This window comes from Paraburkholderia sp. Clong3, from assembly GCF_050436485.1.
In the GTDB taxonomy this organism is placed as follows: domain Bacteria; phylum Pseudomonadota; class Gammaproteobacteria; order Burkholderiales; family Burkholderiaceae; genus Paraburkholderia; species Paraburkholderia tuberum.
This window is the reverse complement of the sequence record NZ_JBNDMH010000003.1, coordinates 3,095,650-3,149,082: the sequence shown is the minus strand read 5'-3', so window position 1 is coordinate 3,149,082 and position 53,433 is coordinate 3,095,650. Positions and strand designations below refer to the sequence as shown.

Annotated in this window: 53 protein-coding genes and 5 pseudogenes (1 of these 58 only partly in view); 23 read left to right on the top strand and 35 right to left on the bottom strand. The window is 63.7% G+C overall.

What is annotated here, in order from left to right:
• Both OKW30_RS37955 and parA read right to left on the bottom strand, forming a co-directional pair.
• A pseudogene (locus OKW30_RS37955) lies at positions 1–263 on the bottom strand (ParB/RepB/Spo0J family partition protein); the annotation flags it as partial.
• Positions 264–287: 24 nt separating this feature from the next.
• Positions 288–950: a ParA family partition ATPase gene (gene parA / locus OKW30_RS37950; protein ID WP_013092840.1), complete on the bottom strand. Its 663-nt coding sequence runs from the start codon at positions 948–950 to the stop codon at positions 288–290.
• A gap of 723 nt (positions 951–1,673) precedes the next feature.
• Here parA and arsC point away from each other — a divergent pair.
• Positions 1,674–2,033: an arsenate reductase (glutaredoxin) gene (gene arsC, locus OKW30_RS37945; RefSeq protein WP_429349160.1), complete on the top strand. Its 360-nt coding sequence runs from the start codon at positions 1,674–1,676 to the stop codon at positions 2,031–2,033.
• A 54-nt stretch (positions 2,034–2,087) separates the two neighbouring features.
• Here arsC and OKW30_RS37940 read toward each other — a convergent pair whose 3' ends face one another.
• Positions 2,088–3,071, bottom strand: coding sequence for a sulfonate ABC transporter substrate-binding protein (locus OKW30_RS37940; protein ID WP_429349159.1), 984 nt, complete (start codon positions 3,069–3,071; stop codon positions 2,088–2,090).
• Between the two features lie 247 nt (positions 3,072–3,318).
• Here OKW30_RS37940 and OKW30_RS37935 point away from each other — a divergent pair.
• Positions 3,319–4,321, top strand: a pseudogene (locus tag OKW30_RS37935) (GntP family permease).
• A 133-nt stretch (positions 4,322–4,454) separates the two neighbouring features.
• Positions 4,455–4,745, top strand: a complete 291-nt coding sequence (locus OKW30_RS37930) for a DUF1272 domain-containing protein (protein WP_184031051.1) — start codon at positions 4,455–4,457, stop codon at positions 4,743–4,745.
• Positions 4,746–4,769: 24 nt separating this feature from the next.
• On the opposite strand, the gene OKW30_RS37925 is transcribed toward OKW30_RS37930, so the two are convergent.
• Both OKW30_RS37925 and OKW30_RS37920 read right to left on the bottom strand, forming a co-directional pair.
• On the bottom strand, positions 4,770–4,982 hold the full coding sequence (locus OKW30_RS37925) for a zf-HC2 domain-containing protein (protein WP_187617628.1): 213 nt from the start codon (positions 4,980–4,982) through the stop codon (positions 4,770–4,772).
• Complete coding sequence (locus OKW30_RS37920; protein ID WP_184073430.1) at positions 4,963–5,571, bottom strand: RNA polymerase factor sigma-70; 609 nt, start codon at positions 5,569–5,571, stop codon at positions 4,963–4,965. The genes OKW30_RS37925 and OKW30_RS37920 overlap by 20 nt, the downstream gene beginning before the upstream one ends.
• A 465-nt stretch (positions 5,572–6,036) precedes the next feature.
• On the opposite strand from OKW30_RS37920, the gene OKW30_RS37915 reads away from it, so the two are divergent.
• The gene (locus OKW30_RS37915) at positions 6,037–6,171 is read left to right on the top strand and encodes a hypothetical protein (protein ID WP_018424013.1); all 135 of its coding nucleotides are present in this window, start codon (positions 6,037–6,039) and stop codon (positions 6,169–6,171) included.
• 156 nt (positions 6,172–6,327) lie between these two features.
• Here OKW30_RS37915 and OKW30_RS37910 read toward each other — a convergent pair whose 3' ends face one another.
• Positions 6,328–6,543, bottom strand: a complete 216-nt coding sequence (locus tag OKW30_RS37910; RefSeq protein ID WP_026226445.1) for a hypothetical protein — start codon at positions 6,541–6,543, stop codon at positions 6,328–6,330.
• A gap of 290 nt (positions 6,544–6,833) precedes the next feature.
• Between OKW30_RS37910 and OKW30_RS37905 the strand changes: the two genes are divergently transcribed.
• Positions 6,834–7,388, top strand: a complete 555-nt coding sequence (locus OKW30_RS37905) for an NADPH-dependent FMN reductase (protein ID WP_184031046.1) — start codon at positions 6,834–6,836, stop codon at positions 7,386–7,388.
• Positions 7,389–7,492: 104 nt separating this feature from the next.
• Here OKW30_RS37905 and OKW30_RS37900 read toward each other — a convergent pair whose 3' ends face one another.
• Positions 7,493–8,662, bottom strand: a complete 1,170-nt coding sequence (locus OKW30_RS37900) for a hypothetical protein (protein ID WP_429349158.1) — start codon at positions 8,660–8,662, stop codon at positions 7,493–7,495.
• A 206-nt stretch (positions 8,663–8,868) separates the two neighbouring features.
• The gene (locus tag OKW30_RS37895) at positions 8,869–11,163 is read right to left on the bottom strand and encodes a response regulator (RefSeq protein WP_429349157.1); all 2,295 of its coding nucleotides are present in this window, start codon (positions 11,161–11,163) and stop codon (positions 8,869–8,871) included.
• A gap of 605 nt (positions 11,164–11,768) precedes the next feature.
• Here OKW30_RS37895 and OKW30_RS37890 point away from each other — a divergent pair.
• The 8 genes and pseudogenes from OKW30_RS37890 to OKW30_RS37855 all read left to right on the top strand — a co-directional run bounded on the left by OKW30_RS37890 (position 11,769) and on the right by OKW30_RS37855 (position 19,899).
• The gene (locus OKW30_RS37890) at positions 11,769–12,134 is read left to right on the top strand and encodes a response regulator (protein ID WP_429349156.1); all 366 of its coding nucleotides are present in this window, start codon (positions 11,769–11,771) and stop codon (positions 12,132–12,134) included.
• Positions 12,127–12,750: a chemotaxis protein CheC gene (locus OKW30_RS37885; protein ID WP_184031036.1), complete on the top strand. Its 624-nt coding sequence runs from the start codon at positions 12,127–12,129 to the stop codon at positions 12,748–12,750. Before OKW30_RS37890 ends, OKW30_RS37885 begins: the two co-directional genes overlap by 8 nt.
• Entirely contained in the window at positions 12,747–13,697 is a 951-nt protein-coding gene (locus OKW30_RS37880) for a sensor domain-containing diguanylate cyclase (protein WP_184073436.1), read from the top strand. Before OKW30_RS37885 ends, OKW30_RS37880 begins: the two co-directional genes overlap by 4 nt.
• Positions 13,698–13,935: 238 nt before the next feature.
• Positions 13,936–14,784 carry a presqualene diphosphate synthase HpnD gene (hpnD, locus tag OKW30_RS37875; RefSeq protein ID WP_429291919.1) on the top strand — a complete coding sequence of 283 codons (849 nt, stop codon included), beginning with the start codon at positions 13,936–13,938 and terminating at the stop codon, positions 14,782–14,784.
• A gap of 4 nt (positions 14,785–14,788) precedes the next feature.
• Positions 14,789–16,057 (top strand): hydroxysqualene dehydroxylase HpnE, encoded by a 1,269-nt coding sequence (gene hpnE, locus OKW30_RS37870; protein ID WP_429349155.1) that lies wholly within the window; start codon positions 14,789–14,791, stop codon positions 16,055–16,057.
• Positions 16,054–18,133, top strand: a pseudogene (shc, locus tag OKW30_RS37865) (squalene--hopene cyclase). The gene hpnE and the pseudogene shc overlap by 4 nt, the downstream one beginning before the upstream one ends.
• 3 nt (positions 18,134–18,136) lie before the next feature.
• Positions 18,137–18,895 carry a phosphorylase gene (locus tag OKW30_RS37860; protein WP_184073445.1) on the top strand — a complete coding sequence of 253 codons (759 nt, stop codon included), beginning with the start codon at positions 18,137–18,139 and terminating at the stop codon, positions 18,893–18,895.
• Between the two features lie 518 nt (positions 18,896–19,413).
• Complete coding sequence (locus OKW30_RS37855; protein ID WP_090808106.1) at positions 19,414–19,899, top strand: acyl-CoA thioesterase; 486 nt, start codon at positions 19,414–19,416, stop codon at positions 19,897–19,899.
• A gap of 127 nt (positions 19,900–20,026) precedes the next feature.
• Here the strand turns inward: OKW30_RS37855 and OKW30_RS37850 are convergent, their stop codons facing one another.
• Complete coding sequence (locus OKW30_RS37850) at positions 20,027–21,046, bottom strand: MlaA family lipoprotein (RefSeq protein WP_429349154.1); 1,020 nt, start codon at positions 21,044–21,046, stop codon at positions 20,027–20,029.
• A gap of 2 nt (positions 21,047–21,048) precedes the next feature.
• Positions 21,049–23,664, bottom strand: a complete 2,616-nt coding sequence (locus tag OKW30_RS37845) for an MMPL family transporter (protein WP_429349153.1) — start codon at positions 23,662–23,664, stop codon at positions 21,049–21,051.
• 211 nt (positions 23,665–23,875) lie between these two features.
• Here OKW30_RS37845 and OKW30_RS37840 point away from each other — a divergent pair, with 211 nt between their 5' ends.
• Positions 23,876–24,478 (top strand): MlaC/ttg2D family ABC transporter substrate-binding protein, encoded by a 603-nt coding sequence (locus OKW30_RS37840; protein ID WP_184073454.1) that lies wholly within the window; start codon positions 23,876–23,878, stop codon positions 24,476–24,478.
• Positions 24,479–24,620: 142 nt separating this feature from the next.
• Here OKW30_RS37840 and hpnH read toward each other — a convergent pair whose 3' ends face one another.
• Positions 24,621–25,775 (bottom strand): adenosyl-hopene transferase HpnH, encoded by a 1,155-nt coding sequence (hpnH, locus tag OKW30_RS37835; protein WP_184030888.1) that lies wholly within the window; start codon positions 25,773–25,775, stop codon positions 24,621–24,623.
• Positions 25,776–25,785: 10 nt separating this feature from the next.
• Positions 25,786–26,730, bottom strand: coding sequence for a 4-hydroxy-3-methylbut-2-enyl diphosphate reductase (gene ispH, locus OKW30_RS37830; protein ID WP_090808097.1), 945 nt, complete (start codon positions 26,728–26,730; stop codon positions 25,786–25,788).
• 376 nt (positions 26,731–27,106) lie between these two features.
• Here ispH and hpnC point away from each other — a divergent pair, with 376 nt between their 5' ends.
• Both hpnC and OKW30_RS37820 read left to right on the top strand, forming a co-directional pair.
• Positions 27,107–27,973, top strand: coding sequence for a squalene synthase HpnC (hpnC, locus tag OKW30_RS37825; protein WP_184030884.1), 867 nt, complete (start codon positions 27,107–27,109; stop codon positions 27,971–27,973).
• Positions 27,973–29,145 (top strand): glycosyltransferase, encoded by a 1,173-nt coding sequence (locus tag OKW30_RS37820; protein WP_429349152.1) that lies wholly within the window; start codon positions 27,973–27,975, stop codon positions 29,143–29,145. Before hpnC ends, OKW30_RS37820 begins: the two co-directional genes overlap by 1 nt.
• Before the next feature lie 91 nt (positions 29,146–29,236).
• Here OKW30_RS37820 and OKW30_RS37815 read toward each other — a convergent pair whose 3' ends face one another.
• Both OKW30_RS37815 and hpnA read right to left on the bottom strand, forming a co-directional pair.
• Entirely contained in the window at positions 29,237–29,803 is a 567-nt protein-coding gene (locus OKW30_RS37815; RefSeq protein ID WP_184030878.1) for a hypothetical protein, read from the bottom strand.
• Between the two features lie 122 nt (positions 29,804–29,925).
• The gene (gene hpnA, locus OKW30_RS37810) at positions 29,926–30,936 is read right to left on the bottom strand and encodes a hopanoid-associated sugar epimerase (RefSeq protein WP_184073459.1); all 1,011 of its coding nucleotides are present in this window, start codon (positions 30,934–30,936) and stop codon (positions 29,926–29,928) included.
• A 138-nt stretch (positions 30,937–31,074) separates the two neighbouring features.
• Here hpnA and OKW30_RS37805 point away from each other — a divergent pair, with 138 nt between their 5' ends.
• Positions 31,075–31,368, top strand: a complete 294-nt coding sequence (locus OKW30_RS37805; RefSeq protein WP_187630214.1) for an acylphosphatase — start codon at positions 31,075–31,077, stop codon at positions 31,366–31,368.
• Between the two features lie 103 nt (positions 31,369–31,471).
• Here OKW30_RS37805 and egtD read toward each other — a convergent pair whose 3' ends face one another.
• Complete coding sequence (gene egtD, locus OKW30_RS37800) at positions 31,472–32,455, bottom strand: L-histidine N(alpha)-methyltransferase (RefSeq protein WP_184052776.1); 984 nt, start codon at positions 32,453–32,455, stop codon at positions 31,472–31,474.
• 560 nt (positions 32,456–33,015) lie between these two features.
• On the opposite strand from egtD, the gene rarD reads away from it, so the two are divergent.
• Positions 33,016–33,912 carry an EamA family transporter RarD gene (rarD, locus tag OKW30_RS37795; RefSeq protein ID WP_187630216.1) on the top strand — a complete coding sequence of 299 codons (897 nt, stop codon included), beginning with the start codon at positions 33,016–33,018 and terminating at the stop codon, positions 33,910–33,912.
• Position 33,913: 1 nt separating this feature from the next.
• Here the strand turns inward: rarD and OKW30_RS37790 are convergent, their stop codons facing one another.
• Positions 33,914–34,441 (bottom strand): DUF962 domain-containing protein, encoded by a 528-nt coding sequence (locus tag OKW30_RS37790; RefSeq protein ID WP_090808084.1) that lies wholly within the window; start codon positions 34,439–34,441, stop codon positions 33,914–33,916.
• Positions 34,442–34,541: 100 nt separating this feature from the next.
• On the opposite strand from OKW30_RS37790, the gene OKW30_RS37785 reads away from it, so the two are divergent.
• Positions 34,542–35,249 carry a Crp/Fnr family transcriptional regulator gene (locus tag OKW30_RS37785; RefSeq protein WP_429349151.1) on the top strand — a complete coding sequence of 236 codons (708 nt, stop codon included), beginning with the start codon at positions 34,542–34,544 and terminating at the stop codon, positions 35,247–35,249.
• Here the strand turns inward: OKW30_RS37785 and OKW30_RS37780 are convergent.
• From OKW30_RS37780 to OKW30_RS37725, 12 genes are all read right to left on the bottom strand, one after another.
• The gene (locus tag OKW30_RS37780) at positions 35,246–35,563 is read right to left on the bottom strand and encodes a hypothetical protein (RefSeq protein WP_184073465.1); all 318 of its coding nucleotides are present in this window, start codon (positions 35,561–35,563) and stop codon (positions 35,246–35,248) included. The two genes, OKW30_RS37785 and OKW30_RS37780, sit on opposite strands and share 4 nt — an antisense overlap.
• Before the next feature lie 241 nt (positions 35,564–35,804).
• Positions 35,805–36,167: a hypothetical protein gene (locus tag OKW30_RS37775; protein WP_429349150.1), complete on the bottom strand. Its 363-nt coding sequence runs from the start codon at positions 36,165–36,167 to the stop codon at positions 35,805–35,807.
• A 148-nt stretch (positions 36,168–36,315) separates the two neighbouring features.
• Positions 36,316–38,520, bottom strand: a complete 2,205-nt coding sequence (locus OKW30_RS37770) for a putative bifunctional diguanylate cyclase/phosphodiesterase (protein ID WP_429349149.1) — start codon at positions 38,518–38,520, stop codon at positions 36,316–36,318.
• Positions 38,447–39,172, bottom strand: coding sequence for a GGDEF domain-containing protein (locus OKW30_RS37765; protein ID WP_184073471.1), 726 nt, complete (start codon positions 39,170–39,172; stop codon positions 38,447–38,449). The genes OKW30_RS37770 and OKW30_RS37765 overlap by 74 nt, the downstream gene beginning before the upstream one ends.
• A 1-nt stretch (position 39,173) precedes the next feature.
• Entirely contained in the window at positions 39,174–39,569 is a 396-nt protein-coding gene (locus OKW30_RS37760) for a DUF1987 domain-containing protein (protein WP_090808074.1), read from the bottom strand.
• 19 nt (positions 39,570–39,588) lie between these two features.
• A complete protein-coding gene (locus tag OKW30_RS37755) occupies positions 39,589–40,152 on the bottom strand; it encodes a SiaB family protein kinase (protein WP_429349148.1) in 564 nt (187 codons plus the stop codon).
• Between the two features lie 12 nt (positions 40,153–40,164).
• A complete protein-coding gene (locus OKW30_RS37750) occupies positions 40,165–41,280 on the bottom strand; it encodes a SpoIIE family protein phosphatase (protein WP_429349147.1) in 1,116 nt (371 codons plus the stop codon).
• Between the two features lie 309 nt (positions 41,281–41,589).
• Positions 41,590–41,850 carry a hypothetical protein gene (locus OKW30_RS37745; RefSeq protein ID WP_184057752.1) on the bottom strand — a complete coding sequence of 87 codons (261 nt, stop codon included), beginning with the start codon at positions 41,848–41,850 and terminating at the stop codon, positions 41,590–41,592.
• Positions 41,843–42,592: a DNA/RNA non-specific endonuclease gene (locus OKW30_RS37740; protein ID WP_429349146.1), complete on the bottom strand. Its 750-nt coding sequence runs from the start codon at positions 42,590–42,592 to the stop codon at positions 41,843–41,845. The genes OKW30_RS37745 and OKW30_RS37740 overlap by 8 nt, the downstream gene beginning before the upstream one ends.
• Positions 42,593–42,913: 321 nt before the next feature.
• The gene (locus OKW30_RS37735) at positions 42,914–43,273 is read right to left on the bottom strand and encodes a DUF3564 domain-containing protein (protein WP_429349145.1); all 360 of its coding nucleotides are present in this window, start codon (positions 43,271–43,273) and stop codon (positions 42,914–42,916) included.
• Positions 43,274–43,490: 217 nt separating this feature from the next.
• Positions 43,491–45,203: an acid phosphatase gene (locus tag OKW30_RS37730; RefSeq protein WP_429349144.1), complete on the bottom strand. Its 1,713-nt coding sequence runs from the start codon at positions 45,201–45,203 to the stop codon at positions 43,491–43,493.
• Positions 45,204–45,304: 101 nt separating this feature from the next.
• A complete protein-coding gene (locus tag OKW30_RS37725) occupies positions 45,305–45,601 on the bottom strand; it encodes a hypothetical protein (protein ID WP_184030734.1) in 297 nt (98 codons plus the stop codon).
• Positions 45,602–45,831: 230 nt separating this feature from the next.
• Between OKW30_RS37725 and OKW30_RS37720 the strand changes: the two are divergent.
• Together OKW30_RS37720 and OKW30_RS37715 are read left to right on the top strand one after the other, a co-directional pair.
• Positions 45,832–46,113: pseudogene (locus OKW30_RS37720) on the top strand (IclR family transcriptional regulator domain-containing protein); the annotation flags it as partial.
• Between the two features lie 119 nt (positions 46,114–46,232).
• Positions 46,233–46,388, top strand: a pseudogene (locus OKW30_RS37715) (MFS transporter); the annotation flags it as partial.
• A 95-nt stretch (positions 46,389–46,483) separates the two neighbouring features.
• On the opposite strand, the gene OKW30_RS37710 reads toward OKW30_RS37715, so the two are convergent.
• From OKW30_RS37710 to OKW30_RS37680, 7 genes are all read right to left on the bottom strand, one after another.
• The gene (locus tag OKW30_RS37710) at positions 46,484–46,945 is read right to left on the bottom strand and encodes a GNAT family N-acetyltransferase (RefSeq protein WP_018423974.1); all 462 of its coding nucleotides are present in this window, start codon (positions 46,943–46,945) and stop codon (positions 46,484–46,486) included.
• 142 nt (positions 46,946–47,087) lie between these two features.
• On the bottom strand, positions 47,088–47,291 hold the full coding sequence (locus tag OKW30_RS37705) for a DUF3562 domain-containing protein (protein ID WP_187630226.1): 204 nt from the start codon (positions 47,289–47,291) through the stop codon (positions 47,088–47,090).
• A gap of 235 nt (positions 47,292–47,526) precedes the next feature.
• On the bottom strand, positions 47,527–48,825 hold the full coding sequence (locus tag OKW30_RS37700) for a TAXI family TRAP transporter solute-binding subunit (protein ID WP_429349143.1): 1,299 nt from the start codon (positions 48,823–48,825) through the stop codon (positions 47,527–47,529).
• Positions 48,826–49,004: 179 nt separating this feature from the next.
• Positions 49,005–49,475: an Hcp family type VI secretion system effector gene (locus OKW30_RS37695; RefSeq protein WP_429349142.1), complete on the bottom strand. Its 471-nt coding sequence runs from the start codon at positions 49,473–49,475 to the stop codon at positions 49,005–49,007.
• Complete coding sequence (locus tag OKW30_RS37690) at positions 49,465–49,743, bottom strand: hypothetical protein (RefSeq protein ID WP_184030723.1); 279 nt, start codon at positions 49,741–49,743, stop codon at positions 49,465–49,467. Before OKW30_RS37690 ends, OKW30_RS37695 begins: the two co-directional genes overlap by 11 nt.
• A complete protein-coding gene (locus tag OKW30_RS37685; RefSeq protein WP_184073489.1) occupies positions 49,740–50,222 on the bottom strand; it encodes a DUF2778 domain-containing protein in 483 nt (160 codons plus the stop codon). Before OKW30_RS37685 ends, OKW30_RS37690 begins: the two co-directional genes overlap by 4 nt.
• Before the next feature lie 205 nt (positions 50,223–50,427).
• A complete protein-coding gene (locus OKW30_RS37680) occupies positions 50,428–51,354 on the bottom strand; it encodes a LysR substrate-binding domain-containing protein (RefSeq protein ID WP_429349141.1) in 927 nt (308 codons plus the stop codon).
• 124 nt (positions 51,355–51,478) lie between these two features.
• Between OKW30_RS37680 and OKW30_RS37675 the strand changes: the two genes are divergently transcribed.
• Positions 51,479–52,573 carry a tartrate dehydrogenase gene (locus tag OKW30_RS37675; RefSeq protein ID WP_184073493.1) on the top strand — a complete coding sequence of 365 codons (1,095 nt, stop codon included), beginning with the start codon at positions 51,479–51,481 and terminating at the stop codon, positions 52,571–52,573.
• A gap of 177 nt (positions 52,574–52,750) precedes the next feature.
• On the top strand, positions 52,751–53,433 hold the 5' portion of the coding sequence (locus OKW30_RS37670; RefSeq protein WP_187630036.1) for an MFS transporter. It continues 643 nt past the right edge of the window; 683 of the gene's 1,326 nt are visible here — the first part of the coding sequence; its start codon is at positions 52,751–52,753; its stop codon lies beyond the right edge, outside the window.

The following is a 53,433-nucleotide window of genomic DNA, read 5'->3' as shown; positions in this document are numbered from 1 at the left end:
TCGATGATCTGGCCGGGACGATAGCCGTGTTCGAGCCTCCAGGCGCGGTAGGCCGCCGATTCGTTGTCCGGATCAGGAATCTCCGCGTCCTGCAGACGCGACGGCAAGACGGCCGGAATCGGCCGCCCGGCGATCACGGGAGTTTTCGCCTCGTTTCCGACCAGGCCGTCGATCGCATTCAGCCGGTCGAGCGCGGTGCGCTTTTCGCTGCTGGTCGTGTCGGGACGTGCTTGAAAGCCTTTGGCGAACTGGGACGGTTTCATTCAGGGTCCTTTATGCGCATAAATTCACGGGAGCAAGGCGGCGATCTCGTTGGCGCACGCCCGTACTTCGAGCGCGGCGAGCTTCGCGCCGCGGTCGTTCATCTGAAGCACCGTTTGCCCTAACGCCATTGCCTGCTTGTAGGCTTCGCGCGTGGGAATCTGGGTCTTGAGGAGAGGGAAGCCGAGTTCTTCGAGCGCGCGCTTCAGTTCGCGCGTCAGCATCCGTTTCTCTTCAGTCTTGTTGAGCAGGAACACGGCTCGAAGGTCTTCGTTCATGACCTGCGCTTGCTGGACCAGCTTGACGAGGCCGATGCTCGACCAGTAATCGGCAGGGGACGAGGAAGTTGGGATTACCGCGACGCTCGCCGCGAGCAGAACGACGCCCGAGACTTTTTCGGTGATGGAGGGCGGGCAGTCGACGACGATGATGTCGTAATCAGCCACGAACTTCTTGATCTCTCGATGGATCTGGCTGCCTGCTTCGGACAGGTTGACGACGGCGAACGGAATACCGATGTCGCCGTCGGAGGCAGCACTGGCCCAGTGAATCAGAGTGTTTTGGCCATCCGCGTCGACGACGAGAACGCGTTTGCCTTTCTCGTGAAATGCAGCGCCGAGATGCATCGCGATGGTGCTCTTCCCGACCCCGCCTTTCTGCTGTGTTACCGCGATGATTTCTGCCGCCAAATTTCACCTCCTCTTTTTAGACGCAAATGGATTTTACCTGGTTGAATTGCGATTTCAAATGATTTGCGTAAGCGCAGTTCGGAAATTGGCCATTCGGCAAAGGGTTTATGCGCATAAAGGGGCATCGGACGTGTGCCTGGGGTTTTGCGGGATATCAGAGCAAGCGTGGACTGGGGCTTAAGCGTTGCTGATCGCTGTCCGGCGGCGGCAAAGGGAAAGTAACGAGTGGTCGCGCACTGCGTGCACAGTCGTCGGTGACTGTTCGCGATTCTCGGGCTGATGTGCAGAGAAAAGGAGCGCACGCATCTGAGCGACCAAAGAGGTGAGAGGTGCCAGACTTTATGCGCATAAACTTCGCGTGCCAATTGGCCCGGAGGGACCATTCGTCATGAATTCGTCCGACGCCGATTCTCCCCAGACATGGCGGCAAGGGGCAAACGTGCATCCGGCGCCTCATCAGCGGGGGATATAGGTTGTCGTTTGAATCGCGCCTGCGCGAGCAAATCTCAGGTGCGACTAGAACTGAGGGTGCCAGCGTTACTGTTCCCACTCGCCTCGAAGGCAGCGTCGGTTTATGCGCATAAACCGACCCACCTCGCCGATGGTTCAAACAACGCGGATGCCGCGCAGTTGTCCCGCGTCACGTCATCAGGTCACCCGTTAAAATTCCCGAACCCTTCTAACCGTCACAGCCTTCAACGGCGTAAGCCCCGAATCCAGCCCATGATCACCATCTACCACAACCCGCGCTGCTCCAAATCTCGCACCACCTGCGAACTCGTCGCGAACACCTACAACTCCGCAAACGAAGCGACGGAAATCGTCGAATATCTGAAGAAGCCACTCACCGTCGCAGAGCTTGAGAAGCTCAATGCCCAACTCGGCTGTCCCGTCCGCGAAATGATCCGCGACACCGAGGCCGAATATAAAGAGCTCAATCTTGCCGACACGTCGCTGACGGACGCCCAGCTCTATGAAGCATTGGCGAAGCATCCGATTCTGTTGCAACGACCGATCGTCGTCAGAAACGGACGGGCTGTCATCGGCCGCCCGCCGGAAAATGTCGCCGCGCTTTTCGCCTGATCGCGCGACCGTCGAAGTAAAACGATGTGGGCAATGCGGACTCGAACTGCTGCGCTAGGCTTTGCCGGACAGCGCGGCATCCTTGGTCACGATCTTCGTCGGAATCAGATGCAGTTCGGTGAACGTATCCGCGATGCGCTGTTGTTCTGCAAGCACGTTCGCGTCGACGGGCTTGTAGATATGCGCGTAATGCCGCAAGCCTGATTCGATCACGCTCGCGTCGAGCCCTTGAATCGGCGCGAGTTGGGCGGCGGCCTCGCTGTAATGGCCGCGCACCCACTCCCCTTCCTTGCCGACTTCATCGATCACGATCGCAAGGACGTCGCCGTTCTGTTGCGCGAAGGGCCGCGCGCTGAGAAAGAACTGGTGGTGACTCACGATACCCTCGGCATCGGCGAGCAGCCGCGCGTTCGTTTGCCGCCTGGCGGCTTCGAGGAACGGATCCCAGATCGCCCACGCATTGACCGCACCGCGCTCGAAGGCCGCACGTGCATCGGCGGGCGGCAGATACACGGGTTGGATCTCGCTGAACTTCACGCCGTTCTTCTGCAACGCGGCGACGAGAAACCAGTGCACATCCGAGCCCTTGTTCAGCGCAATCTTCTTTCCCTTCAAATCGGCCAAGGTTTTGATTGGCGCGTCCGGATGCACGAGGATGCCTTCGGCGTGCGGCGTTGGAATTTCATACGCCGTGTAGACGAAATTGGCACCCGCGGCCTGCGCGAACACGGGCGGCGCTTCGCCCACATAGCCGAAATCGATCGCGCCGACGTTCAGCCCTTCCAGCAATTGCGGCCCGGCCGGAAACTCGGTCCATTTGACCGTGATGCCAAGTGGCGCGAGCCGCTTTTCGAGCGTGCCGTGCGCCTTCAGCAATACCAGGGTGCTTGCGGCTTTCTGATATCCGATGCGAAGTTCTTTTGCATGTACGTCGGCGGCAAATGCGGCGGCGGAGAAGACCGGCAACGCGGCGGCGGCCAGCGTTGCGCCTACGCCGGCCAGTAACGTACGGCGCGTCAGCAGCGGATCACGGGACATGAGAATACTCGTCGAAAAAGAATTTAACGGACGCCAAAAGATGGTCCGATTGGCTCCGACGATAATTCGTCTGCGGGCCTGGACGAACCGATAAATTCGCATAAGCAAATCATGCGGCAGTAGCGAAGCATTGCCCAAAGCCCAACCTATCCCCTGCCGCTAGAATCGACCGGCAAAACAAGCGCCCGCGACCACCAGCTCGCGGCTGCATCGATCGACTGCAAACGAAGAGAGGAAAAAAGCCGCCGTGCCTGTAACGACAACACTGACACCGTGGGCCGCCCACGACACCCAACTGATCCTGTCGTGCGCGCTTGGACCAGCACTGATCATCATCTTCATCAGCGTGCTGAAGCTCGCGCCGTTCCTGTCGATCCTGGTCGGCACCTTCGCGGCGGGCTTCACGGCCGGCCTGCCGCTCGAAGCAGTCGCGAGCGCGTTCAGCAAAGGCGCCGGCGCGTTGCTCGGCGACGTCGGCATCATCATTGCGCTGGGCGCGATGCTCGGTGCGTTGATGGCCGAATCGGGCGCCGCCGACCGGCTCGTGTCGACGATCCTCGCGCACTCGACCCCGCGCACGCTGCCGTGGATGATGGCCGTCGTCGCGCTGCTCATCGGCCTGCCGCTGTTCTTCGAAGTCGGCCTCGTGATGATGGTGCCGATCATCTTCGTCATGGCGCGTCGCGCGCAGCAGCCGATTCTGCGCATCGCGATTCCCGCGCTCGCCGGTATGGCGACGCTGCATGCGCTGCTGCCGCCGCATCCGGGTCCGCTGATCGCGCTGGGCCTCACCGTGCTGTTCGCGGTGTCGCGCTCGGCTGGTCGCGCGGCATGCCGCGCGAGCGCGTCGGCGGCATTCTGCGCAAAAGCCTGCCGCCGATCGCCGCGCTGTTGCTGACGATCGGCGCGGGCGGCGGCCTGAAACAGGCGCTCGGCGTCGCTGGCATCAGCACGACGATCGGCAAGATCGCGGTCGGGGCGCATATGCCGCTGATCTTGCTCGCCTGGTTGATCGCCGTCGTGCTGCGTCAGGCCACCGGCTCGGGGCGACGCACAATTCGCTGATGGCGCTCGCGATCGGCGCCGGCTCGGTGTTCTTCTGCCATGTGAACGACGCCGGCTTCTGGATGGTCCGCGAATATTTCGGACTCCAGCTTAAGCAGACTGTGCTGGTGTGGTCGGTCTTGCAGACGATCGTATCGGTCGTCGGTCTCGCGTTGACGCTCGTGCTGTGGAGCGCGTTGACGTGAGCACGGCGCGCGCGACAGCCTCACCCATTTGGGCAGCGTATTGACGCGCGCACAGCGGAACACGCGCGCAGAACCTCGCGCGACGCCAGGCAGCAAGCCGCGCCTCGCGTCATCAACAACAGGAGCCACCGTCATGCTCGAATTGCGACCAACCTGCGAAGGCTGCGGCAAGTCACTTCCGCCGAACGCGCCCGACGCAATGATCTGCACCTACGAATGCACGTTCTGCGAGGTCTGCGCGCTGACGAGGCTGCGCAACGTGTGTCCGAATTGCGGCGGCAATTTCGCGCATCGGCCGATTCGCACCCGCGCGCAACTCGCCAAACATCCGGCGCGTGCCGATGCGCATCCCGTCGGCATCGATGAAGCATCGCATGCTCGCTTTTTCGAACGCTATCGCGACGTGCCGATCGGCGAGCGCTGAACTACGGTGTGGCAAAGCGGCAAATCACTCGTCGCCGCTCACCTCTCCATCCACGTTCGCCACTCCGCTCGCCACATGCGCGGCGACCCGCAGCAGGCGGATCTGTTTGCGATAGTTCCGGCACCCGCTGCAGGTCGGCAGATGCAGGCGGATCGCGAGCCATTCGCCAGTCGACAGGGAGCGGTCGAGCGCATCGGATAGCAGCCGCGTGATGTCCTTACATTTCCCCATTCGCATCCTCGCTGGATAGGCCTTTTTCGCTCAGGCACGTGCGCAGCCGCAGCCGCGCGCGATAGATCAGCACGCTGCAATGATTCGCGTTGATCTGCAGTTCCGCGCAGATCGCCGCGATGTCGAGGTCGAGAAACTCCCGCATCATGAACACGCGTCCAATGTGCTCGGGCAAATGTTCGAGGCACATCTCGAACAGCGTCCAGAATTGCTGCCGGCGCAATGCAGTTTCGGGTGTCGGCCACGGACGCGGTTTGGTCTCGCGCGACCAGTGGCCGTTGTCCTTGAAGAGCTCGCGATCAAGCAGCGCCTCGCCGTCGAGTTCGGCTTCGAGCGCCGACAGATTGACCGTGCGCTGGCGCGCGCGCAGCGTATCGACGAGCTTATGGCGCAGGATGCCGAACACCCAGGTCTTGTGCTCCGACTGCGCGGCGAAACGCGTGGCCTGAGTCCACGCGGCGGTCAGCGCTTCCTGCACGGCGTCCTCGGCGGCCGCGGCGTCGCGCAATTGCAGACGGGCGAAGCGCACGAGGTCACGCCGCAATTGCGCGAGATAAATGGGATCGTCCAGCGAGGGAGCGCCTGGCTGCGTCACGGCATGCTCCGTCGCTGCGCTGTCGGCCGCGCGCTGCGCTGCGCGTGTCGTCCTGAAACGTCGTGATTCATGAGCAGATGGTCGTCCTCGCACGGTTTGCGGATGCGTGCGCCATTCTCCCTCACGTTCCTGCCCTAGCGAATCGGTATTGAACATATGCCCCTCGGCAATCGATGCCCGAGGAGCTTCGTCGCGCGGCGCGGCCGCTTATGACAACGGAAATTAATTGTTGCAAGAAATGATATTTCGAGTCTGCGCGCGACAAGGCTGTTGGATCGCCACACTGGCCGATCAACGCGTCGCGGTCGACCGCCAATTCAACGCAATCGCAGAATAGCGATTATTTCAATTTATAAAATAATCTCTTCTCATCTTCGCTGTTTGTGGACGCGGGCCCGCTCGCTATTCTTCACGCCATCGATCGCATCAGATCGCGCAACCCACACACAAACGAGGACGCACACCATGAAACGCATTTTCTCCGCCCTGATCGCTTCGGCCGCGCTGTTCGCAGCGGCTTCGGGTGTCGCTCACGCCGACGCTCCGGCTTCGACCTGCAACGGCCCGGCGTCGTACTGCAACGTATTTTTTGGCAACTGATCGACACATCGAAATACGCAGCAAGGAAGCATGAGAAAAGGGCGCCGGCAACGGCGCCCTTTCGTATTCCAGTATTCAGCATTCGGCCTGCATGGGAATACGGCGGCGTCAAGCGGCCCCTCCTTCTAGCCACGGCCGACGGACAACCCGCGAGTCCTAGCGGCTCGGCGCCTTCCCTCCGCCATCGAGTCCGGCGCCCGTGCGCCACACCTGTTTGCCTCGTTCCGACAACTCGCCGCAGCTATGCGTGGCATCGGCTTCGACGCCGTCGACGGCCATCTCGCCGCCCGCCGGCTCCTGCGCGCGCTGCCGCGCTTTCTTGCGCGCGGCGACCGCTTCGTCGTGGGATTTTCCTGCGTAGTCGAGACTCATGATCCGGTCCTCCAGAATGTCGATGGTGTCCATTTGCCTCAGATCGCCCTGGCCCGAAGGCATGCTTGATTGGCAAGGCAAAAGTTCCACTTATCCACAAGGTTATTCAGCGAATCTGTGGATAACTTTTCGAGCCGCGAGGTTATCCACCGACAGGTGCCGCAAGAATCCTTCCCGATCCGCTATGACCTGGCCAAATCCGCCAGGGCCTGGGCGTTTCGCGCGGCTTTTGCCTATGATGGACAGTTCGTACTCTCTGCGCGTCGAGCGCCTTACCTGAGGAAGCGAACATGGCCTATCACATTGCAGTGGTCGTCGGCAGCCTGCGGCGGGATTCGTTCAATCGTCAGCTGGCTCAGGCGGTGATTTCCCTCGCTCCAGCCGATTTCACCTTCGAATACATCGATATCGGCTCGTTGCCGCTGTACTCCCAGGACTACGACGCCGACTATCCCGAAGCCGGCAAGAAGCTCAAGGAGCGCGTGCAAGCCGCGGACGGTCTGCTGTTCGTGACGCCCGAATACAACCGCTCGATACCGGGCGTGCTGAAAAACGCGCTCGACTGGGGCTCGCGGCCGTGGGGCACCAACTCGTGGGCCAACAAGCCCGGCGCGGTGATCGGCACCTCGGTCGGTGCGACCGGTAGCGCGCTCGCTCAGCAGCATCTGCGCAACGTGCTCGCCTATCTCGACGTCGCGGCGATGGGGCAGCCCGAGGTGTTCATCAAGCACGATCCAGCGGTGATCAACGAAAAAGGCGAGATCGTCAACGACGGCACGCGCAAGTTCCTGCAGACGTTCATGGACCGCTACGTCACGTGGATCAAGCGGCACGGGGCGGTGTAGCCGCGCCTCAGCGCCGCTGGCCGCGTCCTGACCATCCGCCGAAGCAACGCGAACACAGCGCGCGCCGCGTAAGGCGGCCGCGCTCGTGTCGCCAGGCGCATCGCCTACGCGTGGTGATGGCCGGTCACCCGCTCCCAGCCGTGACGCACCGCGAGCTTGAAGCGCTCCCACGTGCTGTCCGGCGACGTGGTTTCCCAATGGCGGCGTGCTTCGGGCTCGATCTCATCCCACGGACGATTGCGGAATCGCGCGTCGCGAGCGATCTCCGCGCCGTAGCGATAGGCCGGCACATAGTCTTCATAGCGCGCGTTCGCGGCGGCGTACTGCTCGTCGTAGTGCGCGCGGAAATCTTCTTCGTACTCCAGATACTCGTTCGGCATCTGCGCGCCGGGACCGGTGCCCGGCTGCCCGCCTTCGGGGACGATGTCGGACGGCTGCATCACCGCGCCCGAACCTGGTACCGAGCCGGCCGCGATCGCGCTGCGTCCCGCATCGCCGGCGAGCGGATCGACGATGGGTTCGTTGACCGGATCGCTCATCGGCCGTTCGCTGATCGGCGGCGGCGCGAACGGCTTGGTGGCGGCGCCGATGTCCGCCGGCGGCATGGCGGTCAGCGGATCAGGGCGCGGGGTGGCGGGAGGGGGCATGGTGTCGGGTGCGGTCGTACCGGTCGCCGAAGTGGCGCCCGTCGCGCCGGCGATTCCTGTCGATTCGGTCATGGCCGCCGCACCCGTTGCGCCGCTGCTCGAACTCACCCCCGCCGCCCCCGGTGTCGCAGTGGTGTCGCGCATCCCGGGCGTCGCACCCGCCTCGGTCGTTACGCTCGACGTGCGCGGCGTTCCCGGCATCACCGCGCCGATGCCCAGCTCATCGAGTATCGAGTGATCGCGGTCGGTGGCGGCCGGCGTGTCCGCCTCGGGCGGGCGGTCGCCGATATCCGTCGCGCCGAGCCGCACGAGCGTATTGCGCGCCAGCTCCGCATGCGACTCGCTTGCCGCGTGGACGCACACGAGCACCGCGCCGCGCCGCATCGCCTCGGCATAACGCGCGGTGTCCGATGAGCGCGGCCCGGTCGAGAACAGGCTGGCGAGAAAGCGCTCGATATTCGCGAGCACGCCCGCGTTGGCGACTTCGCTGGTGGCCGAGCCCACCGAAGGTTCGGCGTTCGCCTGCAACTCGATCTTCTCGCGCGCAAAGCCGGTTTGCACGAGCGTGTCGCGGGCGGTTTCGGCCTGCATGTAAGTGTCGAATAAACCAATCACGGTATGTTGCATGGTTGTCTCCCGACATGTTCTGCTGGAACGGGCGACGCTCGCGGCGTCGTCCCCTTGCCGTCTGAAGGCAAGCAACCTTCATGCCCCGCACCGCCGCGCTGCCCGGCGTGCTACGTATGACGCGGGCTCGCGATGCAAAAAAGCGCGGCGTGTAAACGCCGCGCTTTTTACAAGGCCCGGTAAATGACGCCGGCACGGCGTGGACATCAGGTATCGGCCGGATGCGTGGCGGCATCGTTGCTCGTTTGCACGGCGTCGTGCTGGATCGTTTCGAGCAGTTGCTCCAGCAGTCCGATATCGAACGGCTTGGACAGCACGCGCACGTTCGCGTGCCGCGCGCGGTCGAGCTCTTCCGCGTAGCCGGTGACGAGGATGACCGGCAGCTGTGGGTCGAACCTGAGCACCGCTTCGGCCAGATCGATGCCGTTCATCTTGCCGGGCATGTGGATGTCCGACAGCACCAGGTCGAACGGCAGCGGCTCGCCGGTGCTCGCGCGCTTCGCGCGTGCGTCGTCGAGTACACGCAGCCCCGTGTCGGCGTTGAACACGCAGGTGACCTGATGACCCATCATCTGCAGCAGCGCCTCGGTGCCGGCGGCGACTTCTTCGTCGTCCTCGACGAGCAGCACGCGCAGACCCTGTGGCACGCCGCTTTCGGTCGCTAGCGCTTCTGCAGGCCCGGCCGTGTGCGGCTCGGTCGACGCGCGCGGCAGATAGAGCCGCACCGAGGTGCCCGCGCCGATCGCGCTGTCGATTGCCGCGAGCCCGCCCGAGCCCTCGCAGAACGCGAAGACGTGCGGCAACCCGAGTCCCGTGCCCATGCCTTTGGGCTTGGTCGTGAAAAGCGGCTCGAACGCGCGCGCGAGCACGTCGGGCGCCATACCGGCGCCGGTGTCCTCGAGCGACAGTTGCACGAACTCGCCGGTCAGCGGAAAGCCGTCCTCGTGACGGAACACGACATTGCTCGCGCGCACCGTGAAGCGCCCGCCGTTGGTCATCGCATCGCGCGCATTGACGGCGATGTTGATCAGCGCGAGCTCGAGCTCGGCGACGTCGACGCGCACCGGCCAGGTATCGACGCCGCTATCGATCACGAGCGACACCTTCGCGCCGAGCGACGCGCGCAGCAGTTCGCGGCACGACGGCAGCCAGCGTTCGAGCGACAGCGTCTCGGTGCGCAGCGGCTGCTTGCGTGCGACGCCGAGCAGCTGCCGCGTCAGCGACTGGCCGCTCTTCAGCGCGCGCTCCATCGCCGACAGTTCGCGCTCCAGTCCGCTGACGCCGCGCCGTCGCACGATCTGCACGTTGGCCGACAGGATCATCAGCAGGTTGTTGAAGTCGTGCGCGACGCTGCCGACCAGCGTGCCGAGCGCTTCCATCTTGCGCGACTGGCGGTACGCGGATTCGATCGAGCGGCGCATCGATGCCTCGGCCTGCCAACGCTGCCACGCTTCCTCTTCGGCGCCGAGGCGGCGCAGCGACAGCCAGATCACGCACCACAGCGCGATCGACGGCGTGAACATCGACAGGACCAGCACGCTCAGGTGCTTGTACCAGGCGGCCCAGATCGCCGACGTGCGATAGCCGCACAGCACGTAGACCGGATACGAGCCGACGTGCCGGAAGGCGACGATCAGGTTGCCGCCGGCGAAGCTCGAGCGCATCCGCACGACGCCGGAGCGCTGCCCCTGCCTGACCGCTTCGGCGAACGGCGAATCGGACGCGAGCGCGGTCGGCTCGCGTGGGCCGCGCGGGTAATGCGCGAGCACCGCGCCGTCGGTGCGCACGAGGCTCATGATGATCGGCGTAGCGTCGCTGCTGCCGAGCAACTCGCGATAGAACGCGTCGAAATAGCTGGGCCGCAGCGCGATCGACACGACGCCCGCGAACGAGCCATTGGGCGCCTGGCGCTCGACGCCCATGTTGAACACCTGCTCGCCGCTCACATGTCCCGTCATCACTTTCGACACGCGTTCGAGCGCGTTGCCGTCGCGGATGCCGACGAAATCGTCGCGCTGGCCGATCGAATTTTCCGGCGACGGATACAGGCGACTGCTCACGAGCAGCGCGCCCTGCTGGCCGAAGATCGACATCGAGGCTACTTGCGGATAGCCGCCGCCCATCGTGCGCAACTTGTCGTGAATCGTGTGTTCGCGCGCGCGAATGCCGTCGTCGTCGAGGCCGTCGGTCAGATCGACGATGCGCGAGTTCAGCGTCTCGTTCATGTCGAACACCTTCAACGCGTGTTCTTCGGCGACCCGCACCGTGCGCAGCGCCAGATCGGTGGCGTCGGCCTCGCGCGAGCGCAGATCGGCGAATGCCATCGCCGCGACGTAGACGAACGGCAGCACGACCGCCGCGACCAGCAGCGCGATCAGCGTGATGCGACGCACCTGGAAATTCTGTTCCGGCACGGTGGGAAACGACGCGTCGTCCTGCTCGCGGGCAGGACGACGCGAAAGACGGCCCGCGCGCGCGGAGTCGACCCGGTCTGATGTCATTGTCGTTGACGCGAAAAGTCGTTCGGATGTGGCAGCCCCGTATCGGGCCGTTGCCGGCACCATGCCGCCTTCAGAACAAGCATAGACGCAGCACGGAAAAATTTGCCGCAAAGCGCGGGGGATGGGCGTCCGCCGTGCCGGCCGTTCTTTAAGAGCGGCTTTAAAACAGCGACGAATCGGGAAGCGCAAACGTACACAAAAGGATAAAGATAAAAAAATGTCCGCCCCGACGATAGATCCATTTCTAAAATTCGCCTAGCAGAGAAACAGATCGTTACCGTCAGCGATTCTGGCGAGTTGCTTTTGCGCGACTTTACTTCGACAATCCTCGCCACGATAAAAGGGCCGTTGCCCCCTCTGTGCGCCGGATCGTCAAGGTTCGCCAAACGCGTCCTGCTGCATTCGCACCCCCTCTCGCCAAAGGCAATTGCAATTCGACAGGCGCCACTGTACCTGGTCGCGCATCGGTCGGCATTACGCGAAGGTGTGCCACCCTCCGCTGTCGTGACGAACGAAATACGCACACAACCAGGCGCGGAAAGCGCGCAGATGAACCAGCCGATTCCTTTATCCGACCCGCCCAAACCGCCCGACCCGCCGTTGCCATGCTCCCCATTGTGATCGCCGACGATTCGCTGCTCGCCCGCAAGTTGCTCACGAAGGCACTGCCGCCCCACTGGGCAGTCGACGTGTCCTACGCGACGAACGGGCACGAGGCGCTCACGCTGTATCGCGAGGGCAAGGCATCGGTGATGTTCCTCGACCTGACGATGCCGGACATGACCGGCTACCAGGTCCTCGAAGCGTTGCAGCACGAGGACCTCAACACCTTCGTGATCGTCGTTTCCGCCGACGTGCAGCCGCTCGCCCAGCAGCGCGTGCGCGAGCTCGGCGCGATCGCGTTCATCGCCAAGCCGGTGACGCCGGAGGCGGTCCTGCCCATCCTCAAGGAGTACGGCTTGTATGTCTGAGCCCGCCTTCACCGAAGACCAGCGCGACGCGCTACAGGAAATCGCCAATCTCGCGATGGGCCGGGCCGCGACGCGGCTCGCGGGCCTGCTCGATTCGTTCATCGAACTGTCGGTGCCGCGCGTGCGGATGGTCGCGGTGAGCGACGCGGCGCGCACGCTGCGCGAGATGACCCATATCGACGACACGGTCAGCGCGGTGCGCCAGGGCTTTCGCTCGGACATCAAGGGCGAGGTGCTGGTGATCTGTCGCAGCGACAGCATCGCGCAGCTGTGTTCGCTCGTCCGCGACCCGTACGCGCGTTCGAGCTACGAGGAGGTCGGCGAGCGCGAACTGATGCTCGACGTCGCGAACCTGCTGTCCGGCGCGTGCGTGTCGTCGATACTCGACCAGCTCGGCCGCACGCCGGTGTTTTCCGCGCCGGGCATGCTCGGCGACACGCTGACGCTCGACGAAGTGTTCCAGCCCGGCGTGCTGCAATGGCAGGTGGCGCTGCTCGTCGAAGTGAATTTCGCGCTCGAACATCAGAGTTTTCGCGCGCATCTGGTGATGCTGATGGCCGAAGAATCAATCCGTCACATGAACGAAGCGCTCGATGCGCTGCTGTCCAGTATATGAACGTCTCCGTGGAATCGTTGAGCGACCTCGTGGTCGAGCGGGTCGGTTTTGGCATCTTCGTGCTCGACCGTGAACTGAACGTGCTGATGTGGAATCGCTTCATGCAGGACCATAGCGGCCTGTCGGCGGAGCAGGTGGTCGGCCGCTCGATCTACCAGAACTTTCCGGAGCTGCCGCGCGTGTGGCTGTCGCGCAAGATCGAGAGCGTGTTTCAGCTCGGCAGCTTTGCGTTCAGCTCGTGGGAGCAGCGCCCGTATCTGTTCAAGTTCGATCACGACCGGCCGATCACCGGTGGGGTCGACTTCATGCAGCAGGACTGCACGTTCATGCCGCTGATGCGCGGTCGTGAAGTGGTGGCCGTGTGCGTGACGATCTCCGACGTGACGCATGTGAGCATCGTGCAGCGCGAACGCGAGGAGGCAGTTGCGAAGCTGCAGGAGTACGCGAATCGCGACGGACTGACCGGCATCGCGAACCGGCGCTTTTTCGAAACGCGGCTGCGCGACGAGTTTACGCGCTGGCAGCGCTACGGCGGCGAGATGTCGATGTTGCTGTTCGACCTCGATCACTTCAAGAAGATCAACGACCAGTTCGGTCATGGCGTCGGCGATACGGTGCTGCGTGTGATGGCGCAGCGCGTCGCCGGCGTGGTGCGCGCACAGGACACGTTCGGGCGCTTCGGCGGCGAAGAGTTCGCGCTGCTGCTGCCGTGCACGCCGCTCGACGACGCGATGCTGGTGGCGGAGAAGATCCGGCGCGTGATCGAGGAAACGCCGGTGGAGCTGATCGGCACCAGCGTGCCGGTCACGGCGAGCCTCGGCGGCGCGACGGCGCGCGCCGGGGTGCCCGCCTACGACGTGCTGATCAACGAGGCCGACGCGGCGCTCTATAGCGCAAAGCGTCAGGGCCGCAACTGCGCGGTCGCGTTCCGGCTCGCGGGAGCCTGATTCGCTAGCGGGCGCGGCGCGGTCGAGGCCGCCGCGCCGCGCCCGGCGGCCCTCCTTCCCGTCCCCCTATTGACCGGCGAAACTGCGGTCACCGGCAAAGATTGCTATACTTTTCGCCGTTTCCGGCCGCCCAGCCGGATGTTTCGCGCGTGTCCGCGCGCGCGGGCCCACTGCCCTGCGGGTCGGCATAAAAACCTCTTTGAACGCCTTTCAGCGGGCGCCTCCAGCGGAGATCGTCTTGGCTGTTTCCAATCTTGTCGTGGACGATACTGAAATCGACGCCGCTGCCGCCACGTCCGGCAGCTCGTTTTATCTTGCGATGCGCATCTTGCCGGCGGCGCAGCGCGATGCGATGTACCAGGTCTACGCCTTCTGCCGCGCCGTCGACGACATCGCCGACAGCGACCTGCCGCGCGCCGAGCGCGCGGCCGGGCTGGAGCAATGGCGCGCCGACATTGACGCTTGCTACGCCGGCCAGCCACGCGCGTCGCTGCGCGCGCTGACGCGGCACATTCACACGTTTCATCTGCAACGCGAGGATTTTCACGCAATGATCGACGGCATGGCGATGGATGCCGCCGCCGACATCTGCGCGCCCGACGACGCCACGCTCGACCTCTATTGCGACCGCGTCGCGAGCGCGGCCGGCCGTCTGTCGGTGAGGATATTCGGGATGCGTGACGAGCCGGGCCGGCTGCTCGCGCACCATCTCGGCCGCGCGCTGCAGCTCACCAACATCCTGCGCGATATCGACGAAGACGCCGTCATCAACCGCTGCTATCTACCGCGCGAGCTGCTCGCGCGCGAAGGCATCGCGGCCACGGACCCGCGGCAGATCGCTGACGATCCGACGCTGCCGCGCGTCTGCGCGACGCTCGCCGAGCGCGCGAAGCAGCACTTCGCCGAGTCCGACGCGATCATGGATCGCGAGCCGCGCGCTCAGGTGCGCGCGCCGCGCATCATGTCGGGCGTCTATCGCGTGCTGCTCGAGCGCGCGCTGGAGCGCGGCTTCGACGTTCCGCGCACGAAGGTCCGCAAGCCGAAGCTGCGCCTGCTGTGGATCGTCGCGCGTTACGCGCTTTTCTGAGCTGATGCCGAAGCTCGTCCACGTGGTCGGCGCGGGCGTGGCCGGGCTCGCCGCCGCCGTGCAACTGCAGCGGCGCGGCGCGCGCGTCGTGCTGCACGAAGCGCAGGATCACGCGGGCGGCCGCTGCCGTTCGTACTACGACGCGAAGCTTGGTGCGACGCTCGACAGCGGCAATCACATCGTGTTGTCGGCCAATGCCGCGACGCTCAACTACGTGCGCGCGATCGGCGCCGCCGACGAACTGGTCGGCCCCACGCAGCCCGAGTATCCGTTCGTCGATCTGGCCACGCGTTCGCGCTGGAGCGTGCGTCTGTCGCCGGGGAGTTTGCCGTGGTGGATTTTCGATGCGCACGCGCGCGTGCCGAACACGGGCCCGACCGATTACCTGTCGCTCGTGCCGCTGCTGTTTGCGAAACCGGGCCGCAGCGTCGCGCAGACGATGCGCTGTCACGGTCCGCTGTGGGAACGGCTGCTGCGGCCGCTGCTGCATGTGCTGCTGAATCTGGAGCCGCGCGACGCCTCGGCCGAACTGACCGGCGCGCTCGTGCGCGAAACGCTGTTCGCGGGCGGGCTCGCGTGCCGGCCGCTGGTCGCGCGTAATGGTCTTGGCAGCGCGTTCGTCGATCCGGCGCTGCGTCTGCTGCAACATGGCGGCGCGACGATCCGGCTCGGTTCGCGTCTGCGCGACATCACGTTCGCGGCCGACCCGGCCCGTGTGCAGGCGCTGCATTTCGACGATGAGAGCATCGCGCTCGGCGCGAACGAGGCGGTGATTCTCGCGCTGCCGCCCGAAGCCGCGGTGGCTCTCGTGCCGGGCCTGCGCGCGCCGACGCGTTTCGCGGCCGTGCTCAACGTGCATTTCGCGGTCGAGCCGCCGTTCGGCCTGCCGCAGATCACCGCGCTGCTGAACGGAACGGCCGAATGGCTGTTTGCGTTCGACGAGCGCCTGTCGGTGACGCTCAACGGCGCCGAGCGGCTCGTCGACACGCCGCATGACGTGCTGGCAGCGACCGTCTGGGCCGAGGTCGCGCAGGCGGTCAATCTGCCGGTCGCGCCGCTGCCGCGCTGGCAGGTGGTGATGGAATCGCGCGCGACGTTTGCCGCGCTGCCCGCGCAGGAGACATTGCGGGCGGGCACGCGCACTCGCTGGAACAATTTGCTGCTCGCGGGCGACTGGACGGCCACCGGCCTGCCCGCGATGCTCGAAGGCGCGATCCGCTCCGGCCGGAAGGCCGCGGATACGCTGCTGAATCAACCGATGGAACGCAGATGAACGACTTATCTCACACCCAGCCGCTCGACGCGGCGCTGCCCGAAGCCGCCGATGCGGCGCCGGACCTGGCCGAAGCTGCCGTGGTTGCCAACGCGCCCGCCGTGGCGGACGCATTGGCAACCGCAACGCCGGCGCCCGTGCAGGGCGGGAACGCGCTCGACGCATCGATCACGCGCGCGACCGATGCGATCCTGGCCGCGCAGCAGCCGGACGGCCATTGGGTCTACGAACTCGAAGCCGACGCGACGATTCCGGCCGAATACGTGTTGCTGGTCCACTATCTCGGCGAAACGCCGAACCTCGAACTCGAACAGAAGATCGCCCGTTATCTGCGCCGCATCCAGTTGCCGAACGGCGGCTGGCCGCTCTTCACCGACGGCGCGCTCGACATCAGCGCGAGCGTGAAGGCGTACTTCGCGCTGAAGATGATCGGCGACCCGGTCGATGCCGAGCACATGGTGCGCGCGCGCGACGCGATCCTCGCGCACGGCGGCGCGGAACACGTGAACGTGTTCACGCGAATCCTGCTCGCCCTCTTTGGCGTGGTGTCGTGGCGCGCGGTGCCGATGATGCCGGTCGAGATCATGCTGCTGCCGGTGTGGTTCCCGTTCCATCTGTCGAAGGTGTCGTACTGGGCGCGCACGGTGATCGTGCCGCTGCTGGTGCTCAACGCGAAGCGGCCGCTAGCGCGTAATCCGCGCAAGGTGCGCATCGACGAGCTGTTCCGCGGCGCGCCGGTGAACACCGGCATGAACGAGCGCGCACCGCATCAGCACGCGGGCTGGTTCGGCCTGTTCCGTTGTGTCGATTCGGTGCTGCGCGCGGTCGATGGCCTGTTGCCGAAGGCGACCCGCGAGCGCGCGATCCGCGCGGCGGTCGCGTTCGTCGACGAACGGCTGAACGGCGAGGACGGCCTCGGCGCGATTTTCCCGGCGATGGCCAACTCGGTGATGATGTACGACGGTCTCGGCTATCCGGCCGATCATCCGCATCGCGCGATCGCTCGCAATTCTCTCGACAAGCTGCTCGTCATCAAGGAACGACGAAGCCTATTGCCAGCCGTGTCTGTCGCCGGTGTGGGATACGTCGCTCGCCGCGCACGCTTTGCTCGAAACCGGCGAAGCGCGCGCCGAACAGGCGGCCGAACGCGGGCTCGCGTGGCTGCGTCCGCTGCAGATTCTCGACGTGCGCGGCGACTGGATTTCGCGCCGCCCCAAGGTGCGGCCGGGCGGCTGGGCGTTCCAGTACAACAACGCGCATTTCCCGGATGTCGACGATACCGCGGTGGTCGCGATGGCGATGCACCGCTCGGCGGCGCTCACGCAATCCGATGTCGATCGCGAAGCAATTGCCCGCGCGCGCGAATGGGTGGTCGGCATGCAAAGCAGCGACGGCGGCTGGGGCGCGTTCGAACCGGAAAACACGCAGTACTACCTGAACAACATTCCGTTCTCGGACCACGGCGCGCTGCTCGATCCGCCGACCGCGGACGTGTCGGGCCGCTGTCTGTCGATGTTCGCGCAGATCGGCGAGCTGCCGCAAAGCAGCGAGCCGGCGCGGCGCGCGTTCGACTACATGCTCCAGGAGCAGGAGTCGGACGGCAGCTGGTACGGCCGCTGGGGCCTGAACTACATCTACGGCACATGGACCGCGCTGTGCTCGCTGAACGCGGCCGGCATGCCACACGACGACCCGCGCATGCGGCGCGCGGTGCAATGGCTCGTGTCGATCCAGAACGACGACGGCGGTTGGGGCGAGGGCGGCGAGAGCTACAAGCTCGACTATCGCGGCTACGAGCGTGCGCCGAGCACCGCGTCGCAGACAGCCTGGGCGCTGCTCGGGCTGATGGCGGCGGGGGAGGTCGATCACGAGGCGGTGGCGCGCGGTATCGACTATCTGCAGCGTGAGCAGCGCGAGCATGGGCTGTGGGACGAAACCCGGTTTACCGCGACCGGCTTTCCGCGCGTGTTTTATCTACGCTACCACGGCTATCGCAAGTTCTTCCCGCTGTGGGCGCTCGCGCGCTTCCGTCATCTGAAGCGCAATGGGCTCACGCGCGTCACGGTCGGGATGTGACGGATGTCCGTGTCGATGACGCCGTCCGTGGGGACGGGCGATAGCAGCTTGCCGGTGATCGTCGTGACGGGCATGGCGTTCGAGGCGCGCATCGCACGCGGCGACGGCAGCGTGCGCGTCGAAGTCGTGTACGCGGCGCGCGCCGATCTGCTCGAGCGCGCGCTGAACGCGGCGGTCGCTCGCGGCGCGGCGGGGATCGTCAGTTTCGGCACGGCGGGTGGGCTCGCGCCGGATCTGCAGCCGGGGGCGCTGATCGTCGCGGATGCCGTGCATGGGCCGTTCGGGCGTATCGACACGGATCGGCAATGGGCGGAGCGGATTGCCGCCGCCGTGACCAACGTCAGGACGGCCGAAGGGCTCGCGGGACGTCTGCGCCGTGGCGCGATGGCGGCAGTCGCCGCGCCGCTGATCACCGCCGAAGAGAAACGCGCGCTGCACGAATCGACCGGCGCGCTCGCGGTGGATATGGAATCGCACATCGCTGGCGCGACCGCTGCCGCTCACGGTCTGCCGTTCGCCGTGTGTCGCGCGATCGTCGATCCGGCCTGGCGCACGCTGCCGCCGGCCGCGACCGCTGGTTTGCGCGACGACGGCAGCACCACCCTCGGGCCGATTCTGCGCGAATTGCTGCGGCAGCCGTCGCAACTCGGCGCGCTGCTGCGACTCGCCGGTGATGCGCGCGCCGCGCGGACTACGCTGGTCGAGGCGCGGGAGGCTTTGGGGAAGGGCGGCGCGCTGCGGATCGCGGGCGTCAGCAGTTGAGCGACGGGGATGGCGGTTAGCCATCCCGACTGCGTCTGGGGCCGGCAGCAAGTCGCCAGCGTGGGCGTGACTCACCCCTGGAGCGGCGACTCGAGTCTTCGCCCAGGTCCCTTAGGGTCGCCGTCTCGAGACTGCCGAACAGGCTGCTGGGCGAAAGAAGCCCAACGCGTTCATATTTGCTGCAAATGCACTCCTGAAGTTGCCACAAGTGACCGAATTCATAGATTGTCTGCCTCCGTCGTAGTTGGGGATGCCAACGTTAGATACCGACCGAGCCCGAACCAATCAGCGACTTCTTAAAAACTGCCGGGACAGTGATGGACGTGCCTCCTAGCCATCGGCCGAAGCGGTTGACCACTAGCGGTGGTCCATCGTGGGCCCCCAAGACTATCAGCACGGTTAATTATGCAATTTTGAAATACTAGGGAAAACCCCTACTTTTGGTACAATGCTAGTGTTAACCCTTAGGTTCCGGCGCATGACGCGCCCGCCCGGGAGCCTCAGACACGGAGTACCAAATGAATTTCCACACGAGAAAATGGGTCAAGCCCGAAGACCTGAATCCCAACGGGACATTGTTCGGCGGCAGCCTGCTACGCTGGATCGACGAAGAAGCCGCGATCTACGCGATCTCTCAGCTGGACAATCAGCGCGTCGTGACGAAGTTCATGTCAGAGATTAACTTCGTCAGTTCGGCACGCCAGGGCGACATCATCGAACTGGGCATGACCGCCACGCATTTTGGCCGCACGTCGATCACGCTGCGCTGCGAAGTGCGCAACAAGATCACACGCAAGAGCATTCTGACGGTCGAGAAAATGGTATTCGTCAATCTCGACGAAAACGGCGATCCGGTGCCACATGGCCGCACGCGTATCCGTTATGCGGACGAGCAGTTCGCTCACTATCGCGCGAACTCCAAGCCAGTGCCGCAAACGGCACCAGTCGCGGCGGTCGAGGAAGATCGGGGCGCGGCGCGCAGCGAGGTCGAGAGCCTGCACTGAGCGGGTTGCAGCGATGCCCGCGGGCTTGGTCGGGCGACGTTTGGCTGTACTTCCACGCGGGGCACCCATCGAGGGCGCCCGCTGTGCCTTGGAGCGCTGGATCGACTTGCCCAGATCCCCTGGAGCGCTATTGCGGGGCCGACGCCGGTTCAGCAGGCACGGCTGGCGTAGCGCCCGCGCCACTGTCACCCGGATCGGTGTAGTTCGGCAGATCCCCGCTGGGCGCGTTGGTCGCTCCACCGGAAGCCCCATTGGGCGCCGGCGAGGACTCACCCGGATTGTTGTAATTCGGCAGCGCACCGGGCGCGCCCTTGGCCGCGCCGCCCGCTCCCGAAGCGCCATTGGGCGTCTCGCCCACATCGCCCGGATCGGAGTAATTCGGCAGGCCGCCCGCCGGCGCGCCTGCCGCTGGGGCAGCAGCCGGGCCCGTATCGCCGTGATCGTCGTAGTTCGGCAGCGGCAGAGGGTTACTGCTCGTGCCGCGCAGCCGCGCGAGGCGCTGCTGCAAAAAGGCATCACGAACGAACGAGTACTTGTCGAGCGCAGCCTGCTCCAGAAGGCTGGTCGCGCCGAGCAGATCCGAACGTGTGCTCACGAACTGCAGCACGTACAGCGGATTGCGGGTCGCGGGTTCGATATAGTTCAGCGGATTGAACTTCACATCGACGACGAGCCCCATGCTGTCGCGCACCGTGCTCGGCCCGAACAGCGGCAGCACCAGATACGGACCCGACGGAATGCCCCAATGCCCGAGCGTCAGACCGAAGTCCTGATGATGCTTGGGCAGGCCGGCCGGCGTCGCCCAGTCGAGCAGGCCGCCAATACCAAACACCGAGTTGAACGCGAAGCGCATGATGTCTTCGGTCGCATCGGTGATCTTCAGTTGCAGCAGCGCGTTTGCGGCGTTGGTGAGGTCGCCGAGGTTCGAGAAGAAATTGCTGACGGCGGTGCGCAGCGGCTGCGGCGTCACTTTCTGGTAGCCCTTCGCGACCGGCACCGCGATATAGCGATCGACTCCGTCATTGAAGTTGAAGATCACCCGGTTCACCGGCTCGAACGGATCGCCCGGCTTGCGATCCGGAGCGGTCGCGCAGCCAGAAATGAGACCCGCGGCGGTGAGCGCCAGCGCGGTGTTACGCAGCTTCATGCTTATATTCCTTTTTGCTTCCCGCGACGTTGACGCGGCTTGCCCATCAGCACCGGCTGGAAAACCACCGCTCCGATCAGCGTGCAGAACAGCGAAAGCACGAGCAGCCTCCCCATGCTGGACGTGCCCGGATGGTGCGACAGCCACAGGCTACCAAACGCGGTGGCTGTTGTGGCGGCGCTGAACAGCACCGCATGCGTGAGGCTCGACTGCAACAGGCCGGTCTGGCCGTGGCGCCACGCCATCACGAAGTAGATCTTGAACGCGACGCCGACGCCGAGCATCAGCGGCAGCGCGATGATGTTCGCGAAGTTCAGCGGCATGCCGAATACCACGCACAGTTCGAGCGTGACGATCGCGGACACCAGCAGCGGCACCAGCGTGCGCAGCACGTCGCCGACACGGCGCAGCGCGATCCACAGCAGCACGGCGATCGACAGCAGCGCATAGACGGCCGCCTGCAGGAACGCCTTGATGATCGTGTCGGCCGAATGCAGGATCGAGATCGGTCCGCCGATCGCGCCCGGCTCCGCCCTCTTCACCGCGTGCGCGAAGCGCGCGAGCATCTGGTCGTCGTTTGGATCGACGCCGGGCGGCACCTTCGGCGCGATATCGACGAGCGCATGACCGCCCTTGCCGATCCACATCGCGGTGATGCCTGGCGGCAGGGTCTGCTGGGTTATTTCGGTCGGCTGCAGAAGGTTCTCAAGCTGCTTCAACGCGATGCGCAGCGTGTCGGACATCGCGACTTCGGCTCGGTCGCGCGTGGCGGCGTCGGCGGCGGCGAGCTTTTGCAAGGTCGCGGACAGGTGCTGCGCGTCCGCCGCGCCCGGGCCCGGATGGTCCTCGGCCGCGAGCGACAACTGATTCGCCGCGCGCTTCAATGCGGCGACGCGCAACTCGTCGGTGGCTTGCGGCGCGGGCTGCTGTTGCAGCGCCGGCAGCAGCTGTTGCGCGGCGCTCGCGATCAGCATCATCTTCTGCTGCTGGTCGGCCGGCACGAAGGTGCTCAACGTGTTGACGCGGCCCACTTCCGGCAGCTTGCGCAGTCGCTCGGCCATCGCGTTGGCGTCGGCAAGCGACGGCGCCAGCGCCTGCACGTTGTTCACCGCGGCTTCGGGCGAATCCTTCAGCGACAGCAACGTTGCCATCGACTCGGTGTGCGGGTCCTTCAGATGCAGCGGATTGAAGTCGAAACGCAGGTGCGTGAGCAGCGGTGTCGCGCCGATCACGACGAGCAGCGTGCCGATCAACACCGGCTTGCGATGGCGGTCGAGGAAGTCGTCGACGGGCTCGAGCTGCTTGAAACCGGGCGAGGCGACTTCGCCCGGCGGATTGAAGAGCTTCAGCAGCGCTGGCAGCAAGGTCATGTTGGTGAAGTACGCGACGAACATGCCGACGCCCGCGATCTGGCCAAGCTCCGACACGCCGCGATAAGCGGTCGGCAGGAACGAGAAGAAGCTCAGCGCGACTGCCACGGCCGCGAGCGTGAGCGGCACGCCGATGCTGTGCGCAGTGTGCATCAGCGCGGCCGACAGCCGGTCGTCGCGGTTGCGCTCCTCGCGATACTTGACGCCGAACTGCACGCCGAAATCGACGCCGAGCCCGACGAACAGCACCATGAACGCGACCGAAATCATGTTGAGCGCGCCGACCATCAACAGGCCGAGCGCGGCCGTAATCGCGAGGCCGACGAACAGCGTGATGAACACGGCCGCGATCATGCGGCCCGAGCGCAGCGCGAGCCACAGAATGATCAGGACGACGATGAAAGTGCCGATGCCGTTCAGCACCGCACCGTCCTGCACTGACGCGAACTCCTCGTCGGCGAGTGGCTGCTCGCCGGTCAGGCGGATCGTCGCACCGTAGCGCTCCTGGAGATGCAGCGAGACCGCGGTTGCGCGAATCGCCCTCGACGCGCTCGCGCCCGGCTCCAGCGCGTCGTAGTTGACGACCGGATGCACGACGACAAACGAACGCGCCGGATCGGTGGCGGCGCTTTTATCGACGAGAGCGCGCCACGAGAACGCGGCGGGCTGGCCGGCCAGCACGCGATCGAGCGTGTTCGCGCTTTGCGCAAGCAGCCGGCTCATGTCAGGGAGTTTGACCTGGCCGAGTTGCAGCGGCAGCAGCAGGGTCGTAGTCAGCGTGCCGGCGAGACCGGTCAGGCTCGGATCATGCGCAAGTTGATTGACGAGCGGGCGCGACTGCACGAGTTGCGAGGTGGTGGACATCACCTCGTCGGTGGACAGAAACAGCAGGCCGTTGTGTTCGAAGAAGGGGCCGCCGGCGGGCTGCGAGACCGACGTGAACTCCTTCGGATCGGCTCTGAGCGCGGCGGTCAGCGCGTTGGCGGCGGCGTCGGCGAATTCGGGCGCGCGCGCCTCGACCACCACCAGCACGGTGTCGCCACGGTCGGGGAAGGCGGCGTCGAGCGCGTTCTGGACTGCCGCCCATTGCTTGTCGGTCTCGATGAGACGGCTGATGTCCGTGTTGATCTTGAAGTTATGCGCGACGTATATGCCGCTCAGGACAGCGAGCACGATCGACAGCGCGATGATCCTCAGCGGATGACGCACCGAATACGCGACGAGACGGACGATAGATGACTTCAGCATGTAGGCGGACGTGGCCTTATCACGGGTGTTGTTTTTGACGAAGGTGCATAAGTATACAGAGCCCGGGCAAGCAAGCCCGACTTCGGTAGCAAGTACGGCTCCTGACGGCTTCGTCCGGATGGGAACGTAATCCCCGCTATACTGGTGTACCTCTCTTTAGCCGCGGGGCTGCGGCCCGTCGGCGCTACTTCTTTCGAGTCATGACAAGCGTATGAAACGATATCTGACTGCTTTTGTGGCTGCGGCCGTGGTATCCACGGCGGCGTTTGCGCAGAGCGCACCCGACGCGGTGGTAAAAAGTGCAGTCCAGGGCACGGTGACTGCAATGAAGGCTGACCCGCAGGCGCGCGGCGGCGACATGGCGAAGATCACCGAGGTCGTCCAGACGCACTTCCTGCCCGCCACCGACTTTCAGCGCACCACACGTATCGCGGTAGGCAAGCCGTGGGCGACCGCGACGCCGGAGCAGCAGAAGCAACTGTACGAGCAGTTTACGCTGCTGCTCACGCGTACCTATGCCGCATCGCTGTCGCAACTGCGCGACCAGGACGTGAAGTTCCAGTTTGCGCCGGTCAGCGTGCAAGGCGGCGCGACCGACATCGTCGTGCAATCGCACGTGATCAGCAACGGCGGCGATGACTCGATCGACTACCGGCTCACCAAGGGGCCGTCGGGCTGGAAGATCTACGACATCAACATGATGGGCGCGTGGCTGATCCAGGTGTATCAGACGCAGTTCGCCGACCAGATCGCCAAAGGCGGCATCGACGGGCTGATCAAATTCCTGACCGCGCATAATGCGCGCGGCGCGTAAGCGGGTCGGTCGACAGAAGTTTCAATCGGTAAAAGAAAAGCGCGGTGGCCTTGATTGGCCACCGCGCTTTTTTTCGAGCTGCTTGCGCTAACGATCAGGCGCAATAGAGGGGCGGCGCGCGGCCGCTCTCCTGTCGAACGCCTCAGTGCGCGGCCGTCGCGGTCTCCACCTTCTTGCCCTTGCCGGCGCGCGTGATTTCTTCGAGCTTGATCTCGACGTGACGCGAGAACACGTACTCGGCGGGACGCTGCTTGTCGAGCGGAATGTCCTGCGCGAACGCGCCCGTGGTTTTCGGGCCGCGCATGCTGACCTTCAGCGCCTTCAGCGGATGCGCAACCGTGTCCATCACGGCCGTCGCTTCGAAACCGCAGTGGACCATGCAGTCCGCGCACTTCTCGTAGTTGCCGGTGCCGTACTTGTCCCAGTCCGTGGTTTCCATCAGTTCCTTGAAGGTCTTCACGTAGCCTTCGCCGACCAGATAGCACGGTTTTTGCCAGCCGAACACGGTACGCGCCGGGTTGCCCCACGGCGTGCATTCGTAGGTCCGGTTGCCCGCGAGGAAGTCGAGGAACATCGCCGACTGGCTGAACGACCAGTTCTTGCCGTTGTTGCCGCGCTTGAAGATTTCGCGGAACAGCTGCTTGGTCTTGTCGCGGTTCAGGAAGTGCTGCTGATCCGGCGCGCGCTCATACGCATAACCCGGCGATACCGTGATGCCGTCGACGCCCATCGGGCCCAACGTGTCGAAGAACTTCGCCACGCGTTCCGGCTGCGCGTCGTTGAACAGCGTGCAGTTGATGTTGACGCGGAAGCCGCGGCGCTTCGCTTCGCGGATCGCGGCCACGGCCTTCTCGTACACGCCTTCCTGCGACACCGAGTGATCGTGCGCTTCCTTGTCGCCGTCAAGGTGAACCGACCACACGAAGTACGGATTCGGCTCGTAGTCGTCCATCTTCTTTTCCATCAGCAGCGCGTTCGTGCACAGGTACACGAACTTCTTGCGCGCCATGATGCCCTTGACGATCTGCGGCATTTCCTTGTGCAGCAGCGGCTCGCCACCCGCGATCGACACGACCGGCGCACCGCATTCGTCGACGGCCTGCAGGCATTCTTCCAGCGACAGACGCTGGTTCAGAATCGGATCCGGATAGTCGATCTTGCCGCAGCCATTGCAGGCGAGATTGCAGCGAAACAGCGGCTCCAGCATCAGGGCGAGCGGATAGCGTTTGTTGCCGGAGAGATGCTGGCGCATGATGTATGCGCCGACGCGGACTTTCTGTAGCAGCGGAATAGACAAGGCGTCCTCCTTAAACTTCGCGTGCAGCGAGTGGTTGCATCAGTTTCGATGGCAACTTGAATTCGACTTTTTCTTCACGGCCCGCCATCGTCGTGACATCGACGGGCCCCAATGCGCGTAGCGCATCGATTACGTTTTCGACCATTTCTTCGGGCGCCGACGCGCCGGCCGTGATGCCGACCGTGTGCACGTTGGCGAACCATTCCGGCTTCACTTCGGAGCCGTCGGCGACGAGGTAGCTCGCCACGCCGCTCTCGCTGCCGATTTCGCGCAGCCGGTTCGAGTTCGAGCTGTTGGTCGCGCCGACCACCAGCAGTACATCGACCTCTTTGCTCAATTCGCGCACCGCCGCCTGGCGGTTCTGCGTTGCATAGCAGATGTCGCGCGTGTCGGGACCGACCATGTCGGTAAAGCGGCGCAGCAGCGCGTCGATGATGCCGCGCGTGTCGTCGACCGACAACGTGGTTTGCGTCACGTAGGCGAGCGGCGCATCGACCGGCAACTCGAGTTTCGCGACTTCTGCCTCGCTCTGCACGAGCAGCACCGTGCCGGGGATCTGGCCGATCGTGCCTTCCACTTCGGGATGGCCGGCGTGGCCGATCAGGATCAGCGTGCGGCCGGCGGCCACGTACTGACGACCCTGTACGTGCACCTTGGTCACGAGCGGGCAGGTTGCGTCGAGCACGTCGAGGCCGCGCGCTTCGGCATCACGTTCGACGGTCTGCGCAACACCATGCGCGCTGAATATCGCGACGGCACCTTGCGGCACTTCATCGAGTTCCTCGACGAAACGCGCGCCCTTCTGGCGCAGATTGTCGACCACGTGACGGTTATGGACAATCTCGTGGCGGACATACACGGGCGCGCCGTGTTGCTGTAACGCACGATCGACGATTTCGATTGCGCGGACAACGCCCGCACAAAAGCCGCGGGGCTGAGCAAGGATGACTCGCATAAGTTGGCGAACTCCGACTAACGCGGGTTTCGAAGAAGTCGTGAAACTGACTTTATCGCCGCGCTCATCTTGATTAGTTGACGTCTTGAGCCCCGGCGACCGGCCGGTACAGCAAAACCAAACGCGCATTCTAACGCTATCGGGGCCACTTTGCTTTTTGCTGCGGCCCGTGTGTTGGCCGCTTGCCGCAGCCGCCGGGCCGTGCGGACGACCGGGGCGGCGAGCGTTACAAAGATGTAAGGAGTCAGCGCGGGATTGCCTCGTAACGCGCCCGACCATGACCGCACACTGCACCGTCACGGCGGAACCCTTAAACTACCGATCCTTGCCGCGCGGACATCGCGCTGTATTACAGAATGGTTTCGAGGCTCGCTGGATGGACGTCGATCAGCACGAAAACTTTCCGATCGCGAGCGTGTTGCTGCCTAAGGCCCTACGCGCGCCTGTCGGTATTATCTATCAGGTCGTGCGCACTGCGGCCGATATCTCCGCCGAAGGCCAGTGGAGCGCCGCCGAGCGGCATGCCCGGCTGGCCGATTTCCGCGCCGGGCTCGACGCGATCGCGCAACGGCGCGCCGCGCCCGTGCATGCGCTGTTGTTCGGCAAGCTCGCTGGCGTGATCGCGCAATACGAGCTGCCGCTCGAACCGTTCTACGATCTGCTCGACGGCTGCGCGCAGGACATCGATACGAATCGCTATGCGGATCGCGCCGCGCTCGTCGACTATTGCCGCCGCTCGGCGCATCCGGTCGGGCATCTGCTGCTGCATCTGGTCGGCGCGGCGACGCCGCACAATCTTGCCGACGCCGACGCGATCTGCACGGCGTCGCAGCTGATCAGCTTCTGGCTCGACGTCGCCGCCGACTGGCAACGACAGCACGTGTACCTGCCGCAAGCCGATTTGCGCCGCTTCGGCGTGACCGAGGCGCAGATTGCCGATGGTGTCGTCGACGATGCGTGGCGCGCGCTGATGGCGTATGAAATCGCGTTCGTGCGCGCCACGCTGGTCCGCGGCGCACCGCTCGCGCTGCGCATGCCGGGGCGGCTCGGCATCGAGCTGTGCGGCGCGGTGCATGCAGGCTTTCGGTTTCTCGAGCGCATCGAGCGCGCGGATTACGATGTGTTCCGCGCGCGCCCGGTCCTCAATCTGTTCGACTGGTGCGTGGTGGCGGCGCGCACCCTGAAAATGCGACTATCCAGACGCGTCGGCATGGCGGCGCGCTCAATCGAGGGTAATGCTTAATGGCGGCGGTCCTGTTCGTTCTTTCGTGTGTTTCCCTGCTGATCTGGTGCGTGCTGCTGTTCGCGCGTGGCGGCTTCTGGCGCGCGCGCCCCGCCGCGCCGCTGGCCATCGCGGCGCGCGACGCATGGCCGGCCGTCGCGGCCGTCGTACCGGCGCGCAATGAAGTCGACGTGATCGCCGAGGCGGTCACGTCGCTGCTCGAGCAGGACTATGCAGGCGCGTTCCACGTGATCGTCGTCGACGATCACAGCACCGACGGCACCGCCGACGCCGCGCGTGCCGCAGCGCTGCGGCTGCAATGTCCGGAGCGCCTCACCGTGCTGAGCGCGAAGCCATTGCCCCCAGGCTGGTCCGGCAAGGTGTGGGCGCAGTCGCAGGGCATCGAAGCGGTGCGCACGCTCGATCTGCCGGCCGAATTCCTGTTGCTGACCGATGCCGACATCGGCCACCCCTCCGAGGCGTTGACGCAGCTCGTCGCGCGCGCGGATGCCGAAAAGCGCGACCTCGTCTCGCTGATGGTCCGGCTGCGCTGCGATTCGTTCTGGGAAAAGGCGCTGATTCCGGCCTTCGTGTTCTTCTTCGCGAAGCTGTATCCGTTCGCGTGGGTCAACAATCCACGCAACCGCACCGCGGCCGCGGCGGGCGGCTGCATGCTGGTGCGCCGCGCGGCGCTCGAGGAAGCGGGCGGCATCGAGTCGATCCGCGCCGAGCTGATCGACGATTGCAGTCTTGCCGCGCGCATCAAGCATCGTGGCACCGGCCGCCATCCGATCCGGCTCGATGTGGCGGCGAAGAGCGTGTCGCTGCGTCCCTACGATAGCTGGCGCGACATCTGGAACATGATCGCGCGCACCGCGTTCACGCAGCTGCGCTACTCGCCGCTGCTGCTCGCGGGCACGCTCGTCGGCATGGCGATCATCTATCTGTTGCCGCCGGTCGCGGCGTTGATCCTCGGGCCGCTCGGCTGGCCGGCCTGGATCGCGTGGGCGGCAATGTGCTGCGCCTATGCGCCGATGCTCGTCTACTACCGGCGCTCGCCGCTGTGGGCGCCGTTTCTGCCGCTCGTGGCGCTGTTCTATGTCGGCGCAACGTTCGCATCGGCGGTGCGCTACTGGCGTGGCAAGGGTGGGCAGTGGAAGGCGCGCGTGCAGGCGCCGGTGCAGGAGCGCTGAAGTCTGTCGATGGCCGATGCGCTCGTCGGTTGCAGAAGGCAGACGTAAAAAAAGCGGCTCCAGGCCGCTTTTGTTATGTACGCGCGTTTCATCACGCGTTCGTCAGCATCATGTACATCTGGATCACGATGTCCGGCGAGAATGTGAACGGCACCCAGCCGTGGCCGGTGTGGCGCATCACCAGCAAGCGGTCGCCGTTCGACTGCTTCTGCACGGCCATCATCGGATTCTTCGTCGAGACGAATTGCCAGCCCGGCGGGATGCCTTGCGGCTGCTCCGGCGTCATCGACGCCCGTGCGTTCGACAGTTCCTCGATCAGCCGGCTGATCTGGTCCGGGCGTAGCGCGACGGTCTGATCGCCGATCGTCATCGTGATTTCGTCGCGCGCGGGGCGGTTGATTTCGAGCGTCGGCTGGAATTGCGGGGCGGCCGGCGTATCGATCGCTTCGGCGTGCGTTTCTGCGTTTGCTTCGGTGCTCGCGGGCTGTTCCGCTGCCGCTTGCGCCGCTGCTTCGTGCGCGGCATGCTCCACCGCCGCGGGCGATGCCGCAGCGTCAGCGCTTGTCTCGGGAGTGTTCTCGGCCTGCGTGGCCACGACAGCCTGAATGAGCTGATCGACGCCCATTTCCAGCGCGCCGAGCTGTTCGTGAAGATTCATGCGAGGTTTCTCAGGTAGGACCCGCGATTTTACCTGCTGCGCGCGGGCTTGGACCCGTCGCCGGCGCGGGACTTGTAACAAAATGCTGACGGCCGCTGTTCAGCCCTTCACTTATCCCTTGATCACCGCTTCAGATACCCCGCCTGCCGGAACCATTCGAGCGCATCGGCGAGCCCCTCGCGATAAGGCCGCGCCCGATACCCCAGCTCGCGTTCCGCCTTCGCCGACGTGAAATACATCTTGTTCTTCGACATCTTCAGCCCGTCGACGGTGACGAAAGGTTCGCGCTTCGTGAACTTGGCGACCGCTTCCGCGCCCATCGCGAGCGGATACAACGGCCAGCGCGGCAGGCTCAGTGTCGGTGCCTTGCGGTCGGTCAACGCCGCGATATCGGCGAGCATCTGCTGCAACGGCAGATTTTCGCCGCCCAGAATATAGCGCTCGCCGATCTTGCCGCGTTCGAGCGCAAGGAAATGACCGGCGGCGACGTCGTCGACGTGCACGAGGTTCAGCCCCGTATCGACGAATGCGGGAATCTTGCCGAGCGCCGCCTCCAGAATGATGCGCCCCGTGGGCGTCGGTTTCACGTCGCGCGGGCCGATCGGCGTCGATGGATTGACGATCACCGCGGGCAGACCGTCCTCGGCGACCATGCGCTCGACCGCGCGCTCGGCGAGCACCTTGCTGCGCTTGTAGACGCCGATCGCCTGGTCGGCGCGAAGCGGCGAGGTTTCGTCGGCGGACTGGCCGGAGCTCGTCACCTTCAGCGTGGCGACGCTGCTCGTATACACGATGCGTTCCACACCTTCCTTCAACGCCGCGCGCATCGTCGCCTCGGTGCCTTCGAGATTCGCGCGCTCGATTTCGCCGGGGTCCGGCGCCCACAGCCGATAATCGGCGGCCACGTGCAGCAGATAGCGCACGCCGCGCAGCGCGTTGCGCATGGAAGCTTCGTCGCGCATGTCGCCGACGACGATTTCCGCGTCGAGCGATTCGACGTTCTTGCGCGGACTCGTCGCGCGCACCAGCACGCGTACGCGAAAGCCCTTGCTCTGCGCGATGCGCGCCACCGACGAGCCGACGAAGCCGGACGCGCCGGTCACGAGCACGAGATCGCGATGCTGTTCGGTCATTCTGTTTCCATTTCCTGCGTGACGGTCGACGGATTGTACGTGGCGCGCGCAAAGGATGGGCGTTGCCGAGCGCGCTCGCCGCGACGCGACTAGAATGCCGGCTTGAAAGACTGTCAGGCATTAAAAGGAGGTAGCGGCATGGCCCCGGATCTGGATGAGCGGATCGAAACGTATTACGCGCGGGTGCGCGGCACCGTGCAGGGCGTTGGCTTTCGCCTTGCGACGGTGCGCCAGGCGCACGCGCTCGGCATCAAGGGATGGGTCGCGAATCTCGACGACGGTTCGGTCGAGGCGATGTTGCAGGGAACGGCCAATCAGATCGACCGGATGTTGTCGTGGCTGCGTCATGGACCGCCGGCGGCGCGCGTGACCGAAGTGAGCGGCGAGGAGCGCGTGACGGACAGGCGTTACGAGCGCTTCGAGCAGCATTGAGCTCGAGCCGCGCGAGTTAAAAAAGCGGCGCGCCGACCAGAGGAGGGCGCGCCGCTTTTTCGTTTATGACTTTATCGGCCGTTATTTGCCGCGTGGTCAGCGCTTACCGGGCCACCAGCAAACTCTCCGCGAATCCCCACTCGTCCTCGATCCATTGATGGCTGCACACGAAGCCGGCGCCATCGGCGATCGCGGGCAATTCTTCCGCTCGATACTTGTGGCTGCTTTCGGTCCAGATCGTCTCGCCTTCCTTCAGCGACACGGTCAGCTTTGCGGCGCGCACGTGAGCGGTGATATCGCGCTTCGCGCGCAGATGCATCTCGATGCTGCGCGCGTCCGGATTGAAGCGCGCGACGTGCTCGAACTCATCGAGCGGAAAGTCGCCGTCGAGTTCGCGGTTGACGCGCGCGAGCAGGTTCAGATTGAACGACGCGGTCACGCCGATCGCGTCGTCGTAGGCTGCGACCAGCACCGGCGTCGGTTTGATCAGATCGGTGCCGAGCAGCAGCGCGTCGCCGGGCGCGAGCATGTTGCGGATCTCGCGCAGAAAACGCGTCGCCGCGAGCCTGCCGAAGTTGCCGATCGTGCTGCCGAGGAACAGCACGAGCAAGCGGTCGCCGGGCGCGCGCTGCCGGCTCACTTCGGCGAGACCGGCCAGATAGTCGCGCTCATAACCGACGATCGAAATCCGCTCGATGTCACCGAGTTCGCGCCGGCACAACTGCAACGCACTGCGCGAAATTTCAATCGGGCAGTAGGAAGTAGGGCGTTTTTTACACAGCGCCTCGAGAATGCGCCGCGTTTTACGGCCGCTGCCGCTGCCGAGTTCGGCGACCGTGACGTCATGCGGCAAATGCTCGACGATGTCGGCCGCGTGCTTCGCGAGCAGACGTTCTTCGGCGCGCGTGACGCCATATTCCGGTAATACGGTAATCACTTCAAAAAGTGCGGAACCGACCTCGTCGTACAGATACTTCGACGGCAGCTCTTTTTGCGGCGTATGGGTGAGGCCGGCGTACACGTCGGCGGCGAAGGCGCGACGCAGTTCGGAAGGCGAGTTGCTGAGCGATAGGGCTGGCTGGGTCATGCTGGCTCCAGTAGTCACATTCGATGAGCGGGATTGCTGCCGGGCGGTGGCATGCGCGATGAAACGCAGTTGAGGCATGCCGTGGGCGAGATGCGCGGGCGGTGATTCGTGGCGGCCTGACAGACTGCGCTCGAGGCTGCATTCGCCGACCCGGCTCGTGGGTGCTGCACGTTGCGTGCCGCTGTGGACGTCGTTGTCGCGAGTGGTGCGGCCACAGCGTGCAAAACTTGGGTAGCAAGATTCGCGCGCGGCGAGGACGAGCCGGAAATGGCTTCGCCGGCCGCGGCGCACAGAGTTATGTTCTAGTGCATCGACACGCGACGCGCACGACTAATTGCAGCCGACTGACGAAAAAGCGCAAGCCCGTTGGCGAATAACCCGTCTAGAATGCCCGTTTTCCTACGGTTTTGCACCGCCGCTTCAGAACAACAACGCAGCGTCTGCCGCTTTGCCCGCGTGGCCGCCTGCTCACGAGACTTCATATTCATGACGACAACGAACGCCGCGAGCCTGCGTCGCGCGCCGCAAGCCCACGCGTCACACCGATCCCCGACCGCGCAATGAATCACAACGACTTCAGGCGCGGGATCGCATTGTCGGTCGGCGCGTCGGCGATGTTCGCATTGTTGTCCGCTTACGCGACGCTGCTCAAACCGCTGTCGGGCCTCGACATCTTCGCGTGGCGCATCGTGTGGACCGTGCCCGGCGCGCTGCTGCTCGTCGCGGTGCGCAAGCGCCTGCCGATTCTGCGCGCGCTCGTTGTCCAAATGATGACGCAGCCGAAGCTCGGTGCCGCGATGGCCGTGGCTGCGGGCCTGCTCGGCGTACAGCTGTGGCTGTTTCTGTGGGCGCCGCTGCACGGGCGCATGCTCGAAGTGTCGCTCGGCTATTTCCTGCTGCCGCTCGCGATGGTGCTGGTCGGGCGCTTCCACTATCGCGAGCGGCTCGACGCGTTGCAGTGGCTCGCGGTCGCGTGCGCGGCGGTTGGCGTTGCTCACGAACTGTGGGTGACGGGTGCGTTCTCGTGGCCGACGCTCGTCGTCGCGCTCGGTTATCCGCCTTATTTCGTGGTGCGTCGTCAGATCAATCAGGATTCGCTCGCGATGTTCACCGTCGAGATGGCGTTGCTGCTGCCGGTGGCCGCCGTGTGCATTCTCAGCGGCGGCTCGCTGCAAGCGATCGCCGGCCGCGCCGAAATGTGGTGTCTGCTATTGCCGGGCCTCGGTGCGTTGAGCACGCTCGCGCTCGCTTCGTATCTGAAGGCGAGCCGACTGTTGCCGGTCGCGTTGTTCGGCATCCTCGGCTACGTCGAGCCGGTGCTGCTCGTGTTCGTGTCGATCACGCTGCTGCGCGAAACGCTGAGCGTCGCGCAACTCGCGACCTATGTGCCGATCTGGATCGCCGTCGCGCTGACCGCGCTGCACAGCGTGCGCTTCGTTCGGTTCGCGTCGAACTGAACTACGGCGCTCGCTCAGCGATGCGCGTCGGGCCTACCTCAGCCTCGATCGCATCGCGCAGCTCGGGGCGCCAGCCGACACCGAACAGCGCTTCGGCGAGCACGAATAGCGGGCCGATCAACAGGCCGATCACGTCGTCGACGAATGCCGGCTTGCGATGTTCGTAGGCCACGTGGCCGACGAACTGGAACACCCAGCCGACCACGAACAGCCCAATGCCGGTCGCGAGCCACACGAGCGTCGTTTGCGCGGCGATCCACTCGCCGAACCCGACACAGAGCGCCGAGACGCAGGCCATCAGCACGCCGAGCGGCACGTCGAGCGCGAGGTAGTAGACGGTCGCCGCCACGAACAGCAGCCACGCCGGCGACAACGTGACCGGGAACATCCCGGCGCCAAACGACGGGCGGCTCAGCAACACCGCGAGCGCGAGCACGATCATCGGAATGCCGACGAAGTGCGTGGCGATATTGCGCCGGTCGCGATGGTAGGCCGCGTATTGCGTCAGTTGCTGCGTCAGCGTTCTCATCAGGGCCGCTCCTGTGTCAAAGTCAGCATAATCGCGGGCAGCGGATTTTCAAACCATCGGGTAGCCGACAATCAGCAACGACCGTCCACGGATACCGTCCATGACAGAGCGTTTTTCATCGAAGGAGCTTGCCGGGCTGCTCGAGCGCAGCGCGTGGTTTCGCGCCGCGCCAGCCGGGCTGCGGGTGCAATTGCTCGACGCGGGGCGCGTCGAATCTCTCGCGGCAGGTCAGCGGCTTTTCACGCGCGGCGCTGCCGACGACGGCCTGTACTGCGTGCTCGACGGCCTCGTCAGAATCGGCGCGGCGAGTTCGACCGGCAAGGAAGCGTTGCTCGCGGTGATCGAGCCGGTGAACTGGTTTGGCGAGATCGCGCTGTTCGACGATCGATCGCGCACCCACGACGCCTATGCCGAACGCGATACCGCGCTGTTTCATGTGCCGCGCGCGGCGCTCGCCGCGTTGCTCGAGCGCACGCCGGCTTACTGGCATGCGTTCGGTCTGCTGCTCGCGCACAAGTTGCGTCTGGCGTTCGAGGCGATCGAGGAAGCCGCGCTATTGCCGGCCGCACCGCGTGTCGCGCGGCGCCTGTTGCTGATGGCGGGCGGCTATGGCGAACCCGGCGCATTGCGCAACGTGCTGAAGGTCCCGCAGGAAGACCTGGCGATGATGCTCGCGTTGTCGCGGCAGACGATCAATCAGGTGCTCAAGCACTTCGAGACGCAGGGCGCGTTGAAGCTGCGCTATGCGGAGATCGAAATCGTCGATGCCGACACGCTGCGTAAACAGGCTTTCGTCGAGCGCATTTAACGCGCGCTCGGGCGGCTGACGCGACGTTTCAATGGACCGATCGTCGCGGCGGGCAACGTGGTGAGCAGCATGTGCAACGTGAAGTGGAGATCTTCGCACGCGATGTCGAGTTGCACGCGGTCTTCTTCGCGCACGGTTTCCGTGTTGATTACGTAGACGCCGAGCGGCGAATGAAGCAGTGCGCGCAAGTGAGCGTGCGGCAGCGTCACGAGTAGAGCCGCGCGCGCCGACGGAAACGGAATGACGTTGCTGTGTTGAACCTGCTTGCTGGCAGGTTGCGGCGAGAGCTTGTCGAGCGATTGCGTAAGAGCCATGTGATGCGGCGTTCGTGCGACGCGATGGTGAATTGGAACAATTCGAGAGTAGTCGTCCGCGAGTAAAGACGGTGCAAAAATTCGCGCGTTTGTCGGCAAAAAGATACGACGGGAAATGACACGCGGCATAAAAAAAGGCGAGTCATAAGACTCGCCCTCCCTGAACGGCACAGTCCGGCTTCGATCAACTTCTATTTGAACAGCACCTGCATGGCCGGTCAGCGCCGAAACCGATCACGTGTTATTGCGTTTTGGTCGTGTCGGCTTGTGCGCCGTCGGCTTTCGCCGGGGCAGTGCTGGCCTCTTTCGCACTCTCCGTTTTAGTCTTCGCTGCGCTCGTTTCGACGGCAATTTTGGCCGTGGACTTGTGGGCCTTCTTCGTATGGGCGGAAGTCTTTTTCATGTGCTTTTGCGTAGCGGCTTCGGCAGGCGCTTTCATTGCGGTCGCGCCGGCTTGTACCGCGGTGCCTGCCTTCAGATTCGCCTGGCCGGTGGCTGGCAACTGCGTGGTTTGCGCGGGTTGTGCGGCAGACGGTGCGGCCGTTTGAGCAAAGGCGGTCGACACGAGCAGTGCGGAAGCAACAGCGGCGAACAGCGTCTTCATGATGTGACTCCAGGTTGAATCGGTGGATTCGTTTGTCGCGGCTGAATCATTTCAGCGCTGCCGGTTTAACGTAGGGCGGAATACAGGAGTTGACGCCGCGCTGGTGACAAAACGTAAGTAGTGCGTCAGCGCGGATACATGTTGCGACTCACAAAGCGAATCCCCGGAAAGACGCCACGCTCAATGAAGACGCGACCGCGGTCTTGCCGAGCAATTGCGCTAAAGCCTCCGGCGAGACCGCGGGGCTAAACAGGAAACCCTGGGCCACCGTGCATCCGTGACGGACCAGAAACTCGCGCTGGACGTCGAGCTCGACCCCTTCAGCGACGACGTCGAAGCTCAGCGTTTCAGCAATCGCGATGATGGCAAGCGACAGAGCTTCAAGTTCCTTGTCTCTGCCGATTTCGCAAACGAAGGCGCGATCGATCTTGATGCGGTCGACGCTAAAGCGTTTCAGATAGCTGAGGCTCGAATAACCCGTGCCGAAGTCGTCGATAGCGATGGACACACCGAGTTCGCGCAGTTCGCGAAAAGCCCGTTGCGCTTCTTCAGCGTTGCGCATCAACGTGCCCTCGGTGACTTCGAGCTCCAGCAGTTCGGCGGGCCAATGGGCATCGTCGAGTGCCGAGCGCACTACGCCCGGAAGGTCCGCCCGTTCGAGTTGAAGTGGCGAAACATTGACCGATATGCGCACGGGCGGAAGCCCCGAGCGTACCCATGCGCTCGCCTGCAGACACGCCTGCCGCAATACCCACGTGCCGATGCTCTGGATCAGACCGGTTTCTTCGGCAAGCGGGATGAAGACGGCCGGCGAGACTTCACCGAGTTCGTCGTCGTGCCACCGCAAAAGTGCCTCGGCACCGACGATGCATCCGGTTTTCATGTCGATTTGCGGCTGATACGCCAGATACAACTCATTGGCTTTCGCCGCGCGCCGCAGTCGCGTCGTGAGCCGCAACTTCTCGGCGGCCGCCCGGCTCAGCTCCGGTTCGTAGAATTGATAGCCGTTTCTCCCACGCGATTTCGCCACGTACAACGCGGCATCGGCATTTCGCGTGAGCAGTTCCGGCTGGGCGCCGTCTTGTGGAAAAGTACTGACGCCGATGCTTGCTTCGAGATAAAGCTCGTGCTCGCCGATGCGATACGGCTCGCTCATCTCGTGAATGAGCGTGTCCAGCATTTCGGTGAGTTGCTTCGCGTCGGCCCGTTCCGCGACGATGACGAATTCATCGCCCCCGTAGCGCGCGACGAAATCCGTCGCGCGCAGCAGACGCTGAAGCCTTCGCGCCACGGCCTGTAGCAGCAAATCGCCAATGCGGTGTCCGAGCGAATCGTTGACGTCCTTGAAACGATCGAGATCGAGGAACATGACGGAAACGTTCTGACCTGTCGCTGCCGCGCGGACGAGCGACTCTGAAAGATGTTCGCCGAGCAGCACCCGGTTCGGCAGATCGGTCAGGGCGTCATACCTGGCTTGATGCTCGAGTCTTGTGAGCGAACGACGAAGATGCGCTCCAATGCGCCCGTTCCCGTGAATCAGCGAAAGCAGCAACAAGGCCGAAGCGACGCCGCAGCTCAACAGCATGCGCGTAAACCACTTCCCATCCAACGAGGATTTGCTGACGACTAAAGCGACCTTGGCGTCGGCCGCGAGTCGTACGTCGACGACCCGCTCGAGAACGCTATAGAAATAGGCGTCGATTTCTTCGAGTCTGGGGTCGCCCACTGCCACACTGCCGGGATGTTCCGCGATCTTGCGCGCAAGACCAAAGCTCAGCTCGCTAAGTCTGCCGATCATGTCGTCCAGATCCGACAGCCTCGATATGCATTCCTGATTCTCGCTGCAGCTCTCGCGCGCGTCGCGCGTCAACGCGAGCAGTTCCAGCATCGGAAAGCTATAAGCGGCGCGGTTGTAAAGCGGCACCGTTGCGATCGAGGTGTAGAGCGTCGCATGCTCATCGAGCATGACTTGCTGAACCTGGTCGAGATCATGGCGCAGCCGCCCGGAAGCCTGGATCGTCCGAAGCGAACTGTCCTGCTCGCTGCTCTGGCGGATTGCGAGGAAGGTACTCGTCGCAATGACAGCGAGAATGGCAAGCACGGCTATGACAGTACCGGCTTTGCGCGTTGCTTCCTGTCCCAAGGCCCTTCCCTTTCCGTCAACCCGGCGCGGGCGAACACCGACCCGCCCGGATAGTGAATGTTTAGGTGGCTGCATGACTTGCCTTAGGGCGCTCCGGATCTGCCTGTAACGGCGCGCGATGGGTCTGCTTATCCGCCTATCGATCGGCAAATTCCACGCGGTTGCGCCCGCTTCGCTTGGCGCGGTACAGAGCCGCATCGGCGAGGCCATATGCGGTGTCGAAACAGGTTCCGACCTCGTTGATGCTGACGCCAAAGCTGGCCGTGATGCGGCGCTCGACGGGTGGAACGACCAGCGAGTCACCGATGGCTTCTCGCATGCGCTCGGCAAGAATGGCACCGCTGGCCGGTTCATGACCGGGCAGCAGGACGGTGAACTCCTCACCGCCCACTCGCCCGATGAAGCCTTGTTCCCCGACGATTCTGCGCAGACAATCGACGACCCCCGAAATGACCGCGTCGCCGGTGGGGTGGCCGTAGTCGTCGTTGATCCGCTTGAATTCGTCGATGTCGAGGATGATCATCACCGCGCTGCTGATGCGCAAGACCTTGGTGGTCCGTTCGATCACGGCACTGCGGTTCAGTACGCCCGTCAACGCGTCGTGCGATGCGCGATACGCCAACTGCTGGGCCAGCGCCTGCATCTCGCGTTCGGCCCGGTCGCTGCGGCCGATCAGGCGCCGTGTCTCGCGCATCAGGCGCTGGAAGTGCTCGATCAGTTCGCCCAACGACTGGCGATACTCCGCGGGGTCCGCATCGATGATCGAATGCATGGCCCGAGCCTTTGCCAGCGCGGTGCTCTCGTTCTGGAACAGATCGGGTGCGCCGCCCGAGGACACGTCAAGGGAAGAGGTCGAACGCACTTTACTTCCCCTGCTGCGCAATGGGACGATCGGTGAACTCGATCGCGCGGAAATCGGCTTTCAGTTCTTCGCCGAATTCGGCAATGGTCTCGTCTTCCTCGTCGCGATACCAGTTCATCGACACCCGGCTTCCCGATTCCGCCGCTTGATCGAGCGCGTCGAAGATGCTGAACAGCATTTTGGTACTCGAGCTATTGAAGTACGTCAGCGCGACGTCGATGGTGATCTCGGCCCCGGCGTTCGCGGCGAGGTATTTGCGCATCTGCTCGATGATCGGCGCGTAAAAGGCGGCTGCGTTTTCGGGGTAAGACTCTCCCCTGATCGACAACGCGTGTTGGTCGAAGCGAAAATCGACTTCGGGCGACGTCGTCGTCGCGGGGATGTGTAGGTTTTCCATTGTTCGTGTGCCTTCCTGCTCAGATGATGGCCGTGAGGCAAAACAGCGTGGTGCCCGGTTCGTCGGCACGCGGATGAAAAGCGAATTCAAGCGGCGCGCTCGCATCGCGCGCCATCGTCAGGAAGCCGAGCCCGGCGCCCTTGCTGTCTTTCGGAGCGTCGGTGCGCAATGAAACCTTGTACGCTTGCTTGATTTCTTCGAGTGACATGTTGCGCAGAGGCTCCAACCTGCTTCGCAGGTCCTCGACTTCGGCGGTCGCGATAGGATTGACGCACAACATTACGTGATGTTCGCCGTGCCTGGAGATGCACACCGCGCCCTCGCGTATCTCGCCTGCCCGTTCGCCACCGGGCTCCAGCGCGTTCGACGAGTAATGAACGATGTTCTGTGCCAGCTCGATAAAGGACGAGAAGAGTTTGCGGCGAGTAGGACCGCTGACGCCGGCGACTTCGAGCTGCAGTTTCACGACTTCGCCCATCGACGCGACGATGTTATGGGAGAAGTAGCCCTTGTGATAGAAGAGCACGTTGCGCCGCTGCGCGAGTTCGAAAAAGGCGCTGTCTTGTTCTAGTAGTGGGGACATTCTGGGAATTCACTAAATGCGGGCACAGAAAAGCGTGACGTCGTCACGGCGCGGTTGCTTGCCTTGCCACTCCGCGAGCGCGAGCCGGACGCGCTCGCAAATCGTCGCCGGAGTTTCGGCGCGGTTTTCGAGTATCAGGTCGAGCGCACGGCGCCGGCCGAAAGAAATGTTGCGCGGGCCGCCGATCTGATCGGTGAGGCCGTCGGTATAGATGAACAGCAGGCTGCCCGCCGTGACCGGAATCGAACGCAAGCTCCACGCATAGTCGGCGCGACTGTCCACATAACCGACACCCATGCGGTCGGCGTCGATCGTTTCAAACTCCGCGGCAGCGGGCGACAGGATGTGCAGAGCGATCCTCGCGCCGGCAAAATGCAGCACGCTCTGCGTGGCGTCGAACCAGAAGAGTGCGGTATCCAGACCGTCGTTGGATTGGGTTCCTTCGTCGGCACTGTTCACTTGCCCAAGCAAGCCCTTGACGTTTTGATTGACGGCCGCCAGTAGCGCGGCGGGGTCGCGCGGACCGATGTGTTCGAGCGCCTTCGACAGTGACGCCGAAGCAAGCAAGGTCATGAAGGCGCCCGGTACGCCATGTCCGGTGCAATCGGCAACAGCGCCAAACCAGCCGTTCGGAAAGGCCGCGAAATGATAGAAGTCGCCGCCGACGACGTCGCGAGGTTCCCAGACCATCGCCGCGTCGCGCAGCTTCATCGACAGGGTCTCGCTGGAAGCACGCAACATGGCGCGCTGTATCACGCTGGCGTACTCGATACTCTGCATGATCTGGCGGTTCTTCTCCGCCTGCATTTCCGCGACCGCACTGATAAGCTGCAGACCACTGCCGAGACCCGAGAAGAGTCCGTCACGTGTCACGATGAAACCATCGACCAGCGCTTTTTCTCCGGCCTCGACGGTCCTGAACGTCAGCGCTTCGATGCTCACGTCGGCGTCGACGATGAGCGGTTCCTTGTCCATGAACGCGATGCAACTCTTCTTGTCGTAAAGCTCTCGATGGAACGGCTTGCTCATTTGCGACATGAAGATATCGCGGTTGATCAGGCCGATGGGACGGTGGTCGTCGATGACAGCGAGACTCTGCATGTCGCGGCGCGCCGAGAAGATCTCCATGACCACGGAGTTGGGATCTTCAACGTCTACGGATGGAACTTCCTGGCACAAGTCTCCGGCAGTGCGCGGATTACCCTGTGCGGAAGAACGGCGAAATCTCGAGAACGCAGCATGCATGGAGACGCCAGTCGATGTGTGAAGAAACCTCGCACGCTAAGGTTTCTCTATGTACATTATGTGACAGAGGGGAGGCGATCCGCTCTATTGGCGCGAGATTAGAAAACTAGCGGTCACGCAAAGGTTTGCGTGACCGACATCAGTAAAAATTGCGATCTGCGAGGTTGCGCAAATGCAACGCCGCCGAATCCGTTATTGAAACGGGTTCTGTACGATACCCGGTTTAGCATCCGGCTCGTCCTGCACCTTTGCCGGTAAATCCTTCTGCGCCTGCAGGCTCGCGACGATCGCATCGAGCGCTTCCTTCAACGCGAGCGCCGCCTTCAGTCCGCGTTGATCGCGCGTCAATTCGAGCGTGCCGTTCAGCACGACACGCGTCGTGCCATTGCTGAGCGTGAGCGCATCGCCTTGAATGTTGAGCACGTCGTCATCGTTCGAATAGGGCTTAAACACCTTTCAGTCCTCCTGGCCGCTGGTCCTTGAGGTTGTCCGGAATGCCCGGAAAGCGGATGCCCGACATCGCTTCGAGTTCGTGAATCGTGTGGATGTCGTAGCGGTTGGTCGCTACATTATCAACCACGACTGCGAAGGCCAGTTGACGCGACGGCACGTAGACGACCTTGTACAACTGGGTGGGCACGAACACGCGCGTCGGTCCGATCGTCTGCAATTGCTGGCCGGTGAACAGCGGTCCGGTGACGACGTACGTGTCGTCGTAGGCCAGTGCGATCTTGCGCACGGCGGTTTCGATGCGTGCCCACAATCGTTGGTTGTTCTGACGATTTTGCGGCACGATGTTCGCGAGCGAGAACGATTGCGCCATCGCCTCGTCGTTCCACCGATTACCCGCCGGACTCATATGACCGCGATCGAAGCCGCTGCGTTTGTAGTCGGCGAGTGTCGCGCCTTCGCCTTCGGGCAGACGCGCGTCTTCGAAGAACTTGTTGGTGCGCACCATGTCCTTCGCTTCTTCGATGTGCTCACGCGTCAGATGCTCGGCAGACCACAGCGGACCGTGCGTGATACCCGAATGCAGCACCGCGAAATCGCTATAACAAAGCAGGCGCGTTTTCGGCGCCATCTTCTGATTGGTGAGGACGGGCCATTGCGCATTCGGCGTGAATCCGGTGCAGGAAGGCGCCGCGCTCGCATGAGCGGCGACGGCGAGTAACAGACAGGCAAGCCACTTCTTCATGTGTCGGTGGTTCGATGAACGGGGACGCAAGTATAGCGTCGCGGCCCGCAGCGAGCGACTGCACAATGCGAATCGAAGGAAGGGAATTGGAAACGGCAGAGGCGGCGTGCGCCGGACAAAAAAGTGGGCCGCTTTGCAGCGACCCGAATGCGTGGACTTCCGAATCTACGCACGCAATCTTAAGAATGTCTTAAGGCTTTGCGATATCGCGGCACGTTATGTTCGATTGCGCACGAACAGATTTACGCGTACGAACAGTGCTCGTGCAATGAGCCGGAAGTTTCGACCGGAAAAGAGAAGCGCGACGAATCGCGCCAGAACTTAATTACCGAACACGCTGTTTTCAGCGTGCACTTTTTGACGATCCACCGCCTGCAAACGCCAGTAGCCGCTAGCCGCCTTGCGTGTTGGCAGCGCGGTCCATGCAGCGGCGCCTTGCGCGGCGCTCACTCGCTCCTTGCGATCGACGTGCAGACCGCGCAACGTACAAAGCGGCGCCTCGGCGCTCGGTGCGCACAGCGTGGTCACGCCGTTTTCGTCGCGCAGTTCGCCCCATGGGGGCAGGTCGATCCCTTGATGCGCTTCTCTCGACCACCGATGTTCATCGGTATCGAGCCAGAGCACAGCGTAATCATGGCTTACGGTGGGATCGGAACCGTTAATCAGGATGGTCAGTCGCATATCAGTTCCGTTCATAAATTGCGAAGCGCTTTATCAGTCTAGGCGGCGCGGCGCTTTATGCAAGACAAAGGCATGACGTGCGAATGGAAAATCAAGTCGCCAAAAGATGTGGCGAGGTACGGTGAATCCTTACTGCGCCGCGCCGTACGCGATATGCATGCAGTAACGGCCACATGCAGACCGCGAGCCGCGACAAATCAACGCAGCCGAGAGGCGCTCAAGCGAGATCGAGCGAAGCGGTCAGATCGCCGAGCGGCGCGAGTCCGTTGCTTGCGAATGCCTTGTCGCGCGCGACCACGCCATCGAGTGGCGCGAGTCCATGCACACGGTTAATGAAACGCAGAATCGAGTTCGTGTCGTACACCGTGTGATCGACATAAGCCTTCTTCGCCAGCGGCGAGATCACGAGCGCGGGAACGCGCGAACCCGGACCCCAGCGATCGCCGATCGGCGGCGCGACGTGGTCCCACCAACCGCCGTTCTCGTCGACGGTGACGATCACGACCGTGTTCTGCCATTGCGGGCCGCGCTGGATGTGCTCGATCAGCGTCGCGATGTGACGGTCGCCCGAGGCGACGTCCGCATAGCCCGCGTGCATGTTCAGGTCGCCCTGCGGTTTATAGAACGTCACGGTCGGCAAACGTCCCGCGTCGATGTCGGCAATCAGGCGATTGGTCGACGCGTCGTTACCCATGCCGCCGTCGCGCAGATAGCGGCGGCGCGCGGCGGTGCCCGGCGCGTAATTGGCGAAGTAGTTAAACGGCTGATGGTGGTACTGGAAGTCGGGCATCGACCCCGTATCGCGATGATCGAGCGCGAATTGCCACGCGCCGCTGTACCACGCCCAGTCGATGCCCTTGCCGGTCAGCCGGTCGCCGATCGTCGCGTAATTCTGCGGCGGCATCACCCGCGGGTTCGACGGATCTGCGAAAGCCGGGTCGCCGCCTTCGGCCGGACGCACGCTGCTCGGCTGATAGGGCGGCGCCATCGTGTTGACTGCGTAGCCGTCGGCGGTGAAAGCGCCGTCATTGACGAACTTCGGCGGACCGTCGAGCGCCGACGCAGGCGAATTGGGCGCGAGCTTCAAACGGGTGCCGGTCGGATCCTCGCCTTCCACGACCGACACCATCTTCTTCGCCGGACTATTGTGGATGTCCGGATAGTAGGGCGCCTGCGCCGAGATCAGGAAGATATGGTTCAGCCACGAGCCGCCGAAGGCGGCCATGAAGAAGTTGTCGCACAGCGTGTACTGCTGCGCGAGATTCCACAGACGCAGCGTGTCGGCGGAATTGCGGTAGTGCCCCATCACAAGGCCGCCGGAATCGCCCCACGCGGCGAACTGGTTGTTGCGCCCCGCGTTGATCTGCATCTGGTTCTGATAGAAGCGATGGATGAGGTCGCGCGTGATCACGCCGGTCGGCAGCGGCGCGCCGTGCGCATCGACGATGCGGAACGGCCGGTTGCGCAGATGATCGAGATCCTTTTCGCCGATCATGTAGCGCTTGCCGTCCACTTCCTGCGCCTGCGGCACGAGCCCGCCCCAGATGGCCGGCAGCCGCGGCAACGGCGTCTTGCCATCGCGGTCGAGCTGGACGTATTGCTCGGCGGTGACCGCGTCGAGCGGATGCTGGACGCCCGGGTAGTTGCTGTACAGGTTCGCGAAGCTGCGATTCTCCGCGTAGATCACCACGATGTTCTTCACCTGATCGTGCAGCGCGGCGTCGAGCCGCAAGTCGGCGGCGCTGCGCGGCGGCCCGTTGCCTGCGAGTCCCTCGCCTGTTTTGCAGCCGGTCAGCGCAAGGCCGAGGCCGACCGCCGCGAGACCGGTCAGTACGCGCCGGCGTTCGGGATCGTCGGGGGCGTCGTTGGTGTTATCGATTGAATCGGGGTTGTCCAGTTTCGGCGGCAGGTGAGGATCGTGGTCGGTCATCGGTGAGTTCCGAAGGAGACGTGACGGTCGCATCGGCGCCGCTCGAAGCGGCGCGCGCGACACCGGTTACGGGTCCGCCGAGGGCGGCAGGCCTCGCAGCTTTACGGCAGCCGACGCTTGACGCGCCAACTGTGATGCGTGGCATCGACGGCCAATAGTAGCCAGTGCCGTGCGTCGATCGGATGACGTTTTTGCGTCGCATAACGGTCGACGGTCAATTCGAGTTCGTCATGTGCGCGCCGATGGCAGGTGGCGTGCGCACCGGAACCGTCCGCGAATTCGACGCGCGCCTCGGCGACGTTTGACGCGCAGGCCGGCTCGGGAAGATTCGCGATGCGCACCGCGCAGCCCGGATAAAGATGCGAGTCGGCAACCTGAATCTGGACCGCGTTGGACATGACGTGGCCTCCTACGCTTGGGCGGCGCGAGCGAGCGACTGGAATACACCGCGCCGCCGGACCGGATCAAAGCATAGCACCCCGCATGGCCGATTCGCCGCATGCTTCGCGCTATCAACCTGAATTGAACCCGATGAACCGCATAGAGACGGCAGCCAAGATGGCAAAAGAAGAGCAGACAGGAGTGGGACGCAGGCAGGCCAAACCGCGTGCGGCAGTGTATGAACGGTGCGCGCGAGAGCGCGGCGCTTGGCTATGCGGTCAGCGAGGCGTCGTTCGAGCGGGGGATTTCGGTGGTGAGCGCGCCGGTGCGTGACCAGAGCGGTAAGATCGCCGCCGCGTTGACGGTGACGATCCCGCGTTCGGATATCGGCGAGACCGCCGAGCGCGAGCCGCTGATCATCGCCGTATGCCAGGCGGCGCTGGAGCTGTCCGAGCGCCTGAGCTATCGCCCGAGGCAGGACGATCCGACCGCGATGCAGGCGCGCCGCAGATCGATTGCCGCGCATTGAGTGCGCGCTGACTTCACGGCGCAACTACTTCAAATACTTATTTCATATCTGTCGGCGAGTCCTGCTGCATTGCACAGTCGGACTCGCCGTGTCACGTCGTCAAAATCATCAGAACGACGATCTTCGCGCCGGCGATCGTGTCGAAGACGATGATCGGTGGCAACCTGGAAGTGGCGTTCTATATTCTCGCCGCCGTGCCGTTCCTCGCGGCGGTCGCAGTGCACTTCCTCGGTATCGAAACCAAGGGCAAGGTGCTGGAGCAGCTCGAGGCTTGACCGGGACTGCGTGATGACCGCTTGAGCAGTAAAACGAAAGGCGCACCGGGTGGTGCGCCTTTCGTCTTTGATGAGCCTTGATGAAGCGCTGAGCGCTAAAGCGCTTTGCGATAAACCACGAAGCCGGACTTATCCGCGACCTTGTCATAGAGCTGCATCGCGGTGTGATTCGTCTCGTGCGTCTGCCAGTAGACGCGTTGCGCGCCGTCGGCTTTTGCCCGCGCATAGACGGCCTCGATCAGCGCACGGCCGACACCCTTGCCGCGCTCGCTATCGAGCGTGTACAGGTCCTGCAGATAGCAGATCGGCCCCGCCATGGTCGTATGACGGTGATAGAGAAAATGCACGATGCCCTGCAATTGCCCGGCGCGTTCCGCGACGAATGCATGCATCGGCTCGTAGCCATCGAAAAAGCGATTCCACGTGATTTGCGTGATCTCGCGCGGCAACGCGGTCTCGCCCGAGCGGCCATAAAACGCGTTGTAGGCGTCCCATAGCGGCAACCATGCATCGAAATCGTCACGGGTGACGGCGCGAATCTGCAGCGGGGCGGACATGTGGACGGTTCCTTTGGAAAGCTGTGGAACCGCCAGCATAAAAAATTTGCGACGCGATTGTTAGCTCCAACCCGCGCGCAAAATCTGGAGCCACGACGCGTGCGACAGCGCGGTGAGCCGATGCATCACCGCATACCGCGAGTCAGTGCTCGCGATGTTGCTTGTGAAGCAGCTCGTTGCGGACCTTCTTCGCGGCGAACAGCGGCACGTAGTCGAACACGCGCGCCTCGTTCCGGAATTCGGCGAGCGTATCGGCGTACATGCGCGACACCGTTTCTGCCGGCGTGTCGGTTTCCTCGGCGATGCTTCGGACCACTTCGTCTACTTTTGGCTCAGGCTGGGACATGGTCTCTCTCCGGGTAGGACGGCAGGCTGGATGGACGGGACGCGGACGGTAGGAGTCCATTACAGGATGCGAATCGCGAGCGCGCCAATTGAATCGACCTATCGTTCGACTGATTCCACAGAGATTTTTTTCTTGCGCTGCGGCAAGCGCCCATGCGGTGAGGCCGTGCGGAAAATCAACTGGCTGCGCGGTGATGAATACCCGGGAAACGCACAGGGCTAAGCGACTGTCGTCTCTACCTCTGCACTTTCTGCGCTACATGCGCGATCCGGTCGCGCACGACGCCGATCGCCTGCTTCAGCGCGTAAACGTCCTGAAAGTAGCGGTACGGGATTCGGATCTGACTAGCGTTCGCGTCGATGCTTTCAATCTCCTCACTCCATTGCGCGATCTGCGCGCGAGACGGCTCGGCGTTCTTCCACACTTCGTCCTCGAGCGCCTTGATCGCGCGGTACCACACGAACAGGCGTTTCTTCATCCGCGCTTCGAGCATGCGCGGCAGCGCCTGCGCGAGGCCGATCAGCAGCGCGAGGAACGGCACCAGAATCAGCAGCCGCCGTTCGATCAGACTCGCGAGCCAGAACGGCAGGTAGCGATACAGAAACGGCCGGCCCGATTTGAAGTACCGCACGCTTTCGTCGGAGATCGGGAATTCTTCGGTGTTCAGGTTGGGGAACGTGCCGAGCGGCGTGAAGTAGTCCTCGCCGCCGTGCACCGTGCGCGCCGCGTCGAGCAGCAGATAGACGAGCGCCGGATGCAGCGTGTCCTTCGACACGAGCAGCGCCGTCGCCGCGAGCAGCGTGACGTCGCTGCGCGGCAGATCGTCGGCGACGCTCGTCGAGGCACGCGGCAAGACGATCTTCGACAGCGACGGGAATTTTTGCGCCAGTGCGTCGGCCTGCGCGAAGCTCATCAGCTTCAGGTTGCTGGTGAGCAGCGTGTGCTGCATGTCGGCGTCGGGCCGGCCAATGAAGAATGCCGCGTCGACCTGACCGCTTTCGAGCCCCTGGTATGCGGCATTCGCGTCCATCTGCAGCAGCGTCGAGTTCTGACTCGTGACGCCGCTATAGCCGAGCAGCACCTGCGAGACGTTGAGCAACCCGCTGCCTGGCACGCCCATCGAAATGCGCTTGCCGCGCAGTTGCGACAGCCGGTCGATCGTCGCATCGCCGCGATAGAACACCCAGATCGGTTCGTACGACACGGCGGCGATGGTTTGCAGATTGTCGGTGTCATTCGGACTGGTCGTGCCCGACTGGATGAAGCCGACCTGATAGGCGCTGTTCGGGTCCGCGAGCCGCTGGTAGTTTTCGACCGAGCCCGACGAGCTACGGATGTCGAGCTTGATGCCTTCGCGCTTGAGCAGCGGCGCGTAGCGATCGGCGAAGCCGCGATAGATGCCGCCGTCCGCACCGGTGGTGATGACGATCGTGCGCTGGAACGCGGGCTCGAGCACGAGCGCGAGCATCCAGCCGAATGCGGCGATGAGCACGATCGCGCCGACGATCAGAAGACGCCGGCGCCGCCGCGTCATCGGGGTTGTCGGGCTGCGGGACAGCGCGGGGTCTGGTCTCGGCATCGTTACCCGGTTTGGTCAGGTCCGGCCTTGGTGACTAATGGGATGGAGGCGGTCTCTATTTCCTCAACTTTACGATATCAGGGGGGTTTATTGGATAGTCAGTGATGTGCATTGAAAAGGTCTGGCTGGCACTGTCATCGGGGCACAGGTCGGTTGGCCCTGATGTCGAAGGTTCCGGTAACTACGCCGTTGCTGCCGCCTCTGGCATTTTGAACGATGTATTCCTGCTTGACCCTGGCAAAAGAGAGGCGAACCTGTTCGTGTTGTGCGGTCATCTCTACGCCCATGATGAATACATCGTTCATGGTGAGCCTGAGGAAATCGAGGGGGCTGCCACCCGCCCTGCGCATGGTAAGAACCGCTTTCGAAACGTGCGTGCCGGTCAGGCAATAGGACATCAGGCTCGGACTCGCCCGGTCGACGTTGTGGAAGAACACGAGGTCGTCGACCGAGGCTTTGCTGACGCCGCTTCCTGGTCCGGACATCATGGAGAGCCGCTGTGCCATCTTCCATGTCCAGTTGATCACCTCGATTTCGTCCGGGTGTGCCGCGTCCTGCGACTCGCCCGTAATCCCGTCGATTTTTATGAAAACGTCATTTGACATCAAGGCGACACCTCTTTCTAACAAAAAGCACGGACCCGCCCCACGAGAGCCCCCAGCATAGTAGGAAACTGACTGCGAGCAGCAGCGTAACCACCACGTCCTCTTCGCCCTCCACACCGACGGCGCCAACGAGCTTGAAGAGGGGGCGAAGGATTTCTAACGTGGATTCGCTGCCAACCCAGCGCGCAAGCGGGTCGATTGTCGACAACGCAAGGCAGACTGGGACAGTCAGCACGAAGGCCGTAAAAATCCGCAGGGCAGTTTTCATTGCACAAGTACCGTACCGTAGTACTGCAGTGTGGTGCCGGGTATCTTCCGGGTTGGGTGCGACAGCAAGAACGAGCGTAAGCGATCGAACTGGGACTGGTCCGTGACCGTGATGCATCCCTCACTTTCTCCCCAGCGACCGGTCGGATGCAGGCGGAAGTTGCCTCGCTTCACGCCATTGATAAATGTCCAATCGTCAATCACGCCGTCGTTTCGATAAAGCGCGAACCAGGTCGAATGATCGACATCGGACCATGCGTCCTTGACAAGGTCATACAGCCATCCCAGATGACCGCCACTCTGTCGGTCTACGATGTAGTACAGGCCTTGCGGAAGCGGACCGCTTTCGGCGACCGCTGTATCTGCGGGGTTGTTGACATGGGCTGGTTTGCCCGAAAAAGCAGACACGTTGCCAAAGCCTTTGCAGGTCAATACAGAGATGAGTCGACGGTTAAGCGTGAAATAGCACTCGGCGGGCATGGTTTACACATCGAAAAGGCGTTCACTCCGTGGTGGCGACGGAAGCGAGAAGACGGGTGACTCGAGGTAACGTTCGTGACACCGTCAGCTTCGGCGAAGACGGAACCATGCTCAATCAGACGACTCGGAAAGCGAGGCAAAATTGGGCCGACGTGCTGCTCGCTCTTTTGATGACATCACGAGTGCGCACGATCGCTGTGCTGCACTACGCCCCCACCCCCACCTCACCCCCCAACTCCCGCGCAATAAACTCCACGAACGCGCGAATACGATTCGACATCTGATGCCGCGGCGAATACACCGCGAAGATATCCGCGTTCGGTGTGTCGTGATCGGGCAGCAACTGGACGAGCGATCCTTCCGTCAGATACTGCCGGATGTCCCATTCCGCGCGCATCAGGATGCCGTGTCCTTCGAGCGCCCATTTGACGGCGATCTCGCCGTCGTTGGTGGTCAGCGTGCCCTTGATCCGCACCGCCGCGGTCTTGCGCGCGGCGCCGCGTCCCGAGGTCAGCCGCCACACGCCGTACGCTTCGTCGCCCTGACGAATGCCGATGCAGTTGTGGCGCGTCAGATCGTGCGCCGTGAGCGGCATGCCGTGCGCCGCGAGATACGACGGCGCCGCGCACAGCAGACGCCGGTTCGGCGCAAGCCGGCGCGCGACCACGCGGGTATCGGGCGGCTCGCCGAAGCGGATGCAGACGTCGAAGCTGTCGTCGGTAAGCGCCGGGGGCGTGACCGACAACTGCAGTTGAACCGACACCTGCGGATACCGCGCGACGAAGCGCGAGATCGCCGGCCCGACATGGCTGCGCCCGAAGCCGAGCGTCGCGTTCACGCGCAGCAAGCCCTTCGGTGTCTTCTTCGCCGAGCCGAGCAGTTCGGCCAGTTCGTCGATCTCGTCGAGAATCCGTCGCGCGCGCTCGAGGTATAGCTCGCCTTCGGGCGTCAGCATCATGCGGCGCGTCGTGCGGTTCACGAGCGCGACGCCCGCGCGCTGCTCCATCTGGGTCAGGCGCTTGCTGACGGCCGCCGCGGTCAGCCCCAGTTCGCGTGCGGCCGCGCTGAGGCTGCCGCTCGCGGCGAGCGTCGAGAAAAAGCCCAGATCGGCTGGCTGGACGGTGTCGCGCATCGTCTTTTCCGCGCCTTCGCATTTGTGAATGCAAGTTAAAGATGCTTTGAGTTTAGCACCGGTTTTTACCCGTGGGATCGAGCTAGAGTCCACTCACGCCATTCCCCAAGCACAGGACGGAGACATGAAGACCTATCGCATCGCAACCATCCCCGGCGACGGCATCGGCAAGGAGGTCGTGCCGGCCGGCGCGCAGGTGCTCGAGGCTCTTGCGAAGACCACGCGCGCCTTCACGTTCGAGTTCGAGAACTTCGACTGGGGCGGCGACTACTATCGTCAACACGGCGTGATGATGCCGGCCAACGGGCTCGACGCGATCCGCAACAAAGATGCGATCCTGTTCGGCTCGGCGGGCGACAAGGACATTCCCGATCACATCACGCTGTGGGGTCTGCGACTGAAAATCTGCCAGGGCTTCGACCAATACGCGAACGTGCGCCCGACGCGCATCCTGCCCGGCATCGACGCACCGCTGAAGTACTGCAAGCCCGAGGATCTGAACTGGGTGATCGTCCGCGAAAATTCGGAGGGTGAATATTCGGGCGTCGGCGGCCGCGTGCATCAGGGCCATCCGATCGAAGCCGCGACCGACGTGTCGATCATGACGCGCGCCGGCGTCGAGCGCATCATGCGCTTCGCGTTCCGCCTCGCGCAGTCGCGTCCGCGCAAGCTGTTGACCGTGATCACGAAGAGCAACGCGCAGCGTCATGCGATGGTGATGTGGGACGAGATCGCGCTCGAAATCTCGAAGGAGTTTCCGGACGTCACGTGGGACAAGGAACTCGTCGACGCGGCGACCGCGCGCATGGTCAACCGTCCCGCGACGCTCGACACGATCGTCGCCACCAATCTGCACGCCGATATTCTCAGCGACCTCGCGGCCGCGCTCGCCGGCAGCCTCGGCATCGCGCCGACCGGCAACATCGATCCGGAGCGCCGCTATCCGTCGATGTTCGAGCCGATCCACGGCTCCGCGTTCGACATCATGGGCAAGGGGCTCGCGAATCCGGTCGGCACGTTCTGGTCGATCGTGATGCTGCTCGAACACCTCGGCGAATTCGACGCGGCCAGGCGCGTGATGCAGGCCGTCGAAGCGGTGACCGCGAACAAAACGCTGCACACGCGCGACCTCGGCGGCACGGCCACGACCGCGCAGGTGACGGCGGCCGCGTGCGCGTTCATCGAGCAGGCGGCGACGCCCGCGGCGAACGCGGCTTGAGCGCCGGCTTCGCGCGAACTGAACCGGACTGAGCGGAACCGCGCGCAAATCAGGCGCGCGGTCTACGCCCCGGCCACGACGTGGCCGGCACACAACCTTGACTCGACTAGCTCGGCCCAACGTCGGCCGGCGCGAGGCTCGCGCGCGGTCAATAGCCGCGCGCCGCAGGAGGAGACAATGACTTCGGAACTCGAAAGCCGGGTGTCCCGCAAGCTGATGCGGCGGATCATCCCGTTCGTCATGCTGTTGTACTTCGTGAGCTTTCTCGATCGCGTGAATGTGGGCTTCGCCGCGTTGTCGATGAACAAGGCGATCGGTCTTTCGCCGACCGCGTTCGGCCTCGGCGGCGGGCTCTTCTTTATCGGCTATTTTCTGTTCGAAGTGCCGTCGAACCTGATCCTGCACAAGGTCGGCGCGCGGCGCTGGATTGCTCGCGTGATGGTGTCGTGGGGGCTCGTGTCGCTCGCGTCGGCGTTCGTCGTCGGGCCGAACAGTTTCTACGCGCTGCGCTTCATTCTCGGCGTCGCGGAAGCGGGCTTCTTTCCCGGCATCATCCTGTATCTGAGCCTGTGGTTTCCGGCGCGGCAGCGTGCGGTCGCGGCGGCATGGTTCATGGCCGCCGCGCCGATCTCGACTGCGATCGGCTCGCCGATTTCCGGCGCGATCATGAAACTGCCGCCGATTGCCGGACTCGTCGACTGGCAAATGCTCTACATACTCGAAGCATTGCCCGCGATCATCCTCGGCTTCTGCGTGCTCAGGTATCTGACCGACAAGCCCGCGCAAGCCGAGTGGCTGCAGCCCGAAGAGCGCGACTGGCTGATCGCGAGGCTGAAGCTCGAAGCCGACGCGCGGCACGC

Coding starts and splice junctions, on each gene's coding strand:
- arsC (WP_429349160.1), top strand. CDS start 1,674: ATGATCACCATCTACCACAACCCGCGCTGCTCCAAATCTCGCACCACC.
- OKW30_RS37940 (WP_429349159.1), bottom strand. CDS start 3,071: ATGTCCCGTGATCCGCTGCTGACGCGCCGTACGTTACTGGCCGGCGTA.
- OKW30_RS37930 (WP_184031051.1), top strand. CDS start 4,455: ATGCTCGAATTGCGACCAACCTGCGAAGGCTGCGGCAAGTCACTTCCG.
- OKW30_RS37925 (WP_187617628.1), bottom strand. CDS start 4,982: ATGCGAATGGGGAAATGTAAGGACATCACGCGGCTGCTATCCGATGCG.
- OKW30_RS37915 (WP_018424013.1), top strand. CDS start 6,037: ATGAAACGCATTTTCTCCGCCCTGATCGCTTCGGCCGCGCTGTTCGCA.
- OKW30_RS37910 (WP_026226445.1), bottom strand. CDS start 6,543: ATGAGTCTCGACTACGCAGGAAAATCCCACGACGAAGCGGTCGCCGCG.
- OKW30_RS37905 (WP_184031046.1), top strand. CDS start 6,834: ATGGCCTATCACATTGCAGTGGTCGTCGGCAGCCTGCGGCGGGATTCG.
- OKW30_RS37900 (WP_429349158.1), bottom strand. CDS start 8,662: ATGCAACATACCGTGATTGGTTTATTCGACACTTACATGCAGGCCGAA.
- OKW30_RS37895 (WP_429349157.1), bottom strand. CDS start 11,163: ATGACATCAGACCGGGTCGACTCCGCGCGCGCGGGCCGTCTTTCGCGT.
- OKW30_RS37890 (WP_429349156.1), top strand. CDS start 11,769: ATGCTCCCCATTGTGATCGCCGACGATTCGCTGCTCGCCCGCAAGTTG.
- OKW30_RS37885 (WP_184031036.1), top strand. CDS start 12,127: ATGTCTGAGCCCGCCTTCACCGAAGACCAGCGCGACGCGCTACAGGAA.
- OKW30_RS37880 (WP_184073436.1), top strand. CDS start 12,747: ATGAACGTCTCCGTGGAATCGTTGAGCGACCTCGTGGTCGAGCGGGTC.
- hpnE (WP_429349155.1), top strand. CDS start 14,789: ATGCCGAAGCTCGTCCACGTGGTCGGCGCGGGCGTGGCCGGGCTCGCC.
- OKW30_RS37860 (WP_184073445.1), top strand. CDS start 18,137: ATGTCCGTGTCGATGACGCCGTCCGTGGGGACGGGCGATAGCAGCTTG.
- OKW30_RS37855 (WP_090808106.1), top strand. CDS start 19,414: ATGAATTTCCACACGAGAAAATGGGTCAAGCCCGAAGACCTGAATCCC.
- OKW30_RS37850 (WP_429349154.1), bottom strand. CDS start 21,046: ATGAAGCTGCGTAACACCGCGCTGGCGCTCACCGCCGCGGGTCTCATT.
- OKW30_RS37845 (WP_429349153.1), bottom strand. CDS start 23,664: ATGCTGAAGTCATCTATCGTCCGTCTCGTCGCGTATTCGGTGCGTCAT.
- OKW30_RS37840 (WP_184073454.1), top strand. CDS start 23,876: ATGAAACGATATCTGACTGCTTTTGTGGCTGCGGCCGTGGTATCCACG.
- ispH (WP_090808097.1), bottom strand. CDS start 26,730: ATGCGAGTCATCCTTGCTCAGCCCCGCGGCTTTTGTGCGGGCGTTGTC.
- hpnC (WP_184030884.1), top strand. CDS start 27,107: ATGGACGTCGATCAGCACGAAAACTTTCCGATCGCGAGCGTGTTGCTG.
- OKW30_RS37820 (WP_429349152.1), top strand. CDS start 27,973: ATGGCGGCGGTCCTGTTCGTTCTTTCGTGTGTTTCCCTGCTGATCTGG.
- OKW30_RS37815 (WP_184030878.1), bottom strand. CDS start 29,803: ATGAATCTTCACGAACAGCTCGGCGCGCTGGAAATGGGCGTCGATCAG.
- hpnA (WP_184073459.1), bottom strand. CDS start 30,936: ATGACCGAACAGCATCGCGATCTCGTGCTCGTGACCGGCGCGTCCGGC.
- OKW30_RS37805 (WP_187630214.1), top strand. CDS start 31,075: ATGGCCCCGGATCTGGATGAGCGGATCGAAACGTATTACGCGCGGGTG.
- egtD (WP_184052776.1), bottom strand. CDS start 32,455: ATGACCCAGCCAGCCCTATCGCTCAGCAACTCGCCTTCCGAACTGCGT.
- rarD (WP_187630216.1), top strand. CDS start 33,016: ATGAATCACAACGACTTCAGGCGCGGGATCGCATTGTCGGTCGGCGCG.
- OKW30_RS37790 (WP_090808084.1), bottom strand. CDS start 34,441: ATGAGAACGCTGACGCAGCAACTGACGCAATACGCGGCCTACCATCGC.
- OKW30_RS37785 (WP_429349151.1), top strand. CDS start 34,542: ATGACAGAGCGTTTTTCATCGAAGGAGCTTGCCGGGCTGCTCGAGCGC.
- OKW30_RS37780 (WP_184073465.1), bottom strand. CDS start 35,563: ATGGCTCTTACGCAATCGCTCGACAAGCTCTCGCCGCAACCTGCCAGC.
- OKW30_RS37775 (WP_429349150.1), bottom strand. CDS start 36,167: ATGAAGACGCTGTTCGCCGCTGTTGCTTCCGCACTGCTCGTGTCGACC.
- OKW30_RS37770 (WP_429349149.1), bottom strand. CDS start 38,520: ATGGCCTCGCCGATGCGGCTCTGTACCGCGCCAAGCGAAGCGGGCGCA.
- OKW30_RS37760 (WP_090808074.1), bottom strand. CDS start 39,569: ATGGAAAACCTACACATCCCCGCGACGACGACGTCGCCCGAAGTCGAT.
- OKW30_RS37755 (WP_429349148.1), bottom strand. CDS start 40,152: ATGTCCCCACTACTAGAACAAGACAGCGCCTTTTTCGAACTCGCGCAG.
- OKW30_RS37750 (WP_429349147.1), bottom strand. CDS start 41,280: ATGGAGATCTTCTCGGCGCGCCGCGACATGCAGAGTCTCGCTGTCATC.
- OKW30_RS37740 (WP_429349146.1), bottom strand. CDS start 42,592: ATGAAGAAGTGGCTTGCCTGTCTGTTACTCGCCGTCGCCGCTCATGCG.
- OKW30_RS37735 (WP_429349145.1), bottom strand. CDS start 43,273: ATGCGACTGACCATCCTGATTAACGGTTCCGATCCCACCGTAAGCCAT.
- OKW30_RS37730 (WP_429349144.1), bottom strand. CDS start 45,203: ATGACCGACCACGATCCTCACCTGCCGCCGAAACTGGACAACCCCGAT.
- OKW30_RS37725 (WP_184030734.1), bottom strand. CDS start 45,601: ATGTCCAACGCGGTCCAGATTCAGGTTGCCGACTCGCATCTTTATCCG.
- OKW30_RS37710 (WP_018423974.1), bottom strand. CDS start 46,945: ATGTCCGCCCCGCTGCAGATTCGCGCCGTCACCCGTGACGATTTCGAT.
- OKW30_RS37705 (WP_187630226.1), bottom strand. CDS start 47,291: ATGTCCCAGCCTGAGCCAAAAGTAGACGAAGTGGTCCGAAGCATCGCC.
- OKW30_RS37700 (WP_429349143.1), bottom strand. CDS start 48,825: ATGACGCGGCGGCGCCGGCGTCTTCTGATCGTCGGCGCGATCGTGCTC.
- OKW30_RS37695 (WP_429349142.1), bottom strand. CDS start 49,475: ATGTCAAATGACGTTTTCATAAAAATCGACGGGATTACGGGCGAGTCG.
- OKW30_RS37690 (WP_184030723.1), bottom strand. CDS start 49,743: ATGAAAACTGCCCTGCGGATTTTTACGGCCTTCGTGCTGACTGTCCCA.
- OKW30_RS37685 (WP_184073489.1), bottom strand. CDS start 50,222: ATGCCCGCCGAGTGCTATTTCACGCTTAACCGTCGACTCATCTCTGTA.
- OKW30_RS37680 (WP_429349141.1), bottom strand. CDS start 51,354: ATGCGCGACACCGTCCAGCCAGCCGATCTGGGCTTTTTCTCGACGCTC.
- OKW30_RS37675 (WP_184073493.1), top strand. CDS start 51,479: ATGAAGACCTATCGCATCGCAACCATCCCCGGCGACGGCATCGGCAAG.